Origin of the sequence: Thalassotalea sp. Y01, from assembly GCF_012932945.1 — a bacterium.
Classification (GTDB): domain Bacteria; phylum Pseudomonadota; class Gammaproteobacteria; order Enterobacterales; family Alteromonadaceae; genus Thalassotalea_A.
The window spans coordinates 141,412-199,082 of the sequence record NZ_JABBXG010000005.1 but is presented as its reverse complement, the minus strand read 5'-3'; the positions used below and the strand labels follow the sequence as shown (position 1 = coordinate 199,082).

Genomic DNA, 57,671 nt, shown 5'->3' with positions numbered 1-57,671 from the left:
TACTCCTTGACTAACTTCCGTTTCAAACCTCCACATATACACCCACGTATCTGCACCTACAGATTCAGGTCTTGCTCCCACCATTACAGTTATTATCATCCATAAAAGTACTGAAATAATATACTTTATCCAGACCAAATTTTCCTTGGTCTGAGCATTCCGATCTAGATGCAATACTAAAACAACTAAAAAAAGTGCGAAAACAAAAAATTTAACCATTTTTTAATCGAATCAGCTTAACAACGGTTAGGAATAGTTTAAATGGAAACAGTTTGAATAGAGTTGAAACCAGCTTGTTATTAAATGAACGGCTATCAATATTAGGCTTTAACTCTCCGACAGAACGTTCATAATAAAACTCGAATTTGTCTTTAAATGGATGAGTTGAATTAACTACCCAAGGACGCGTAATTAATGATTGCGTGAAGTGAATAAAAACAGGATTTGATCGAGCATCATCGATATCTTCTTCAGAATAATAGTTCTGTAATTGATACAACTCTTTCAGTTCTCTCGCGTTCATGAGCAAAAAAGGGGTCATGACATTATATTTCGGTTTTATTATTTTAATTGAATCTTTAAATATGAAATTTATAATGCCTTGATCATGGTGAGGAAACTCTCCCATGTGTGTTTCAATCAAATGCGTCACCTGAGAACTGTAATCACTATTTCGTATTTTGATAAGATTTAATTTTATCATTCCCGAATTTATATATTTATGTTTTTCTGTCATTCCCACTTTGCTTTTAAAGCTTTTCGGTATGACATCTTCAACACCTATAACAGAGCAATTATCAAACTGCATTTCCCACAATTCCGATAACAGCCCAGTTACAATCGAGTCACAATCTAAATAAATAATTTGTTCAATGTTCTTATCGAGTACTTCTGGAAGAAACAACCTACTATATGCAGATAGAGCTATACTTTCGACCTTAAGATCGCCTAGCCTTTTTCTGATGTCCGAAAATTCATAAAAGACAACTGTTCTACCATAACTAGTGATAAGCTCATCAATTAAAGTTTTAGAATCATCGGATATCCCATTGGACAATAGATGGAACGTAATGTTTTCTACAGACTTGTTGTTATCTAAAAGTGAGCATATTGAGCACCTCATAAACCCTGCGTAATTTTCATCACTTGAATATGAAACATGTAAATGCATTAAGAACCTCCAGCTAATAGCTTGTTATATATTTGCGAAACATCACGAACAGAGTGCTCTACATTAAATGGAGATGATTCAAAATGTTGATTTTTATACCTATTTTCAATTTTAGGGGATGAGTCTAATTCGAAAATGATTGCCTCCCTCCATCTTTCGACATTATCAATTTCCAAATATTTGACTAAACTATGCCCCAAATCAGCTTCTTTCGATACATTGTTTGAAACAATTGTTGGAACATTCAAATACTGTGATTCCATCAACACTATAGGGAGCCCTTCATGTAGAGAAGGCAGAACCATTAAAGATGCGTATTTATACAACAATGTAGACATGTTATTCGTTGCTCCAAACAAAAAACAATTTTTTAATTTTAGTCTTTCCTTTTCTTTCAAAAAATACTCAAATAAAGGGCCGTCTCCAAACAAACAAAACTTCACATCTATGTTTTGCTGTTGTGCCTCTTTAATTACTTCAAATAAAAACTTGTGATTTTTTTGTTCAACAAACCGACCGATATGAAATACTAATGGTTGTTTTTTTACTTCTGAAACTAAACATTCCTCAATCTTTTTATAAATTTCATCTTTGCTTGATTCCTTATCGATCTCTTCATCAATACTTTTAGAGTCTATGCCACAATAAACTTTTCTTACGTTAGTAAGGCACTTGTCAGAAGAAAAAATACTGTTTGAAGCTTTATCACTTACGGCTATTTTAAAATCTGAAAACTTAGTAATAAGCAGCTTGGAAATATAGTAATATGCTCTTTTCCATAATGGTGATTTTGCAACTTTTCCTGACAAATCATTATGACAATGCACAACCACCTTGACATCTGTTAATAGTTTTAGAGCAAGCAATACTGAAGCATAGTGATTCACATGACTATGAATGATTTGATAATTTTCTTCGGCTATTAGCCTTTTCAATTTAAATAAATAGCTAAAAACATTTTTATGGTTAGATAACCTGTGAATTTTCGCAACGTGAGGTTTAATCTGGGAATCAAATAATTGTGGGGCTTCTGTATGATATAAGAATGAAATCTCATATCTAGATTTATCGATATTTTTACTAAAGTCGAGTAACCATTTTTCGGCTCCGCCAGCATTCATTCCACCGGATACAATTAATACTTTTATTTTATTCACTTAATAAACTCTATAACGTGTTAATGTAACCTTTGTTAATGATTACACTTTCTGAATAATAACTTGTAGCTAATTTCAATGCATTCAAGGTCCTTTGGATTATCCAACATTGAACACTAGATAGAAGCCAATAAATTAGTCCATTTGTTAATAATTAGCCTTTCTGAAAAATTAATGGAATCTACTCTAATCTTTTCGAGCATATCCTTTTCATTTTTTTCATACTTTTGAATTACCGCAGCTAACTTTTTAGCCAAATCTATTTCATCACCTTTTTTAAAAATCATTCCTGTTTCGTATGGTGTTATTAGATCATAGACGGCTGGACTATATTCCGATGCTACAGGGACGATCTGAAAAAACTTGCTTTCGATGATGTTCATTGGCAGACATTCTGATTCTGAACAACTGACTAGGATCCTAGCCCGCGAATATTCACTTTCCATATCAGAAACGTAGCCTAAAAACTCAACATCCTCTGCCAGGCCAGACCTAACAATTTGATTTTCTAATGATCCTCGCTCTTTGCCAACGCCAATAAATTTTATTTTCCATTCACCTTTAATTAAATTCGAAATAATCGCTGCAGCGGAAATAAGCAAGTCAGGTCTTTTCAATTTGGTTAAATGACCGACAAATAATATTGTATTGTCCTTTTCTTCGCTCATTAAATGCTTAGGAGGCTTGAAAAAATTGGGAATTATTTCAACGTTTTTGTTCAATTTGACATACTTACAGGCATCAAAACTCGTCAAGGAGACAACTCTATCTGCAAATCTGTATGCAAACTTTCGCAAGAAATACCATTTTTTAGGACAATTTTCATAATCGGCATGCTCTACACACACCAACTTGAATCGCTTTAAAGTCCTACAAAAACAAAGCAAAACGTTTACTACATTCCAAAACCCAATCACTACAAGATTTGAATTTTTAGACAATTTAGAAACGTATTTTAGATAATATAAGTTGCCAGATTCACTTAACGGAACAAATTCAAAGAAGTTATTAACATCTATATTGGGAAATTTAGATGAGATATTTCCCCTCTTAATTTCTTCTACGAGTATTTTGCAATTTATTTTTCTTGCTCTGAAAGCAGTGCATAGATTTAAAGCTGCTATTTCTACCCCGCCGATGTCATTGAAACTTACTCCCACAATTAATATTTTCTGCATTAAAAATACTACCTATACGCTTTAAAAAATCGCTTTTTAAAAAAGTGAGGGATGCTTAACCAACAACATGACTTAAAGAGAGATTTTTTCATACTCAATTTCAAAAAAGGGTCTGGTAATATATATAGAATAAACAAAATTAATGGATACTTAGATTGATGTAACTTTAGTATTTTATACATAGCTTGAAACCCTGTGATTAAATTTTCCTTGAGCTCTAAAACCATAGAATCAGGAATGTTTTTCACCATATCTAGCAAACGATACTTTTCATTAAACAATATAATATTCTTGTCCAAACCTATCGTAGATGATAACGATTCACCTAACACCCTATAACAGACCAATTTTTCACAGCTTTCGACGACCCCACCAGTCAATAAAGCTCGAAACGATAGAATTACATCTTCTGCAGGAACGTTGTCATTTAACGGACCAAAGAAGTCCATAACATTTTTTCTATATGCTCTACTATATCCTCTAGCTTTGTATTCAGTTCCAGAAAGGAAATCTGTAACTGTTATAAAACGTTCAGGTGATTGAACTGCGTTAACAGGTTCATTTTTGCTACTTTTGTTACCTTTCTCGTCAATAGTAATCGGAGCAAAGCTAATGCTTTGCGCATTTGTGTACTTTTGAAATAAATCAACGCTTCGTTCAACCCTTGTCGGCAGCGAAATATCATCACCTGCAGCTGTAATAACGATATCAAATTGTGCCATGTCAAAAAGAATATTGACGTGGTTGGCTAACCCTTGATTTTTTTCGTTTTTATTAACTATAACCTTATGCTTTCCATCATACTTAGAAACTGCTTTTTGAATGATGTCATACGTAGAATCCGTAGAGCAGTCGTCAGAAATAATTATCTCTAAAGGAGAGTATGTTTGAGAGAATGCGCCTTCCAGAGCAGCTTCAATGTATTTTTCATGATTATAAGTAAGTATGACTAGCGTCGCGCCTTGTTCTTTCATAATTCTTAATTTAAGTTATTATTTTTTATGCTGTGATGTTTTGAAAAGAGACTTTATATCATTAAACGCCTGTAAATTTCCGAAGTATGACAAAGAAATGTATACTCCCGCCCCTACAAGGATTGAAAATATCAAATCAAAGATAGGATCCTCGATTTGAACAGAATAAACTCCAAAGGACATGAAAGCAGTAATTACTATTATTGGTGAGAGGTCACTTATTTGTTTAAATGCCCCATAACCAAAAAGCACTCCTGGATAATAAGAATTAACAAAATAACCGCACAAAGCTGTTATGAACCTCCCTATAACCAGTGCCTCAAAACCATAATCTACAGAAATAAACAAGATCAGCAACCCAATCCCCAAAGAAATTAAACTTGCCTTCAAAAACCTGTCAGAACTACCTATTGCATTCAAGATATTTAAATTCGCCACACCAATTGGCGTCAACATTGTAGCCAAGCATAACCATTGTATTATAGGCACGGCCTCCAACCACTTTTCGGTTAAGAAAACTTTTACAAATGGCTCCGCTATCAGAGCTAAGCCGCACATTACAGGAAAAGTGACGAAAGCTACTAACATGATAATTTTTTTGTATACCGAAAGTAGCTTGTCTCTTTCATCTTGAATTGATGAAAGAAGTGGAAAGGTCACTCGCTGAGTAATGTTAGATATTGTATTGGAAACTATACTAGTAATTCGTTGGCCATACATGAAGTTGCCAACAGCATGTGCAGAAAATACCCGCCCAATAAATAAAGGATACAGATTATTAACAAGCTTTGATATTATTGATTGAATTAATATCTTAGAGCCAAATGAAAACAATGTATTAAAAGACTCTGTCGAAAATACTAACTTCTCTCTTTCTCTTACTATTATAAAGTACATTCCAGCCATAAGAGCACTTCTAATAATTGACTGTAATACTAAAGCCCAAACGCCAAAATCACCGAATGCTAGCGCGACAGCACATATTGAGCTAATAATGAGACTTGTTATATTTATTAAAGAAATAACTTTAAATCTAAGCCCAATTACAAGTCGAGTTTCTTTGGTTACGTATAGGGCATTAAGTATTAAAGAGCAAAATATAACTCGAGCCAACTCTGTCAACTGCGGTTGCCCGTAAAAACTGGCTATATAAGGTGAAAAGAAATAAAGGAGTATATATAATAAACAAGATATAACAATGTTGGATATGAACACTGTCGAAAAGTCCCTCTCCTTTCTATTTTGTTTCTGAATTAAAGCTGATACAAACCCTCCATTGATGAAAGCTTCACTTATCGCGATGAATATTGCCAGCATCCCAACCAACCCAAAATCACTAGGCGTCAATTCTCTAGCTAGAACAACTATAACCAATAAGGTGACAGTTTGACCAAGAGCTTTATCAATAAAACTCCAAAACACTCCTTTTACAGCTTTATTTTTGATTGAGGACATTAAGAATCAAACTCTTTCCAAGATAGTGATATACCCAACTTATTTAACTCTAACTTTAAACATTCCATGTCCTCTCTATATATATTGACAACTTTATCTCTATCATCATCATTTAAAATAAATCGTTTTTTTACTGTACTTTTTGTAATTTGTATTATTCCTAACTTTTTTAACTTTTTGAGCTTAGATTTAACTGAAGTGGGTAAAAACCTTCTGGCTTTTCCAAACTTTAAACTTCTAAGAAAAGTGTATAATTTCTTGTGCTTAAGATTCAAACTTTCATTACTTTTTAAGTTTGTGGTTAGAATATTTTCATCATGTTCTAAATTCAAAAAATCCAAAAGATTTTTTAGTGTTTGATTTGGGTACTTTACAAAATCCTCAAACATCATGACATGTAAATTTTTGGATTCTATTTTTGATAAGAGACTTGTCAATTGTTGCCCATACATCCCCCAAGCAACATAATTTTTATAACCAATACCACCAAAAGCTTTTCCATAGCACGGCTCACCATAGCCAAATCTTTCTATAGCATTCCAAAATTCTAGCTTCTCAACACCGACGCCATGGAGCCAGCGATAATGAGATATCAATCTATCGACAGGGTTACGCAAAACAACCAAAAATTTGGCCTCATTATTGGCTTCTAATATATTCTCAATTGCACCTTCAAATTTTAAATAGCCTGTACTCGAATCTAACATATATTCGATATCTTGCTTAGGTTCAAATCCAGCTAAATAGCCATCCCATTCCGAGTGCCTTTCAATATCTTTTTTACAAAAGTAATGGGGCTCTTTATCTTTGTGACCAGCAATTTTCCCATGTAAAGACAAATAGTCATGAATAGTGCTGGTTCCTGATTTTGCCGCACCTATGAGAAATAAATTAGGTTTAATATTTTCCATTTTTCTATTTAAATTTTGAATGCATTAATTGAATCAATCACAGCTAGAACATTAGGCTTTTCCAGCACTGGAGAAATGGGTAAACTGATCACGCTGTCGTGCATACGCTCAGTAATTGGATAACTGTATGTATTCCACTCTTCATAAGCTTTTTGTTTATGAGGGGCTACGGGGTAGTGAATTAGTGATTGAATATTATCTTTCTCGAGGTGCTCCAAAAGCTCTTTTCGGTAATTGGTTTCCACTACAAAAAGATGCCATACATGTGCTTTATCGTATGACACTGAAGGTACCTTAATATGTTCATTTTTAATTTTGGATAGGTAAAGGCTAGCTATTTCGCGTCTCTTAGCTTTTTCTTCGTCAACGTATCTTAACTTGACACGTAACATAGCTGCTTGCATTTCATCAAGGCGACTATTCACTCCTTTGAACTCGTTGATGTATTTCTTCTTGGAGCCGTAATTTCTTAAGGCAGAGATTGCTTCTTTAAGAGATGAGTCATTAGTTGTAACTGCTCCTCCATCACCTAAAGCTCCAAGATTTTTCCCTGGGTAAAAGCTAAAACCCGCAGCATCCGCCAACCCTCCTGCCATTTTTCCTTTGTATTCAGCACCATGCGCTTGCGCGCAATCCTCTATCACCTTTAAATTGTACTTTTGCGCTATCTCATTGATCTCATCCATTCCTGTCACTTGACCGTAAAGGTGGACCGTTAAAATCGCTTTAGTTTTTTCAGTAATAGCTTCTTCAATGAGATCAGGATCGAGGTTATAGGTTGAGGCATCAGGTTCAACCAATACTGGTCTTAGACCATTTTCAGAAATAGCAAGAATTGTAGCAATATATGTATTTGCAGGGACAATAACTTCGTCTCCGTCACTCATCACTTCTAATTCTTTGTAACCACGAATAATTAAGCTCAAAGCATCCAGCCCGTTACCAACGCCTAAACAATATTTAGCTCCGCAATATTCTGCAAATTCATTCTCGAACTCTTTGACTTCGTTTCCAAGGATGTACCAACCAGAATCAATTACTCTTGAGCATGCTTCTTTTAACTCTTGCGAATATTGTTGGTTTATTTTCTTAAGATCTAAAAACGGTATCATTTGATTATTTCTCTCGCAGGGTTTCCTACAACTGTGGAATGAGGGGATACGTCTCTCGTAACTACAGATCCAGCTCCAACCATAGCGCCTTCGCCAATTTTTACTCCTGGAAGAATTGTGGAATTCGCGCCTATGGATGCACCTTTCTCAATAATTGTCGTTAAAAACGTGTCAGGATATATTTTAGAACGTGGAGTTTTATCATTAGTAAAAGTTACATTAGGACCGATAAAAACATCATCATTAATTCTTATCCCATCCCATATTTGCACCCCACTTTTTACTGTCACCCTATTACCGATGACCACATCATTTTCAATTAGACAATGAGAACAAATATTACACTCATCTCCGATTTTCGCGTCGGGTAATACGACGCAAAACTGCCAAATATTTGTATTCGCTCCAATCTCTTTTGCTTGAACATCTGACATTTTATGAATCATGATTAACGACCTGCAAAAACTCTTGATAATCTCTTATGTAATCACCTTCATCATAATGCTCATCCGCTAATACCATCAGTATGCAATCATCGGAAAAATCATACATCTCATGCCAAACCATCGGTTCTATTAACATTCCTTCTTTGGGATCACTCAAGGTTTCAATGGACTTCTCTCTACCATCATCCATCAAAATTTTACACTCACCCTTTAATATAAAGGCCATTTGCTGAAGCTTATGATGTGCGTGAAATCCCCGCCTCTGCTCAGCTGAAACATTATAAATAAAGTAAATTCGCTGAGGCACAAATGGGGTGTTTTTCATACTTTCAAGGATTACTAAAGATCCTCTTTCGTCTTCAAAATTTTGAAATGGTATTCTATTTAAATTCATTTGATCAATTCTAATAAATATTGGCCATAACTAGTTTTAATCATGGGCTCTGCAAACTTTTTAATTTGCTCATCTGTAAGCCAATTTTGGTTATACGCAATCTCTTCTAAACAGGCTATTTTGTAACCTTGTCTATGCTCTATCGTTTGAACATATTGACCTGCATCCATTAAACTGTCGTATGTTCCCGTATCCAACCAAGCAAAGCCTCGACCAAGCAATTCAACTTTTAAATCTCCTCGCTGTAAATAAACATTATTAACACATGTTATTTCTAATTCACCACGAGCAGATGGCTTAATAGTTTTAGCTATATCAACGACGCTGTTATCATAAAAATATAACCCTGTCACCGCATACTGTGACTTAGGTCTTTGAGGTTTCTCTTCTATGGATATGGCTTTATAGCTCTCGTCGAATTCAACGACACCGAACCTTTCTGGATCCTTGACTTGATACCCAAAGACGGTAGCTCCAGTACTTTTACCTGCTGCTTTTAAAAGCTTTGGTGTAAACCCCTGACCAAAATAGATATTGTCACCCAAAACCAAACAGACATTATCATTGCCGATAAACTTTTCACCAATGATGAAAGCTTGTGCCAATCCATCTGGGGAGGGCTGAATCTCGTAACTCAGTTGAATACCAAACTGACTGCCATCTCCGAGTAGTGTTTTAAAGCTTTCTAAATATTCTGGAGAAGTAATAATCAATATTTCACGAATACCGGCCAACATAAGTACGGATAACGGATAGTAAATCATTGGCTTATCATATACGGGTAATAATTGTTTAGACACGCCTTTGGTTATTGGGTACAACCGCGTCCCTGAACCACCAGCCAATATGATCCCTTTGGTTTTATGACTCATATCTTCTCCTAGTTATTTCCTAAACGCTCCAACGCATAGCTACCATCAAGTACGTGTTGCCACCACTCTTTGTTATTCAAATACCAAGTAACCGTTTTTCGAATTCCGGATTCAAATGTTTCTTCAGGTGTCCAGCCTAATTCCTTCTCAATCTTTGATGCATCAATTGCATAACGTAAATCATGTCCAGGCCTGTCTTTTACATAAGTAATTAGGTCGGCATAAGATGTTAATCGCTCAGAATAGGCCAAAGCTTTGTTTTCCTGAAATGGAACAAATTCCTCAACTAGCGCGCAGATAGTTCTTACCACATCGATGTTCGCTTTTTCGTTATGCCCACCAATATTATATGTTTCACCGACGATACCCTTTGTAGCTACTAGGTATAAGGCTTTAGCGTGATCTTCAACATACAACCAATCTCTAATCTGTTGACCATCACCATAGACTGGAAGAGGCTTCTTTTCCAAAGCATTCAAAATCATTAATGGTATTAATTTCTCTGGGAAGTGATAAGGACCATAATTATTGGAGCAGTTCGTCACAACAGTCGGCAACTCAAATGTTCTAAGCCAGGCCCTGACCAAGTGATCACTAGAGGCCTTCGACGCCGAATATGGGGAACTTGGCGCATATGCCGTATCTTCGGTAAATAAATCTTCAGGCCCGTCCAAATCACCGTAAACCTCATCTGTCGAGATATGGTGAAATTTAAAAACGGCCTTTTTGTCCTCATCGAGATTCGACCAATATTTTCTTGATACTTCCAGTAAGTTGTAGGTACCTATGATATTCGTTTCAATAAATTCTTTTGGACCGTCAATTGAACGGTCCACATGGCTCTCTGCCGCTAGATGCATGACAACATCCGGTTGGTATTTATCAAACACTTTTTCCAATGAGTCTTTGTTACATATATCTGTTTGCGAAAACTCATATCTTGAATCGCCAGAAACATCAGCGAGCGATTCGAGGTTACCCGCGTAGGTAAGTTTATCGAGGTTTACAACTGAATCTTGAGTATTTTTAATTATGTGGCGAACGACAGCTGAGCCGATAAATCCAGCACCACCGGTTACTAATATTTTCATCATTAAATTTAACTACTTCGATAAAAATTCAATATACCAAGGCATTGCTTTATCAATGCCCATGGAAATTCTATAAGAAGGCGAATAACCGAGTAACTCTATGGCTTTTTTAATGTCTGCCTGTGAGTGGCGTACATCTCCGCCTCTGAAATCCCTATATATTGGGCCATTGGAGTTTGATATCCCATTTCCTTCGAGTGCATTTTGGATACTGTTAAATAATGTATTAAGTGTTGTTCTATCACCAACAGCCACATTAAATACATTATTTTTTGCTTCTTTCGATGCAGATGCTGCAAGAATGTTCATTTGCACAACATTTTCGATAAAGCAAAAATCTCTTGATGTTTCACCGTCACCATTTATGAATACTTCTTCACCTTGAATCAAAGCAGCTGTCCACTTAGGAATAACCGCAGCGTATGCGCCATTTGGATCTTGGCGCTTACCAAACACATTAAAATAACGAAGGCCGACTGTTTTAAAATCATACGTTCTGGCAAAGACATCAGCATATAGCTCGTTTACATATTTCGTAACAGCATAAGGCGATAGTGGATTACCTATGTTCTCTTCGACTTTAGGTAACGCAGGATGGTCACCATAGGTCGAACTTGACGCCGCGTAAGTAAAACTAGAGACATTTTCATCCTTCGCTGCAACCAATATATTCAAAAAACCTGAAATATTCACATCATTCGATGTAATAGGATCGTTAATCGAGCGTGGCACAGAACCTAATGCAGCTTGATGTAGCACATAATCCACACCTTTAACGGCTTGACGACAAGTCTCTAAATTACGAATATCCCCTTCAATAAAAGAAAATCGTGCCCATTGCTTATCAGATACTTCGCCTTTGACTTCATCAAGGTTGTATTGATGACCCGTTGCAAAATTATCTAAGCCGACAACCGTCTGGTTTAATTTTAATAGGTGTTCTAAAAGGTTTGAGCCAATAAATCCAGCCACACCTGTGACAAGCCAGGTTTTAGGAGACTCAAGAAGGTCTTGTTTGATTTTTTCGTACTTGGTCATGATATAAGTATCTAATTCTTTAGTAAAATGGTTTGCTGTTTAACCGTTCATTACAGTCTTAAATCGACCGACTCTTTAGGTAATACATACTTAAGGTCATATACCACACTGTTGCCTTTACAAAGTGATTTAATTTGCTCTGCACCCATATCTTTAAATTCATTATGTGCGACCGACAAAATCACTGCGTCGTATTTCCCACTTTCCGCTGATTCGATGGTCGATAAACCGTACTCATTCTCAGCTTCTATTGACGCGCACCACGGATCTAGAATATCAACATTCATGTTGTATTCTTTAAGCTCTGATACGATGTCTACCACTTTGGTATTGCGCAGATCAGGGCAGTTCTCTTTAAAGGTTAAGCCCATAACCAACACGTTCGCATCTTTAATGCGAATGCCCTTTTTCACCATGGCCTTTGTTAGCTGAGAGACCACATACGCGCCCATATTATCATTCAGACGACGGCCGGCTAAGATCATTTCAGGGTGATAACCAATGCTTTGCGCTTTATGGGTTAAATAATAGGGGTCAACACCGATGCAATGTCCACCGACTAACCCAGGACGGAATGGTAAGAAGTTCCATTTGGTCCCCGCGGCTTCTAGTACCTCTAAGGTATCAATGCCCAGTTTATTAAAAATCAGTGCTAGTTCATTGATCAACGCAATGTTCACATCACGCTGCGTATTTTCAATCACTTTTGCCGCTTCGGCAACTTTGATGCTAGCCGCTTTATGGGTACCCGACACAATGATGGTGTTATACAAGGCATCCACAAAGTCCGCGACTTCAGTTGTTGAACCAGACGTGACTTTTTTGATGTTGGTCACGCGGTGCTCTTTATCGCCAGGATTGATGCGCTCAGGTGAATAGCCAGCAAAAAAGTCTTGGTTGAATGTTAAGCCTGATACTCTCTCAACAACCGGTATACAATCTTCTTCCGTCGCGCCTGGGTATACGGTTGACTCATAAATAATCACATCTCCCTTTGATACCACCGCGCCTAGCATCTCGCTTGCTTTAACGAGCGGCGTCAAATCAGGGTTTTTATGTTTATCGATTGGCGTTGGGACCGTCACAATGTAGACGTTACAATCTTTTAGATCATCGACATGACACGAATAAGAAATAAACCGTGATTCAGCGAGTTCTTGCTCGCTCACTTCTAACGTTGAATCTTTACCATTTTGTAGTTCTTCAATACGCGCTTGGTTGATATCAAAACCCAGCGTTCGAAATTTTTTACCAAATTCTACCGCGAGCGGCAAGCCCACATAGCCTTGCCCAATGACGGCGATGTTTACATTATCAAGAGAAAGAGACATAACGTTCCCAAGTATTTATTCTTTTAGTTTGTTTGTCTGGCGATAAGTCAGACTTAAATTGAATCAGTTAGATACTATGTCACATGAATGTTTTCATGCGACAGGGTCAGTATTTTTGACCTGTGTTAAACAGTTTTTTTGTTCGATATGGTCAGGTATTTTCACTCGAAACGGAGTACTTAAAATCACTCCAGACCATATCACATGGGATGCACAGCCGTTTGGGGCCAAACATCCCACAAGGTTTGCCTATTCGGCCCTATTTGTACTCGTAGCCGTAGATCATGGATATTATAATTCGATAAAATTTTAGAGAGACTAGGCAGCTACCTAGGAAAGGTTCCACCCGTCATCTTTTCTTTTACTATTTCAAGCAGTTCCGTTTGCGACTTCGTTTTCAATAAAAAATTTACTAATAAGAAAACCAATATACCTAACAATAGCTTGACAACTAATTCAACAGTTACGTTATTTGTCTTAACAAATGATAATGTCAATGCCATAAATGAAGTAGATATAATAATTGTTTTGAAGTCTCTTAGCTGCTGAAAAGCCCCATAACCGAATAGCTTTCCAGGAAAGTAAGCATTCATAAGAAAGGCAATAATTCTAGTAAATAATTGGCCAATAACTACTGCTTCTATTCCATAAGGTACTGTTACTATCAATGCAACCAAATTAATGGGGAGCTTAATTAAATCAACTTTTAAAAATAGATCAGAACGTCCAGTTGCATTTAACATATTTAAATTAAGTGCACTAATTGGTATAAACATAGAAGCCAAGCACAGCCACTGTATAACAGGAACTGCTGGGAGCCACTTTTCAGTTAAAAATACTATAACAAAAGGTTCAGCAATCATTGTTAAACCAACCATGCATGGAAAGCTTATAAAAGCAGTCATGGTTATGACTCTTTTGTATATAGATATCAAACGCTCCTTATCGTCCTGTACTGATGTCATTATTGGATAAGTGACACCCTGTAGTACACTGGAAATAGTGCCAGCCATAATCGTCGTTATTCTCTGCCCCTGCATGTAGTACCCAACGTGTTGAGCCGTAAAATACCTACCAATCAATAAACCATAAAGGTTATTTACAATTGCTGAGATTACACCTGCTAACATCAAGTTAGAACCAAAACCAAATAATCTACGGAATGACTTAACAGAGAAATAGAAACGTGGCTTCCAACTAGAGAAAAATAGCAATAGGATCGAAGCGACTAGTGATCTAGTAATATTTTGAGCAACAATTGACCAGACACCAAATCCGTTAATAGCTAAATATAAAGCTAAAAACGAACTAAAAATTAGTGAGATGATGTTAATTTTAGATTTTAGTTTAAAGTTTAAATCTATAGTTAATTTTGTATTGGGAACTATACTTAGACTATTGATAATCAATACAATAAATAGAACTCTAGATAGCTCAACTAACTCTGGCACATCATAAAAATTAGCAATAAATGGCGCACAAAAAAACAATATTAAATATATAAGTAGTGAAACAGATAAATTTAATAGAAAAACCGTAGAATAATCCTTTTCCGACCTGTCTTTTTTCTGAATTAGCGCCGAAGAAAACCCACTATTTACTAAAGTCTCTGAAATTGCGAGAAAGATAGCTAACATACCCACTAAACCAAAATCAGCAGGTGACAGTTCTCTAGCTAAGAGAATAACGACGACAAATGAAACAGCTTGTGTAAATAGCTTATCAATTAAGCTCCACGCTACTCCCTTTACAGCCTTACTTTTTAAATTTTTATTAATGTCGGTAGTCAACGTCTGTCTTAGTACTGATAAATGAAAGTGAACTAGCGTATTTTATTTTTAGTTTTTCTATTTCCTTCTCTGTTGGTCTCATGACCTTGGTTCCGCTTAATGGAACTTTTAAGTCACCTACAGCTTTAACAAAGCGCTTCCCCATAAATTTAATTATTGGAATTTCAATAATTTTAGAAAAAAGTCGAATCTTACGTACAGAAAGTAAATAGAAAGTTAAACTTCTAGGATTTGTCTTAATGCTTGTTGCAGACTTTCTCTTGGCATTTGTATTAGGCAAATCAAGAACAATATTCTGATTAACCCCTAAAACATCCAGTACAGCTGAAACAAAATAATTAGACTTTATAAGCTCGAATGGAACATAACTAATGTCAGCGCTGGAAAAGGCACGTCTCAACACTGAATCTAGATATTCATAATCATAGAGCTTTGCTAAGTTGGAGTTATCAGTGAAATCAATCAAATCTGCATACTCCAATTTAAGTGAATTATATAGCTCTACGTAAAATGAAAATAACGCTGAGACAGGTTCTCTAGTAGTTATAAGTATCTGAACGTTATACTCGCAAAACACTTCGCCTAATCGAATCAGTTTATTTTGCCACAAAGTTTCTCCGGAGTTCAGACAGAAGCACTCTTCGGATATAACCAGCGGCAAATTGTTCGAATTTACCCTCTGACGGACTCTAGCTTTAACGTCATCGAGCTTTACTTCGTACTCCGCCTCATCTAGACAAACTAAATTCCATAGTTCTGAATAAAGCGGATCTTGTTTTGAAGTTCTAGGCTGTATCACACCGATGTAATCAATATGATCCGTTATATTTGGAAAAACATGCTGTTGCAAAAGAGTCGTGGCCGTTTTAGGCACGCCAATATGTATAATAACCTTTTTCATAAAAGCGGCTTAAATTCGTTCAATATGTCGATTACATTTTCCACATTAGATTTTGATAAAGTCGAGCTCATAGGTAAACTTAGCACCTCTGAATGTATACTTTCAGAGATAACGAATGATTTAACATTTAACTCCATATAGGCGCTCTGTTTATGGGGAGGAATGGGATAGTGAATTAATGATTGAATTCCATTTTCGTTCAAATAATCTCTCAACTGGTCTCGATACTTACTTCTCACAACAAATAAATGCCAAACATGCTCACTATCAGCAAAAGTTTTAGGTAAAACTACATTTTCGTTATTAATCCCTTCTAAATATAGCTTTGCAACTTCTTTTCTTGCGTGCAACTCTCTATCGAGGAATTTCAGTTTCACCCTCAACATTGCTGCTTGAATCTCATCTAGTCTACTGTTAACTCCCTTGTAATCATGCTGATATCTTTCAAGAGAGCCATAGTTTCTTATTGCTCTTACTACTTTAGCAAGTTCAAGATCGTTGGTGGTAATTGCTCCGCCATCACCTAAGGCTCCCAAATTTTTGCCTGGGTAAAAGCTAAACCCAGCAGCATCACCTAGTGAACCTGATTTTTGTCCATTGTACATTGCCCCATGTGCTTGCGCGGCATCTTCTATAACTTTTAAATTATGTTTTCTAGCCAAAGTACAAATCTCGTCCATATGGGTGATTTGACCGTATAAATGCACGGCCAATATCGCTTTCGTCCTTTCTGTAATCGCGTTTGAAATATTAAACGCATCAAGGTTGAATGAGTCTATATTTGGTTCGACCAATACTGGTTTTAAATTATTCTCGGATATAGCTAAAATAGAGGCTATATAAGTGTTGGCAGGAACAATAATTTCATCCCCATCATCGAGCACACCTAGCTCTTTGTATGCCCGCAGAATTAAAGTAAGGGCATCGAGGCCATTCGCAACACCTATACAAGAATTTACTCCGCAATAATCAGCAAATTCTTGTTCAAAAGCACTTAGTTCATCTCCGAGTATGTACCAGCCTGAATCAATAACACGAGAACAAGCCTCTTTTAATTCATCTGAATATTGAGAATTTACTTCTTTTAAATCTAAAAATGGGATCATATTTTAACCAAAAACCTCTTTTTTGATTCTTTTAATTCTATATAAGATTGCTTGGAGAATAAGAAATAAAAATTTTCGTCATCTTCTGAAATTTTTTCAGCACCAGTTTTCAAATGAAAATTAAGTGCTACCTGGTTTTCTTTTCTTACATCAAAGTTCGATTGTTCAAACTTCAATATTTCAAAAGCAAATTGATATACCAAAAGAGCACTTTCGATTGCAGCACTGACAGTTTTATTGCTATTCAATATCCAGCTCCCCCAACAAAATGAGGATACCTTCGGGTTAAGGTCGTATAGCCGAACAGTTCCTATTGGGGTTCCACACCTTATTTTTTCAATGATAAAGTAATATTGTTTTTCAAGTTTTTCTTCTTGTTTATATCTCTTAAGCCAATCAACTTGTTCATCCAAATTAGAAGAAACTTGAGATAAATGACGATTAAAGCGGGAATCCAGACGAAGTTCTAAAATAAACGCTGCATCTTCGACATTTACCAATCTCATCCTAACTGTTTTAGCTTCTAACTGCATTTTTAACCTTCAAACTCTCGATTCCATTGCTGAACGAACTCTTCAGGATACCCTCTTGAGAAATGCCTTCTCCATGGATAAGCAGGCTTATCATTTTGAGTTAATTTTATATTTTCAGTTGAAAAAATTTCTTTGGCAGGACTTCCTGCATAAACAAAGTCTTCTTTGGTTTTTCCTTTGAGACAGGAATGAGCACCAACTAAGACACCTTTGTTTACATGTGCGCCGGGAAGGATTACGCTCATAGTTGCAATAACAGCGAAGTCTTCAACAGTTACTCCCATCAACACATCACTTGGAGGATGAGGATCGTTTGTTAAAACCACATATGGAAATACCCAAACAAAATTCCCTATTATACTCTTTTGACCGATATGTACATTTGAATGAAAGCGAACATAATCTCCTATTTCGCAGTGCCCTTGAATATCTCCTAAAGTACCAATTTGTAAGTTTTTTCCAGCATTCGTCAGCTCTCTAACAGTAACGCGATGTCCAGTTATTAAGCCTTCTCCGAAGCTTGAACTTGCATAAAAAACACTGTGGGAACGAATATAAGAATTGTTAGAAATAACGAGTGGGGAACTATCTGAAAAGTTATTTTCAATTCCCATTTCACAGTAAGACTCTATAGTGACATTATTACCAATGGTTACATTGTCATGAATAATAGAAAATGGTCCTATATTTAAGAAAATGGTCCTATATTTACATTTTCACCAATAACAGCTTTTGGTGAAACAATTGCGGTATCATGTATCATTTTGACTCGCCTCTTTTAAAAATTCTTCATAGTTTCTAATATAATCAGCTTCATCGTAGTGCTGGCTTGCAATAACTAATAAGACACAATCATCTGAAAAATCGGACATTTCCCTCCAAAGGAAAGATTCTATAAGCAAGCCTTTCAATGGTGAATTCAAGACAACTACTTGCTTTTCTTTACCGTCATCTAAATGAAAAGTACATTGCCCCTTTAGTGCTATGACAACCTGCTTAAGCTCGTAATGCGCATGAAACCCCCTTACGGAATCGGTATCAGTATCAAATAAGTAATAAACTCTTTTTATCTCAAACGGAATATTCAAATTGCTTTCTAAAGAAACAAGGTCACCTCTTTCATCTCCTAAAGAATCAAAATTAAGAATCTTTAACTTCATTAAGAATACTCCAACAGACTTAATAAATACTGACCATATGAATTTTTCATCAATGGAGAAGCTATGCCTTTAAGTTGTTCCTCAGACAGCCAACCTTGGTTATATGCGATTTCTTCAAGGCATGCTATTTTAAATCCTTGGCGTTTTTCTATCGTCTGAACATACTGACCGGCATCCATCAAGCTGTCATAAGTTCCTGTATCAAGCCAAGCAAATCCTCGTCCAAGTAACTCAACTTGCAAATCCCCTCGTTTTAAATATTCCTTATTTACACAGGTAATTTCGAGCTCGCCACGTTCCGAAGGTTTAATGCCCTTAGCTATCTCAATTACATCATTGTCATAAAAATACAAACCTGTCACTGCAAAATTGGATTTGGGAGTTTTAGGCTTTTCTTCTAAAGACATTACCCTTCTGTTTTCGTCAAACTCTACAACACCAAAACGCTGAGGATCTTTAACTTGATATCCGAATACAGTAGCCCCATTTTCATTGTTCGCAGCATTAACCAGCATGGGTGTAAAGCCTTGCCCAAAATAAATGTTATCTCCGAGTACCAGACACACGTGATCATTACCAATAAACTCTTCACCAATGATGAAAGCTTGTGCTAATCCATCGGGACTGGGTTGAATTTCATAACTCAGCTCGATACCAAACTGACTGCCATCATCCAATAAAGCTTTAAAACTATCCAAATACTCTGGTGCGGTTATGATCAATATTTCACGAATACCGGCTAGCATAAGAACCGACAATGGATAATAAATCATTGGTTTATCATAAACAGGGAGTAATTGTTTCGAGACCCCTTTCGTGATCGGGTAAAGGCGTGTACCCGACCCACCTGCTAATATGATCCCTTTGGTTTTATGACTCATATCTACCTCTAGCTATTCCCAAGGCGCTCCATGGCATAACTGCCATCGAGAACATGTTGCCACCATTGTTCATTGTCAAGATACCATTTAACCGTTTTTCGAATTCCAGTCTCAAATGATTCTTGTGGCTTCCAGCCCAATTCTTTGTCTATTTTTGACGCGTCAATGGCATAACGAAGATCATGACCTGGTCTGTCTTTCACGTAGGTTATCAGGTCTTCGTATGAAGAGGCATCGATAGAGCCATTTTCTGACTTATTTGTATTAAACGGCACAAATTCTTCTAGTAACTGACAAATTGTTTTCACAACGTCAATGTTCGCTTTTTCATTATGACCACCAATATTGTAGGTCTCTCCCACTTCGCCTTGTGTAGCGACCAAATACAATGCCCTTGCATGATCTTCAACATACAACCAGTCCCTGATTTGTTGACCATCACCGTATACCGGTAACGGCTTCTTATCTAAAGCGTTTAAAATGACCAATGGAATAAGTTTTTCAGGAAAGTGATATGGGCCATAGTTATTGGAACAATTTGTCACGACCGTAGGCAAACCAAACGTTCTTTGCCAAGCACGCACGAGATGATCACTGGATGCTTTAGATGCTGAATACGGTGAACTCGGCGCGTAAGGGGTCTCTTCGGTGAATAAATCTTCCGGTCCTTCCAAATCGCCGTATACTTCATCGGTCGAGATATGATGAAATTTAAACTGCGCTTTTTTAGTGTCATCGATAGATAGATAATATTTTCGAGACGCCTCAAGCAGTGTGTAGGTGCCAATGATATTGGTTTCGATAAACTCTCGAGGACCATCGATTGAGCGATCGACATGGCTTTCTGCCGCAAGGTGCATCACGACATCGGGTTGATGTTCCTTAAATAGTGCTTCAATAGCAACCGAATCACAGATATCCGTTTTCGAAAAAGTGTAACGCTCACTTTGCTCTATTTCGGCCAGCGATTCTAAGTTACCTGCGTAGGTTAACTTATCGACATTAACGACTGAATCATTGGTATTATTGATGATGTGTCTGATGACAGCGGAGCCGATGAAACCTGCCCCGCCCGTAACAAGAATTTTCATAATGTGATTTTTATCTTTACTACTAAGCGTTCAAAGCTTGTAAGTTATCTTTTGTTTTTTACAAAAACGCATGAATTTTTTCATGCGATTTAGTCAGTGTTTTTGACCTATGGTAGACAAATTTTTATTCGATATGGTCAGGTATTTTTACTAAAAATGGAGCACCAAAAATCCTCCAGACCGTATCCTATGTGATGCAGCGCCATTTTCGACCAAACATCCCACGAGGTTTGCCTATTCGGCCCCGCGGATACGCGTATACTTATTTATACTCGTACCCGTAGTTGTAATAGCCATAATCGGATTGGCGTTTTTCCACCGCGTTAAAGATGATGCCTTTGATCTCCACGCCGTTTAAATCAAACCGGTTCGCGGCGGTGATGATCTCTTTCAGTGGGCTTTGATCATAACGCGCCAACATCAAAGACGTGCCCGCCTGATTACCAATGATTGCCGCATCTGTCACCGCCAAAATTGGCGGCGTGTCGATGATCACCAAATCGTAGTGGCTTTGCGCATGTTCAATGAGCTTGGTGAAACGCTCGCCCATCAACAACTCACTCGGATTCGGTGGGATCTCGCCGCGCGTAATGAAATCTAAGTTCTCAATGCCCGATGACATCACCGCGTCCTCTAAGGCAATATGCCCTACCAAATGATCCGATAAGCCCGGTTTGGCCGGAATTTGCAAAATTTTGTGCATGTAGCCTTTTCGCATGTCGCCATCAATGAGCAACACTTTTTGCCCAGTTTGGGCAATCACCGTAGCCAGGTTTGTGGCAATGAACGATTTACCCACTTCAGGACTCGCACCCGCGATCATCACCACGTTGTTTTTCGCTTCCAGCATGGCAAAGTGAAGCGAAGTACGAAGACTTCGAATCGCTTCTATCGCCATATCGCTTGGGTTCACTTCCGCCAAAAGCTCATGGCGCTGCTGTTTGCGTTTATTGCGTTTCACGCGCTCACGAAGTTTCGCCAGTTGCGTGCGTTTGATGTGCTCTTCCGATAACGGAATGGTCGCGTAAATCGTTAAGCCCACGTCTTCAAATTCGGTCGGGTTAGTAACGCCGCGATGAAATGCGGCTTTTAAGATAACAAAGGCCACAGCCAAAAAGCCACCGAGCATAGTGATGATCACCACGATCAAAGATTTCTTCGGTTTGATAGGAAAGCGGCCCACTTGAGCATAATCAACGATGTTGATGTTACCCACTGTGGACGCTTTTACCACGTTTAGTTCTTGCACTTTGTTTAACAGGGCTAAGTAGATTTGTTGGTTCACTTCCACGTCACGCGCCATGCGCAAAATTTGCTGCTGGGCTTTTGGCAGGTCTTTGATGGAGGCGTTCAAGCGTTGCTTTTGCGCTTCCAAATCACGCTTTTTCGCCAAAAGCGACACGTATTTCGGGTGCTCTTGTGTGTATTTTTGCGCGATGTCCACTTCCAAGAAGCTCAGCTCATGTATCTTGGTGTCGAGCTCCACCAATTGCTCTAACACCGATTCGGTCTCTAACGTTAAGTCCACCGAATCGTTTTCTAGACGAAACTGGTTCAAAGTCTCTTCCGCGGCGATTTGTTTCGAGTCAATCTTTGGCAGCTCTTCGTTTAAGAACTCAATCGACTTTTCCACTTCCTGGCTCATGCGTTTGACGTTTTGCAGTAAAAACGCATCGGCGATGGCGTTCAAGGTTTTCTCGGCCTTGACGCGATCAGGGCCTTCTAAGGCTAAGGTCAAAATGCCCGATTGTTTGCCTTTTTCCGCCACCTGCAAATTGCGTTGCAATTGGGCAATGGCATCGGCGCGGTATAAACGGGTGAGCACAAAGGCGGTGCCAAATTCGGCGCGCATGTCGGTCACGAGTAATTCGATGCTCTCATCGCTATTGCGCGCCACTTCATTGGTTTTGCCGCTCAGCACTTTTTCTTCGTGCAAAAACACGTCAAAGCTATTCGGACTGGTCGCCACCAACTCAAAGGTGTTGCCCAAAAAGCGATCGTCCACTTTCATTTGCGCCACGTGGATGTGCTCGCCGCCCCAAGCGTAGGTGTTGGAGAAAAAGTTGGCAATAAACGGGTGGTTAAAGCTTGGACCGTGATAGGTGCGGGCAAAGTATTGGCCCAATTTACCAAAATGCTTTGGCTTGGCAACGATGTCGAGCTTGAGGTTATCCACCGCATCGCCCAAGACTTTTCGAGACTTTAACAGCTCGATTTCGGTGATGGCTTTTGATTCCGCGCCAAACAGCTCTTCCATGTCACCAAGACCGGGCACACCGGTGGCCTTTTGTTCGATTTGCACCAAGGCATCGGCTTTGTATATGGGGGTTTGCAATAGCGCAAAGATGACGCCGATCACCGCAAAGACGGCAGTGACCGAGACGATCAACAATTTGTTTTCCAGTAGCAGATTAAAATAGCGCGCAAAGTCGATGTCGTCGGCGTGATCGTGCTCATTGCTGTGCTGGGTTTTGGCGTGTTTCAGTTGCTCTTGACTCATGTGTCTTGTCCAGAGGCAAACACAGCTGGGTGTTTACCGGGGTATGTCGTTACGTATTATTGTTATTATTGGGTATGTCGTTATATGCACAAACGTCACCCTGTCTGTCGTGACGTTTGTGTTATTATTCAGTTGTTGATTTACGTCGCTAGAGTATAGGCGGTTTACCCGCTTACAGATCGTTTTCCAAATCGTTCAAATCATCCAAACCGCGTACGGTTGGCAACAACAAGGAAATGACCTTGTTCCATCGCGCAATTGGCGCACTGGTCACGTACACTAGATCCATCGGTTTGAGGTGGAATTGAGTCGCCAGTATCAAGGCGGCCGCGTTCGATGCGTCCAGTTGATACACATCCGCAACTTTACTCGGATCGTTACTCGCGCGAAGAACAAAGATGCCGCTCGCATCGGCGGTCATCTCATCAAAACCGCCAACATTACCCAAGGCTTCGGCCAAGGTCAGGCCCGAGCGATGAATGGGTAAGGTGGCTGGTCTGTTGACTTCCCCCATCACAAACACTTTGGTGGCGTCGTTGCGCGGCACGTGAATGATGTCGTTATGACGGAGCAGGCGGTTTTGGCTCATGTCGCCTTTTTGATACAAGGCATACAAGTCCAAGCGCTCATCTTGTGAGTTGCGGGTTAAAATGACGCTGCGCCAATCCGCATCGTCTTTGATCCCGCCAGCGCTGTTGATCGCATCCAATAACGTTACCGGCACGTTGCCAATCGGCATCACCGTTGGTTGATGCACGGCGCCGGTGATGTAAGTGCGTTTTGAGCGATAGGCGGCGACTTTGACATCGATTTGCGGGTTTTCAATATAGCGACTTAGGCGCTGCGTGATCTCCTCACGAATTTGCTCTACGCTTCGGCCATCGACGTGCACACGACCGATGTACGGGTAGAAAATACTACCAGAGGCATCAATCAAGTTGCCCGCGTCTTCCGGGTCGCGAAACTGACCCGCCGGGGTCGTTAGTTCTGGGTGATCGTACACCGTGATGGTCAGCACGTCGCCAATGCCCACGGTATAGGCGTAATCTTGCAATTCTTTTTCAAGAACCGGGTTTTGGCTGGCGGTCGGCTCCGTCTCTTTGATACCGTTTAGCACCTGCGGGGTAATGAAAATGGTATTGACCTGTTGAGTGATGTCAAATTGGGCTTCTTCACTGAGCTCTTCGCGATCGTGCGCGCTGACGCCTTCAATATGACCACCTGGGATGGTACAGGCGCTTAAGCTCAACAGTAAGGCCGACGTGGTAAATGCGTGTAACTTTTTCATAGGATTCTAAAGTTCTAAGTACGAAGTGCTAAGTACGAAGAGCATATATTGTGTAATGTTTCTGAATTATTTTTGTACTGCAATTTATATCACTAGACGTAGATAATTGCATCAATTGTAAATTTAGCTATTCGATTCATCGAAGTAGCAAATAATTAATTAGCCGAGCTTACTCGCCCAGGCGTGACAGTGTTTGTCAATAAGACCATACGCGTGCTCGAAGATATCCTGGCTTTTTTTGTAGGGATCCGGCACTTCTTCGTCGTTATGCCACTTGCCAAGCAACATGATTTTACCGGATGCCGACGGGTATTTTTGCATCAAGGTTTGTTGATGCTTTTTCTCCATCACCAAAATCAAATCCGCCTCATTGACCAGCTCCACGGAGATTTGTTGTGCCCGATGCCCAGTGCCGTCCATCCCCTGTTGCGCCAATAACGCCGCTATGTGCGATTCGATATCGTGCCCAATCAGTGCACCTAAGCCGGCGCTTGAGATCTCTTTATTGGGTAATAACTGTTGCAGGATGCGCTCTGCACTGGGGCTGCGGCAAATGTTACCAACGCAAACGGTTAAGATGTTATTGAACATGAAATTAAGTACTAAGAGCTAAGGACGAAGTACGAGAAACCTTGGTTAATCGTTTCGTTAATGTTAATACGTTATAGATTGCTTGTTAAAACTTTAAGCTACCGTTTAGGCACGCTTCCGCCCATTGGTCTGGCTCCAAAAAGCGGGTAATTATTCTTGTTATGGCTGAAAATTCAGCGCGCTTTTTATGTTTTTAGATTCCGTGTCGTGGCACGGACTGACGTTTACACATAAAACGCCAACGTGTTAACGTTAAGCTGTTTTGTCGAAGTGTTGATTATCAACACACACGTCGTTTTCTTGGCCTAGCATTTTGACCATCAAGATGCTGCGCTCTAAGCCATCTTTGGCTTTATAAATCGCCTCAAGTCCGGCAAAAGGCCCATGATTGATGGCCACCTTTTCCCCTTGCTCATAGCGTAATAAGTCATTCAGATTTTTCGGGGAATCACTGCGTTCCACGTTGTCTTTTATTTGCGCAATAATATGTGTGGCGATCACCGCCTGCTTCATGCCGAATTTGACAAAGCTTCCGACACCACGGGTCGAGCGAACCGCATTAAAGTTAGCTACCTCTGGGTCAAGGCGAATAAACAAATAGTTGGGGAAAAGTGGTTCTAACGCGACGGACTTCATTCCCTGACGTTTTTTCACTGTTGATATTTTCGGTAAGAAAACCTCAAACCCTTGTGAAACGAGATTATCATGGGCACGTTGTTCGTCCCTTGGTTTGCTTGTTAGCACATACCAGTTGCCCTGATGCTCGGTACTCATAATACTGCCCTTTTCTGCCGGTATATCGCTGTCAACGTGATGTCATCGTGACGAACACATAACGCACAGAAATTCATTTAACTTATTTTAATTCGTCGTTTACCTTAATTGCACAATGTGACGTTTTTATGACATTTTTTATTCAAATTGGTTGATCAAAAGTCACCGGTGTTCATTTACTGTTCACACCTGTTTTTATACGCGCAATCAGTTACCGAGTATAAAGAAATTAGGGGGGATTTACTATGGTATTTTTAGGATAATTTGGGTGTTTTGTAATTTTGTTACAAAACGAAGTGCGAAGTGCGAAGTGCGAAGTGCGAAGTGCGAAGTGCGAAGCAGAGTGTGTTCAATTCATTTTTAGTGTCAACTCTTTATTCCGATATATCTTTGCTAACTTTCAACACTTTCTTTTTTCTTAGAATAATCATGCTTCCTATTATTTTGGCTATTTCTTTCGCTTCCATTACCAAAGCGTGCCCTTTGTCTTTATCAACAAATTGTAATTTCATACCAATGTATAACTGAGTAACTAATTCGCCTGCGGAGCCTTTGGCGTAGTATAGAAACCTGATTGATTCTTTGAGAGTCTCTCGTTCTTCGCCTTCGGCGATGTTGCTAGGTATGGATAAGGCTGACCTAGTTATTTGATCTTTGAAGCCTAAGTCTTTGCAGTTGTTGAGCACCGTATATAGCTCGCAAGTTAATTTCGATGCTCTTTGCCATACTGTTAGTTTTTCGAATTTCATTATATTACTTAAGGATCTTTACTAGGTAAGTTTGCCATTAAATAACGACTTAGGTATTTACCAATTAAACCAAATACTATCGCAACAATTACGAGAGGGATAAATTCCATCTTCGTTGCAAGTAGTCCGACTATTATTGCGATTAAAGCTATGATGAAGAAATTGACATTTTGCTTATTCATAAAACCTCCGAAAGTGGGCAGCTTTCGCTGCCCGGCTCTTATTAATCCGAAAAATATTCCATATATGCTTCGTGAGCTAAATACGTTAAGCCGCCAATAACAGCGCCAGAAAATGCACCTGGGCCAGCTCCAACTCCTCCAGCAACGGAACCAGCTAAAGCTCCTCCAACGGCACCGGCAAATACAGCAGCTCCGAGCTCTTCTGTAGAATAGGCACCACTTACCGCATCGATTTCGGATAGTGTTAATTCACGCATATCAATCTCCTTTTGTTGCGTTTTGAATAGATGAATAGAATGGTTCGGGAATGGCGTTTTGATGTGTGCAATTCCTTTTGCATTCATTTTAAGTGTGGTTGAATTTTGTGGTGTGTCAACTTTGCACGGGCGTGCAAGACCTTGATTTAATTACGAAGTCTGTTGATGAAATCGTTAAAATATTTCGGTTTGGTGAGCATTTTGATATGGCGTTTGGCGTGCTTGATACGGCCCAACGTTAACTGCCACATATTGTTGGCACCGTACATCACATCGATGTTCTCTTTTTTATAGCCGCTGAGAATAGATTTCACGGTTGTCCAAGGGTTGCTTTTCCCTTGTCGCTCAACCAGTAACTCGATGCATTGTTGTAGATGTGCTTTTGCCTGTTCTGTGCGCACCGTTATCGGTACGTTGACACCAAAATAGGTTTCAACCATATAAAGGTGTGCGCGCAACTCCGGCAAGTGCCCGGTTTGTTCAAACGTATCCGTTACACTGTCCCAATGAATATCTTCTGCAAATCGATGGATCAAACACGCACTGTTGTGTAACTGTCGCCAATCGAGATATTTTTCTTCATACGCACGGTGAGATAATTCGCAGTGCGCCACCGACAATATCAGTTGTTCAGTGGCTGACAATTGCTGTGCAACGCGATCAGTGGTTAGTGGCAAAGGCTCAGCGTTGTTCCATATGTCCTCTAGAGGGAGTATCGGTTGATAACGCTTTTTAATGGGCCATTGATGGATTTCAAGTAAGCACAACCCTTGGTTATCACGGGCTAATGGCGGCGCATGGTGATGATTCGCGGCGCTGATATCCATCTCATCCTGATCTTGCCAATACCCGGCATCAAGCAAGCATTGAATGGCCTTGGCTTGTTCGCGTTCTGGCACCAATAGATCGATGTCGGTCATGAACCGAATAGAAAGCGGATGAAAGGTCTCGTTAAACAAGCCCGACGCCCCTTTCATCACGATGGCTGGAATATTGTTTTCATGCAGAATTCTGCAAGCAAACACCACCTCATCTTTGATGCGCTCATTTCGAGTGAGATAAAAGCGCTCGATATGCTCTAAATACTCTTGAAAATCGGGCTCTAAACCCGAGAAAAGCGAAGACGTTTTTAGGCGCTGAATAAATGCCCCCATCAACCAATGACGGTGTAAAAACGATAACAGCGCCAATCGTTCATTTTCATCGTGCAAGCGAGCAAGGGTATCTGGCGCAATCTCGTCATGGTTGCCTAGCCATTGGCCCAAATCATCCAGCAACACCGTTGAAATTGGCGTATCGATGGGTTCTATTTCGTGCTCGCTTAACGCTGACATATCTCTTCCACAAACGCTAACGCGCGATCACTGCTGTCATAGTGAATAGACCAAGACGGGAGCTGGTCAAAAAAATCAATGAGTTGTTTTGAGGATTGTGCACTCAGCTCATGCCCTAATTGATACCCACCCTGTGTCATGATCCCGAGGACATCGGTCGTGATCAAAAGCTGTTTGTTCGCGGGCTGTTGCGCATCATAGTATGGACACACAATGTACACTGTTCTATTTTCGCCAGCATCCGACTGGGCAAACGATGTCGGCCAAACATACTTTAACCGACGCCCATCGACACGCAGCCATTCATCACTTAAATGCAATGCCGGGTAATGTTGGCTCATGATAGGCCAACTGCCCGATTTGATGGCAATCGGCAGTTGAATGGTTGATATGTTAAACCGCTTGTCAAATACGATGATTTCGTCCGAATGTAATTGAAACCCTTGACGATTCAATTCTGCCGCCAAGGTTGATTTCCCCGCACCGGAGACGCCTGGCAAGAGAATGGTTTTGCATTCGTTATCATCATATCGGGACAGCGCAGCGCCATGAAAGACCATATGATAATCCGTATTTTGATAGGCTAAGATTTGTAGCCTATCAATCAAAACAGGCACCAGATGTGACATCGTTGGCACGTTTTCCACGACAATATCGTTGGCAAGCAATACACACTCACGCGGTGCACCGTTGCTCAAGTTATCGGCGCTTATCTCAGGATCGGTCGCCCTAATGGTAAGAATAAAATCTGGCTGTTTAGCGGTTTGGACATTAATGGGTTGGAATAACGTGTCGAGTTGTTTTGTTAGATATGGGTTATCACATTCGATGGCAAACACCGTCTTACCGACTTGGATGATTAACGAATCCGTGCGTGCGTTTCTCGGTGCTTTGTGTATTTCAGGATATTGACCATCTTTGTACGCCCTTTTTGACTTTGATCCGCTGAACACAGCCTGCATTTTCTCATAAGCGGCTAATACAACGCTTTCATCAAGGTTGCTTTCGTTCACCAATTGTTCAACGATGCGTGCTTTCTCAAGCCCCTCATCAATAGACAGTAACAGCGACACATTCAATGGTTCTAGTGCGGTTAAGGATTTGGATTTGTGGTTATACGCGATAGCTTCTGTCTCATTTACCCAGAGCGCCAATAGCTTGCTGTTATTCAGAGGAATCTGTTGAAATGCCATTAGCGCTCACTGATCAATGGCTTGTGGTAATAATCGACGATCGCCGCATACGGGGTCATAATTTGGCTGAGTTCCGATTGTTGATTCTGTTTAACCGCGGATGCGACATATTGCCAAACTTCAGTCACCTGAGGGTGATTTTTACCGTATCGATAAGCGTTGAGCAAATAACGCACAAACTCTTGGTCAAACTCGCCCAAATGCCATTTATTAATGGCCAGTGACGCCCACGTTACTGGCCAACTCGGTCGTAATTGAGTGGACTGCAAATACAAAATATTTGCGTCTCTTAAACTTGCGGTTTTATCCACTAAATTAAGTCTAATACCCCACTCTAACAATTGCGCTTTGGTTTCAATATATTGTGGGTTGTGATGTAAGGCTATCGCCATGTCGATGTTATCGATATGATCTTGGTACGTATCCGCTAATCGTTGATGATGACTTGGCTGAAACGTTTGCCAGGTCTTTATTTGGTTTTCGGTTGATTTAAACAAGGCATTCGCCACGCCGTAACGCGCTGCGGTGATAGTGAAAAGGAGTAAAAGTATAATGATGAATGGTTTTATCAGCTTCATCGTTACTCCTTTTGTTTTTGCTTTTCTATTACTTAAAGATTCCGTATCAAGTACGGAATGACCGTTACTTATTTAGGTGGTGAATTCTTTTATTCTGCCAACTATGGCCACCTAATTTTTACAATATCAAGTATTGTGAATATTTTCCAAAGATTCCGTGTCGTAGCACGGAATGACGAATTCTTTTTTAGGTCATTCCCAACTAGATTGGGAATCTTTTTACGTTATTAAGATCCCGCATCAAGTGCGGGGTGACGTTTTCTTTATTTGCGTTTCTTAACACAAGATTCCGTATCGTAGCATGGAATGACCTACATGGATGTAGTGAATGCCGACAATGCAGGAGCAATTGTCGGTGACGGTTTCAATTACTTACCATTTATTACGATATCAGAACTGTTTCACTTTTCCAAAGATTCCGTGTCGTAGTATGGAATAAGCCACATGGAAGTGGTGAATGCCGACAATGCAGGAGCAATTGTCGGTGACGGTTTCCAATACTGTTTACGTCGCATAACCGTATTGGTCGTAGTAACCGGTAAAGTCCTGATACTGCCTAGCCTTGGCAAGATCGACCTGATTAAGCACCACACCGTCAATTTTAATGCCCGCCATGGTCATGCGTTTCATGCCCACCTTGATCATGCTTTCTTTGGTTGATTCGGCTTTCACCACATACAAGTGACTGTCTGCAAGACGCGCAACAATCATCGCATCGCTCACCGCTTGCACCGGCGCCGTATCTAAAATAATGCGATCGTACTTCTCTCTAAGCTCGCTCAACATCTGTCTAAATTGATTCGATGCTAAAAGCTCTTGCGGATTAGGCGGTAATTGCCCAGCCGGTAACAAATCGATACCCGAGTTTTCATCTTTTTGAATGCATTCATCGAGTGTATGCGTTTTTGCAATCACATTAGATAAGCCTGGCGTTTTCGCTGGCATACTGAAATTATTCGCAAGTGACGGGCGGCGCATATCGGTATCTATCAACAACGTTTTATCCAACTGCCCCAGTGCAAACGCTAAATTGGTTGAGACAGCGGTTTTTCCTTCGCCTGGGATGGTCGACGTCACACTCACGACTTTGCTTTTATCTTCCAAGTTCAATAACAGCAAGCTGGTTCTCAATGTACGAATGGACTCGGAAAAACTGTGATCGCCGCCGTCATTAAAATAGTTCACATCAAACGGCGCTTCGTCGTCTTGGTCTTTCACCAACGGGACAATACCTAACAAGTTTTTATGCAACTTGTTTTCAACATCATCAACACTGCGAATGGTGCTATTGAGCGCTTCGAGTAATAAGGTAATTCCGACGGCTGCCGCCGCAGCCGTCATCATCGCAATGACGATGATCAACTTTTTGTTCGGTTTTATCGGACTATACGGAGTCGTCGCTTCTTCAATGATACGACCGACATTTGCTTCAAAGCCTTCAAGTTCAGCAGTTTCTTTTAAACGGTTGAAAAACGCTGCGTATAATTCTTTATTGGTTTCCACTTCTTGCAATAAATCGCGGTGTTGGTTATCTAGGCGTGTTAATTTTTGATATTGTGCCTTTGCACGTTGCAACGCGATTTCCAGTTGCGCAACATTTTGCTGTGACTTTTTAAAGTCATTACCAATGGTCTTTTCCAGACTCTGAATATTTTTATTGATGTTTGTCTGCTCTCGAGCAACATCCGCCTTGGCCGCAATGATTTTAGGGTGCTTTCGACCATAGGTTAATGACAAGGTTTCCAGATTCTTTTCCGCCACACGCTTTTGTTCCGTTGCCGCTTTAATGGCTGGATGATTCAACACATCGGGTAATGCCGCAAGCTCTTGTACACTGGCTTGTTGGCGAACCAGGTTGTAAACCAGTTCCGTTGCGGTTAATGCTTGTCTCGCATCAAGAAGCTGCGCCGATAATTCCTCCACCTCACTGGCCGCCAGTGATTTGATACCACCAATATCGACTAAAGACTCTTGTTCACGAAATGCTTGGAGTTCTTCTTGTGAGCTATTGAGCTTAGTTTTTAAGCCCGAAAGCGACGAATTTAACCAGGTCGCCGACTTTTCAATGCGGTCAAGGCTTACTTGCATGTGATTATCGATATACGCCTGACTAACCGCGTTTGCGATCAACGCCGTCATTTCCGGGTGCTCGGAGGTAAAACTGATGGTCACCAATTGTGTTTGTTTGATTGGGCTGGCATCTAACCCACCTTGAACATAACCCAACGCCCTCGCGTACTGCATTTGTTTGATGTGCTCATTAAGTTTGTCTTCGGATAAGGTCAGAAGCTCAGGGCTGACTTCAAGCAGCTTACCTTTGTCTACTTGAAACAATGGGCTCTTATCAAGGTTTAGGTTTTCCACGACTTTTTGGGCGACAGGTTTCGAGCGAATGATCTCGAGCTGTGTGTAGTAATACTCTTCACTGGCCGATGTGTCGCTGTATACGTCATTCAAATCATCAACTTTTGCCTGAGCCGATTCCAAATGCATGGTTGCGGTGGCGCGGAATATCGGCGTTAGGGAGTAAGCATAAATAGCGGCAAATAGCCCAACTACTGCAGTCAGCGCTATGATTTGCCATTTATTTCGCAGTAATAAATTAAAATAATATTTGAAATCAATATCGTCAAAGTTTTCGTCGTGATCAAAGCCTTTCCCTTTATTGGAAACGTTTTGATGTGGATGCGAGTTCATACTGTCGGATGGTTGTTGCGTATAAGACATCAATCCCCCCTTTAAAAGAAGCTTTGCTTAATGGTGATGATATCGCCAGGAGACACTTTGCTATCCAGCATGGCAAGCTCAGCTTTATTACTGGGATCGTCAGCGCGTTGGATATATATTTTTTCTTTTGAGGCTCGTTCGGTAAAACCACCAGCTAGCACGACCGCTTTCGCTACGGTCAAGCCAGGTTGGAACGAATAAGCACCCGATTTTTTGATCTGTCCTTCGATAAAAAACGGACGATATTCAATAATGGCAACCGAGACACTTGGGTTGATCAGGTAATCCGGTTTTAAGCCGGCAACCACAGCCTTCTCTACTTCAGCAATGGTTAAGTCTTTCACACTCACCTCCCCGAGAAATGGAAAGTTAATGGTACCGCGCTCATTAATTTTAAATTGTTTGGATAAATCACCTTCACCAAACACGTTGATCTCAATTTGATCGCCAACGCCAAGACGATAATGACTCATATTATCACTATCGTTTGCAAACGTTGAAAAAGAAAAAATAGACAAACACAACAGAAGTTTGTGGAGAATAATGCGTTGGAGACTGGAAACTGCTTTCATACTGCTATCTTACTGCTTTAATACTTTTATGAATACTCGGCTATAAATGATATTTAACCGATAAAGATGCCCTATTTTCCGTATACTCAAGGGTATCGTAGTTACTTTCCCGTTCATGATTGGCAACGGATAAAGTGAAATTTAGATTTCGCCACATTTTATAGAGCACGCTGGCTGAATAGATGCTGTTCTCATCTTCACGATCGGAATCACCATAATCATCATCACTGAACGTAACATGCAATCGTGTGCCTAAGCGTTCCAACCAATTGTGATGCCAAGACAAGTTATAGTTGGTATTTTCAATGTAACTACCTTGACCTTTTGGCTCTGACACGTCTCGAGCGGTTGAAAAATCAAAGTTTGAATACGTAAGCGGCTTCCAAATCACGCCAACTTGCCAGCGCACACCGTCCCCTTTATCACGCTCATCGGCATCAAAGGACTTCTCTGCGTACCCCAGATTCACATAACCGGTTGTCATTGCCGTGCCCTGCCACGCAAAGCGACTCGAAACTCTAAATTCGTCATTATCTAACGACGGTTGACCGAAACGGTTGGTCTCATAAGCAGTATTGGCAAACTCAATTTTTACCGACACATCGGTAAATGCGCCAAGTTTGTAGCGCAATTCACTACCGTAGCTGATTTTGTCGTAGTTACGATCGGCGGTGATATCAAAATCATCTTCTGGTGGCGGTGGCACGTTATCTTCGGGGTCAATGTTTAATTCGCTATACGACACCGAGTCATAATCAACTTCATAATAACTGGTGAAAAAATCCAAATTCGCCTGCGCGGTTCTTGCTCCAAAGGTGTATTTAAATTCGGCATTAATGGTATCGTATGGCGTCGGTTCATCAAGCTGTTCACCAAAACCGATGGAAAAATCACGGCCGCGTTCCTCATGTAAGATGGCGTATTTGCCATTCACGGAGATTCTATGACGGGTACCCAAGTCGAACATGGCACCCGCACCAAAGTTATGGTCTGTGATGGTGTCACGCCCTTTGGCGGAATAGGTTTTATGAGATAGACCGTAATTTAATGTGTATCGGTCTAATCCATATTGCTTATCTAAAGCCACGGATGGTTTTAAATGGGTAAGCCAGGTATTGATTTCATTGTCGGCGTCTTGCAGTAAGTTATCGGTATAAGATTCGGTAACGGTAATTTTAGGAACAACATTAAAACCTGCAAATTGAATTGGGCTTTGTTCAAAGGCAAACGCATTGCTGGCATAGAGTGCCTGCAATGACGCAAAAACTGTGATAGAAGTCGTTAAGCGCTTCACTTTCCTGGTAACCCCTGAGGCCTTACTAGCTAACGAAATAACGTCACAACTAGACTCGGCGTTATTGTTATTTTTATTTTTATTTTTACTGCATCATTAACACGTACATTTCAGGTTGTTAACCTTTTCGTTTTTTGTACGTATGTGTTTTTATTGTAGTTTTTCTACAAATCCATTACCAACTATAGCTCAAATGTTAACATAATCTAGAAAAAATTCGTCAAAATTTTTCGTTTTATTTTTACCTTTCACAAAACGTTCATATAGTTGACGATTTTCGCATCGATAAAAAGGCAATTAATGTTTAAGTATTCGTGCTTTTTTTGATTTCAGGCCGTTGTTTGCAATCCAGGCCAACGCTAACACAATATGAAAATAGGCCGCATTAGCCGGTGCTTGTAAATTAAAATCAACGCTAATGTGCAATAACATGCCAATTATCGCTAAGGTCGTTGCAAAACCAAGCCCCTGCAACATTTTGCTTCGTCGCCGTCGCATCGCAATAATGCCTTGCACCAAGCTGACCATGACAATTATGCCTAACCATAGCGTTGCCGGGATCCCGTATTCAATGGCAAATTGCAGGTAATCATTATGAGCATGGTCTAAAAAGGCATTCACATCCTCCCCCTGCACTAACGGGAAGACAGTGTAATACCCACCACCACCGGTACCGACTCTTGGAAAGAGTTCCACTAGCTGCCAAGAATACTCGTTAAAATCGATTCGAGCTTCGTTAGCAACCGTTGTTTGCTCAATACGAGTTTTGACTTTGTCGATACCAAAATAAGCACCAAGAATAAAGGTATCAATGATCAACACACTGATCAGTAATATACCCAAGCTTTTGCTTTTTTGGCGAAGCAATATAAATGCCAGTACACCAGTAATGGTAAGCGCCACAAAAAATGCGGTGTTTCCCATACGTGAACGCGATAGAACAAGTGCGATCACCATAATTGCAAGTGCTATTCTAAGCGCAGCTTTACCCGATACAAGCGAGGTTAACCAGCGTGTTGCTCTTTCTCTTCGACTTGGTTTATCGATACTATCTTTATCCAACGTCGCCACTAAATAACCCAGTCCAACGGCTAAGCCCATGATCAGAAAATTGGCAAAATGGTTGCGGTATATAAAGCTACCATTAGCGGTAGAGTTGTTATTCATTGACCAAAAAAAGCTATGTTCTTGACCGCTTAATGCCATGATGGCGCCGTAAAAGCCCTGCCAAGTACAAGCGATAATGATGGCAATCAGCAAGTATTTCAATCGCTTAAAGTCGGTAACTAACAGCAACACCGACAGCATGACGGCAAAGTAACTACAGGCTTTTAGTGTGGCAATAATTGCCTGATTCGAATCCACGGCAATGCTCAACCAATCAGATGAAATATTCGCATGCTGTTGTACTAAGACGGTATTAGGGCTCAATGCCTTGACAAAATTAACCGGTAAAGGGACAAGTTGAATAAATTGGTACAGCAAAAATAGCAACATACCGAGTGCCAAAGGCCAGTATGCTCGTATTTGTTCGGTAAACGCTTTTGAAGGTATGCGCGCAACAACAATGGCCAATATTACAAAGCTGACCACTTCCATGATACTCCAAGCCCATGGACGATTTGAACCAAGAGGGATTGGAAGCCAGATGATCAGCGCTAAAAGCGCATAATAGCAGCCTTGTAAAATGGAACTATTATCTAGGGGGGTAACTGCCGCTTTGGACTTACCAGAGTTTTCGATAGTCATAGCAACAGTAAACAGGTTAGTTAAATGACGGGGTTACTGCTCCACCACCAGGGCCACCATTACCATTACCGCCACCTAATGTTCCAGGAGGAATCGGCGGTGCTAAGTTAAGCGCTCGTAACTCATCAAAGGTTTTCGGTTGGGTGTTTTGTGCGACTTGCGTATCTTGTTGTGCCGTTTCAGCATCCGTAGCGGGTAGGTTTTGACTAGCAGCAACCGCAGTAGCGGCTTCAGTTGTCGCATTTGATTTTGGTGGCGCACCCGTTTCGGCCAACTGTGCTTCAAGCTTACGTTTGGCATCTTCGTTTAAGTCTTGCGTCAGCTCGGTTCGTTGTTCACTCACAAGCGCCTTTTTTTGCTCTTCAAGCTTGCGCTTGTCTTCTTTGGTTTCAACCAAAATCACATCAGAGTCGGTGGTGTATTGAGATGAACCAGATAAAGCCGCATCTTGCTCCGCTTTCTTTTGCTCTTGTTCTTTAATGTAGTCGTTTTGTTCTTCTTCGTTGTATAAATCAAGCAACAAAGCGCTGTCTGAATACGCAGAAAGCTCTTCACTATCAACCATAGTAAGAGCGGCGCCTGACGAGGCGAAGAATAACGAAACTGTGAGAGCAATATATTTACGATTCATAACGTTACCGCAGTTTTTATCTGATGTTTCTAGTGTTCAGTGTAACAAATAACGAACTAATAACAAGCCAGCTTAAAAACCATTTGATGCTGGCTCTGGCGGACAATGTTTATTCCCCTGTTGAGGCTTACATGATTTTGGCGCGGCCGACGTTTCAGGCGACATAAGCGTGGTTAACGCCACAGGTGTTACTGCAGCGAGCTTTCCGTATTTTTTAATAAACTCACGTCGTGTTTGCGACGCCGTTTTTACACCTGAATTTTTGTCCATTTTTGAGTCTTTATTTTGCTCAGTTAAATTGTCGTTGCCAGCCATAATACTACTCGCCTGTTTTTATTAGTAGATAATGCTTACGTTTGATAATAACCCCGATATACGAATTTGTAAAATATTGATGTGATATGTCATTAAATTTTAACTGTTTTTTATTTACTCATAGAGTTAGAGCTAGACATATAAAATTAATTTTATATCAAACATATGTAACCACTGCCCTTTCTCAATTACTTAAAACCGTTTCGTTTATTGCGATTACATTTTGGGTGATTTGGCCGTTTATTACAAAAAAAAGCATTTGATTTCGGTGCTGCCGATGTTTCTGGTGACATCAATATGGTTAAGCCAACAGGGGTTACCGCGGCGAGTTTTCCGTATTTCATAATGAAATCACGACGCGTTTGCGATGCCGTTTTGAAAGCATCGTCTAGGTTTTTATTATTGTCTGTCACGTTACTGCTTACGTAGGCGTTCAATGAATACAGCTAGCCGAGATCATACCAGTTAGGCAGCTTTTGTAATATTTACATAGGGGTATATATTATTTCTGATAGCTATAGACTTGGTTGTTTTTTGGGCAAGAGGCTAGGTGCTAGGTGCTAGGTGCTAGGTGCTAGGTGCTAGGTGCTAGGTGCTAGGTGCTAGGTAAGCTTATTCAATCAACAACCGTCATTCCGATGCAAATCGGAATCTTTTCAAATATTGTGTGGAAGATCCCGACTATCGCCGGGATGGCGAACTAACAATGACGGATTTCAATCATCAATCAACTGTGCATAAAAAAGGCACCTTAGGGCGCCTTTTCACATTAATTGATAAACAATTACCAGATTTTTACGCGCTTCTCAGGAGCAATGTACATCGCATCGCCTTCTTTGATACCGTATGCTTCGTAAAACTCGTTCATGTTAGATAATGAACCAATTGCACGGAAGTGACCTGGTGAATGAGGGTCAGTTGCTACACGCTCACGCATTGCTTTTTCTGTGCGCTTGCCGCGCCAGATTTGTGCGTAACCCATGAAGAAACGTTGATCACCTGTTAAACCATCAATCACCGGTGCTTCTTCACCGTTAAGTGAGTTTTTATACGCACGGTATGCGATAGTCAAACCAGACAAATCACCGATATTCTCACCCAAAGTAAGCTTACCGTTTACGTTTAAGTCGTCAAAGACTTGGTAACCGTCGTATTGGGCAACAAGTTGCTCTGAACGTACCTTGAACTCAGCTAAATCTTGCTCAGTCCACCAGTTTTTTAAATTACCATCGGCATCGTACTTAGAACCTTGGTCATCAAAACCGTGGCCCATTTCGTGACCAATAACCGCACCAATACCACCGTAGTTTACCGCGTCATCTGCAGCCATGTTAAAGAATGGCGGTTGCAAAATTGCAGCAGGGAATACGATTTCGTTAACCGTTGGGTTGTAGTATGCGTTAACGGTTTGTGGCGTCATGTGCCATTCCCAATCGCGGATTGGGCCATTAAGCTTTTCAATCGCTTTAGCGTGACCTACTTTGTCAGCGCTAATTAGGTTAGCAACTAAGGTTTCGCCATTGATATCAATTGCTGAGTAGTCTTCCCACTTGTCTGGGTAACCAATCTTAGGCGTGAAAGCAGCTAGTTTTACACGAGCGGCTTTTTTGGTGTCATCACTCATCCACTCTAGTGAATCAATAGACTCACCGTAAGCGTCACGTAAGTTTTCAACCAAGGTGGTCATACGGTCTTTCGCTTCAGGGGTGAAGTGACGAGCAACGTATACCTTAGAGATGATTTCACCTAAGTTACCGTTGATAAGGCTAACACCGCGCTTCCAACGTGGCTTTTGCTCTTGCTGACCGTTGATGTTTTTACCGTAAAATTCAAAGTTTTGCTTAGCTAGTTCATCGTTTAGGTACGACGCGAAACCACCGATAACTTGCCAGTTAAGAAATGTCTTCCAAGTAGCCATGTCTGTTTCAGCAACAATCTTACCAAAACCTTCTACGAAGTCTGGTTGGTTAATGATGATATCAGTTTGGTTGTCTGCACCAAGTTCTTTCAACCATGCTGACCAATTAACTGCATCAGTCAACTCGTTCAATTCTGCGGTTTTCTTCAGATTGTATCGCGCTTCGCTGTCACGAGTTTGTACTCGAGTCCAGTGCAATTTAGCCATCTTGGTTTCTAATGCCATGATGCTTTCTGCTGCTTGCTGTGGATTTTCTTGACCCGCTAGCTCAAACATTTTCGCAACGTGTGCAACGTAGTCAGCACGCATTTGTACAAAACGCTGTTCTTCTTTGAAGTAGTAATCACGATCTGGAAGACCTAAGCCAGAGTGCCATACGTGGCCCGCATAACGGCTTGAGTTTTTCGCATCAACACTTACGTAGAAATAAATTGGCGAATCAAGCCCCATTTTTTGCGACTTAGCAAAAAATACAGAAAGGTCATCTTTATTTTCAAGTGCAGAAATTTCAGCAAGAATCGGTTCGATCGGCTTAACACCTAGCTCGTTGATTTGCGCTTCATCCATAAATGAATTAAATAGGTCCGCAACTTTTTGCTCGTCAGTGCCTTTTTTAAGGTCTTTCGATGCAGCTAGCTCTTCGATGATGACTTTTACGTCTTCATCAGACTTATCGCGTAAGTCGTAGAATGAGCCGATAGCGGTTTTATCACCTGGAATAGGGTTAGTTGCTAACCAGCCACCATTTACATAAAGATAAAAATCGTCTTGTGGACGAACGTTGTTATCCATATTGGCTTGGTCAATACCAGAAGCTAACGCTGTTTTTTGCGTTTTCATTGCAGCTTTTGGTTGTTCAGTAGACGTTTCAGCGGCAGTTGTCGTTTCGTTACAACCGGCTAATAATAGAAGTGACGAGCAAAGTGCGCCCGCAATTACCTGTTTCATGATCTCATCCCTTTATTGGCTCGTAGCTAGAATTATTGTATTACGAGCACGGATATAATTATTGTCGTCAGCATACTACGAATATTTACTTTTAAAATCCAGTGCCCACTGAAAACATTTATGATTTGTTACATCTTAGTGTGTAAACCGATCAAAACAGCGTGAACTGGAACAGCTAAGTCTTGCCTAAAACGACGCGAATTGGCTGTAAGCATTATTGACAAAGGCGCACGTAAACTTGCTGATCAGTCAAATTTTAGGCAAAAAAAAGGCGCCGGGTAAGCGCCAGGATGCTAAACGTTTTATGAAGTGCTATAAAACTGTCATTACAACAGTGTAGCGAGCATTTAATATCTCTAAATGTTAGCGGTGTATATAAAGCATATATCGAGCCAACTGTTCTAATATATTACTTTTCAATAAGTTGGCTGTTTTCGTTATTTCTCAAAAAAAGTCAGTGTAAAAAAAACCTACAGTTTTTCGTTCTTAACTATCGCCCCACAACCCATATAAATAACGGCTTTCGACTAATTGTCATTTTAAAAACTATTATTTTTGACACTTTGAAGACTTAATTTGATGCAAAGCGGGTTACAAAAAATGTATTTTAAAGATCCCGATTTTCATCGGGATGACGGTAAGTGGTTGGGATGACGATAAAGAGGGGGAATGCGAATACAACGTCCCCCCCAATTACTCCGTTTTTCCACATTCGTCATTGCGTACTACGACACGGAATCTTAGCAGCAGAATGCAAGATGCCGATTTCCATCAGAATGACGACGAAGGGGGTAGTAGACGGTGAAAGGTCGGTATGACCATTTGTGAATTACGGATATCAGTTACTAGTTAAAGTGAGGATTAAGGCCAATACCGTATTGCTAAAAGCAAGTATCGGTTAGTCTTAGGTATCAGCCGCCCTGTTCAATAAGTACCAAAATTACTCGCTTTATTACTTGCTAGGAATATAGCCTTTTTGTTCTAGGTGATTCACAATCTGCAAGGCGCATTGTTCAATGCTTTTGTTAGCTGTTTCAACATGGATTTCTGGCGATTGTGGAATATCATAACCAGAGTCGATGCCGGTAAAGTCTTTGATCTCCCCTGCTCTGGCTTTTTTATACAAGCCTTTAGGGTCGCGTTGTTCACAAATTTCAATTGGCGTATCAATAAACACTTCTAAGAACTCGCCACCTTCTAGCAGTGCTCTTGCCATGTCACGGTCTGATTGAAATGGTGAGATAAACGCGGTGGTAACGATCAATCCAGAATCAACAAACAACTTAGCGACTTGTGAGATACGGCGAATGTTTTCAACGCGATCTTCGTCAGAAAAACCCAAATCACCGTTTAGGCCATGACGCACATTATCACCATCAAGAATATACGAATGACAATCGCGGGCATACAGCATGGCATCAACCGCATTCGCAACGGTAGACTTACCAGAACCACTTAACCCAGTGTACCATAACAAACATGGCTGCTGGTATTTTTGCTTAGCACGCTCGGCTTTGCTTACATTGTGCTCGTGCCATACGGTATTTTCTGTTTTCATCGTCATGTTTTTGGCTCTATTAAATAAATTGTCTTCGCTAAAATGGAAAAAACTGCGGGATCATATACAGCACAACCGCGCTGTAGGTCAGTGACACAGGTACACCAACCTTTATAAAGTGTTTCAGTCGGTAGTTACCGGCGTTAAATACCATCACATTAGTTTGGTAACCATAAGGGCTGATAAAGCTGCCACTGGCACCAAAGGCAACCGCCATAATAAACGGTAATGGATTGGCATCTAAACCCAAGGCGATATTATAGGCGATCGGGAATATCAATGCCGCGGCGGCATTATTGGTAATAATCTCTGTCAGTATCAAGGTAATTACAAACACCGCAACAAAGGCTATCATCACCGTTTGCCCTTGCACAAATTCATGCACTTTATCGGCAATTATAAAGCTGACGCCGGTATTTTCTAATGCGGTCGCTAAGGTTAATGCACTGACCACAATCAGCCATATTTCCAGAGGGAAACGACGCTTGATTTCATTGAGGGATAAACAATTAAAAGCAAACAAAAACGCCAAATAAAAAATCAGGCATTTCAATAACGGGAAACCGAATATAACCGAGGCACCGATTGCCGATAAAAAGCCGAGTAAGGTAAATTGATCTCGCCAACCTGACAACATATCTTCGGGATTCACACCGGACAATACGTAAAAGTTTTTGGTGATATTGGTACGGGTAACAAAATCATTACCAACCGCTAGCACCAAAAAGTCGCCGGATTGCAATATAATATCACCCAACTTGCCGGACAAGGTAGAGCCTTCTCGTCGAATAGCCACCACCGCAGCATCAAAGCGCGCTCTAAAACCCGCTTGCTTCAGGGTCATGCCAATAATAGATGAGCCCGGCTTGATAAGCACTTCGGTAAGGTTGTCACGCAATAAGCCATCTTGCTCTGCAAACAACTGCAAACCGTCAAACTGCTGCAACACGAATACTTTTGAAATATCGCCGGTAAAAATAAGTTTATCGCCACGACGAATGTATTCATCAGGTGTTACTGGAGAAATCAGGTGGTCATCACGAATAAGCTCAACCAAGAACAACGAGTCCATGCTTCGTAGACCGTTTTCCTCGATTGAACGGCCAATTAATTTAGAGCCGCGAGTTACCTGAGCTTCAACAAAATAGTGTTTATCATCTTTTGGATCAGTAGCAATTTTTGGTAAAGCGCGTATACGGATAAGCAACACAAACATACATGCGCCTAATGCCGCCAGGCCTACCATGGTAAAGTCGAAAAACTTTAAGCTTGGCAAGCCGCGTTCTATCAGCATCGAGTTAACGATAAGGTTAGTCGAGGTACCAACAAGCGTTAATGTACCGCCAAGAATCGCCGCATATGACAAGGGTAATAATAAGCGACCAGGATTAATGTATTTATTGTTTTTGATAGGTGATATTAACGTCGCAACCACCGCAGTATTATTTAGAATCGCCGAGGCGATAGCCGTGGTAAACAACGTTTTAATATAGGATAAAAAGGTATTTTTACCGATAAGATGGCTTGATAAAACCCGCAAAAAACTGGTGCGTTCAAACGCAAACGAACAACTGATCAGTAATATCAGCGTTAGCAGGCCAGGGTTAATGGCATTTTTGAAAATATCATTAGTGTTAACAAAGCCCAATATTAAACACGCCATGGTTGCAGCGGCGAATACTTTTTCAGGGGCATTTTGATACTTCACCAGTCCAATAAAGGTACCCGCGAAAATCGTTAACATCAGCCATTGATCAATGCTCAGCATTAAACAACCTTTTCTTCAGTGTCAGCTGTGTACAAGTTAATATCACTCATGACACCGACACCTTATTATCGTTATAGTAGTAACATATATCAGCCAATTAATGTCAGCAAGATATATTGTCGTTTGTATGTTGCTTTAGTATTTTCAAGTTTAACGTCTAAAATTACCAGCGCATCGCATTTATCAGCTTTGCCATTGCCTAATCATTTCATTGACCTTATCAACGCAACCCGTTACCGTCATCCCGTTGAAAAACGGGATCTTGCATTCTGTTTATAAGATTCCGAGTCGTAGCACGGAGTGACGAACCACAGTTAACGCAAATCAATACAGCAACAAAAAAGGCGGCATAGACCGCCTTTCAATCGTATTATTTAGTCGTTAGACCATCTTAAATTGGCTTACAGCCCCATTCAGGGAACTGTGTACGAATAAATTCGTTCAATGCCACATCAGATTGTGAATACTCACGTTTCAGTTCTGGCTCTGCTTCACCTTCAACAAAAGTTTTGCTGATCATGCCTGCACCTACCGTAATATTACTCAACCGGTCGATAATAACGAACGAACCCGTGCCTTCCACTTGTGAGTAAGCATCAATAACCACAGGGCCATTGGTAGCAATGTTACACGATGAAATTTCATTTAACTTCATCTCATCTTCTTGGCTGTGCTCAAGGGTATTAACATCGATACGATAATTAATGTTATCAATACGGCCAAACACGTTCTTGGTGCCAATTTTAAGCTCGTACTCTTTACCCGGTTGCAACGCCGCTTCGCTCATCCAAACGATAGTCGCTTCGAATTTATCGGTAACCGTTGCCAATTTATTAGAACGGACAATGACGTCGCCACGAGAGACATCAATTTCATCGTTAAAGGTTAAGGTGATCGCTTGATCAACGCTAGCCGATTGCAATTCGCCATCTGCGGTAACAATCGCCTTTACTGAAGATGACTTACCTGATGGTAGCGCAGTTACCACATCACCAACGTTGATGGTTCCACCACTGATGGTGCCGCAAAAGCCACGAAAATCTAGATTTGGACGGGTCACATACTGTACTGGTAAGCGAAAATCATCTAGGTTTTTGTCACTGTTTACCTTAACGGTTTCTAACAAGCCCATAAGCGTAGCACCTGGGTACCAGTCCATTTCTTCAGAGCGATTAACAACGTTGTCGCCTTTTAACGCCGAGATAGGCACAAAACGCACGTCAGGAATATCTAACTGACTTGAAAACTGGCGATACTCTTCTTTGATCTTGCGATACTCATCTTGTGAGTAGTTCACCAAGTCCATTTTATTTACGGCAACAATGACATGCTTGATACCGAGCAAAGAAGCAATGTAAGAGTGGCGTTTGGTTTGTGTTTGTACGCCGTAACGAGCATCAATCATCACAATCGCTAAATCACAGTTTGACGCGCCAGTTGCCATATTACGCGTGTATTGCTCATGACCTGGACAGTCGGCAATAATAAACTTACGCTTTTCAGTTGCAAAATAACGGTAAGCGACATCAATGGTGATGCCTTGTTCACGTTCAGATTGTAAACCGTCTACCAATAACGCTAAGTCAAACTCGCCATCGGTGGTATTGAATTTTTTAGAGTCGCTTTTAATTGCATCCATGTGATCTTCAAAGATCAACTTGCTGTCGTGCAGTAATCGGCCAATCAGTGTTGATTTACCATCGTCGACGTTTCCGCAAGTCAGAAAACGCAACATGTCTTTGTTTTCGTGGACACGTAGATATTCTTCGATATCGTTTTCAATTAAAGCTTGTTCTTGATTCATTGTTGTTATCCTTTGTGCTCGCTATCTAGCCAGCACCTTTAAAATCCTATGTTATTAACCCAATAAAATAAATGGCGTTGGCTTAGAAATAGCCTTCCATTTTTTTCTTCTCCATCGAGCCTGAACTGTCATGGTCAATCACACGACCTTGGCGCTCGGAGGTTTTGGTTAATAACATTTCCTGAATAACTTCTGGTAGCGTTGTCGCATCCGACTCAACCGCACCAGTTAGTGGGTAATCACCCAAGGTTCTAAAGCGAACCATCTTCATTTCAGGCTCTTCACCGTCTTCAAGTGGCATACGGTCATCATCAACCATAATAAGTGTGCCGTTGCGTTCAACAACCGGACGCTTAGCCGCTAAATATAATGGTGGCAATTCGATGTTTTCCAAGTGAATGTATTGCCAGATATCAAGCTCGGTCCAGTTTGATAATGGGAATACGCGAATACTTTCACCTTGATTAACCTTGCCGTTATACACGTTCCAAAGCTCTGGACGTTGGCTTTTTGGATCCCAACGGTGATTTTTATCACGGAATGAATACACACGCTCTTTGGCTCGAGACTTTTCTTCATCACGGCGCGCGCCACCAAAGGCGGCATCAAACTGGTGCTTGTTAAGCGCTTGTTTAAGCGCTTGGGTTTTCATCACGTCAGTAAATTTGGCGCTGCCGTGATCAAATGGGTTCATACCGGCTTCAACGCCTTCTTGGTTGGTATGAACAATCAAATCAAGACCAAATTTTTCAGCAACCTGATCACGATACTCGATCATCTGTCTGAATTTAAACGTGGTATCAACGTGCATTAATGGGAACGGCGGTTTCGCCGGGTAAAACGCTTTCATGGCTAAGTGCAGCATAACTGCAGAGTCTTTACCGACAGAGTACAGCATAACCGGATTATCAAACTCGGCGGCAACTTCCCTAATGATATGGATAGATTCAGCTTCAAGCTGTTTTAAGTGTGTTAAATTCATAGATGATCTGATTTCATTATTTTTAAAATTAAAAATGGACTCTTAATCGCTTTACGTCCTTGCTAAGCCCCTTAAATATGAGCGAACAAATAAGAGGAAGCAAAATTATGTCACAAAATTACATGTCTTACTATTTAGACCAATATCAAAATTGGTTCTAAAAAGCTATTTTATATAACTAATATGATATAAGAATGACACATTATAATTGCTTCGCAAACGCTCTGGCTTTGTCTAAATCTTGTTGCGTATCAACACCCTCTACTGGCATGCGATTGGCGGCGACTTCAACATGGATTTTTTCACCCTGCCATAGCACTCTTAACTGCTCTAGCGCTTCAATATGCTCTAAAGCACTTGCAGGCCAAGATACATAGTCTTTAATAAAACCAGCGCGGTAGGCGTAAATACCAATATGGCGTAAGTAAAAATCGCCTATCTCTTCAATGCGTTCTTGATTGAGAAAACGTTCGCGATCGTAAGGGATAGTCGCGCGAGAAAAATACAAGGCATAGCCGTCTTTATCACACAGTACCTTGACTGCATTAGGGTTTAGCGCTTCTTCTACCGAGTGAATATTCACCGCTAATGTTGCCATTCGGGCTTTACTTTGTTGACCTAAGTTTTTGGCCACCTGACTGATGTTTTCACTGGGAATAAATGGTTCGTCACCTTGCACATTTACGATGATATCATCATCATCAAAACCGTATTTTTCGACCACTTCGGCTAAACGTTCGGTGCCCGATTGATGATCGGCGCGGGTTTTACACACTTCACCACCAAAGCCAAGTACGGCTTTTTCAACTTCGTCGTTGTCGGTGGCAATGATCACCTTTTCGGCACCAGAAGCCATGGCTTTTTCCGCCACCCACTGAATCATTGGCTTGCCATTAATGTCGGCCAATACTTTGCCCGGCAGTCGACTTGACTGAAAACGGGCTGGAATAACCACAGTAAATGTCATTAGCTACGCTCTTCTTCGGTTAACTTTCTCGCTTCACTTTCCAGCAACACCGGAATGTCGTGCTCAATTGGGTAAGCCACATGATCAAACTTACAAAGCAGTTCGCTTTTGTCGCTGTTAATGCTTAATTTGCCTTTACATACTGGGCAGGCAAGAATTTCCATCAATTTTATATCAAAGGCCATAGTGTTTACATCTCGTCATGATTAATTCGATTAATTGTGAACCCTTTTGCTCATTAAAACTGGCATCAACTGGCAAATACCAACTGTTGTCATTTACCAAGTGCGCACATTTTACTGCGTCTTTCTCGGTCATTATCAACGCCTGCTTCTCAGAAAATTGAGCAAAGTCGTTATCGTTAAATTTATGGTGATCAACAAAGCCAACATGATTGGCTAGTGAAAAACCAAGGCTGCGCAAAGTATTAAAGAACCGTTCCGGATCGCCAATACCTGCCAAAGCATTCACAGGGTTATTTGCAACAACGTCAGTCATAAATTGCGCTAATGGCAAACGCTTACCACTTTTGACATTAACCACCGAATCGGCGGTTAAGTTCATCGCCATTTCATCGACATTGGCAAGGCCACCGTTAACAATAACCTGATCAACATAATTTAAGCGCCACACGCCTTCGCGCAAAGGACCTGCTGGTAACAGCCAGCCATTGCCAAAACGACGTTTACCATCGACTACCACCAGTTCAACATCACGTTTTAAGCGATAGTGCTGCAAGCCATCATCACTGATGATCATGTTGCAACCTTGCTGCATTAGCAATTCAACATTGGCAATACGATCCGGGCTAATCGCCACAGGCGCTTTGGTGCGCTGATATATAAGCACGGGCTCATCGCCTGCTTGCTCTGCCGTGACGTCATCGGTGACTAGCAAAGGAGTTTGTCGTTTTTCTCCGCCATAGCCGCGACTTATAACGCCAACCTTAACGCCTCGTTGTTGCAATTGTTCAACTAAAAATACCACCAACGGCGTTTTGCCATTACCACCAACGCCAATATTACCCACGATGACAACCGGTACATCAAGTTTCGGTTGCTTTAAAATATGGTAGCGATACAAACTGCGGCGCAGCGCACTCAATGCCCAAAACAACACATTAAGCGGCAGCAATAACCAGCGTATTGGGTGGTTTTGATACCAAGCTTGTTCAATCAATCGCACAGTCGTCGCCTTAGTCCGTTAATCGCCAAACTGAAAAGCGTGCAATTGTGCATACGCGCCGTTTTTCGCCAGCAATTCGCTATGATTACCTTGCTCTATCAGTTCACCTTGATCCATAACAATAATGCTATCGGCATTTTCGATGGTGGATAATCGGTGGGCGATAACCACGCTGGTACGATTTTTTTGTAGCTCAACGAGAGCTTCTTGAATATGACGCTCAGATTCAGTATCAAGGGCACTCGTCGCCTCATCTAAAATCAAGAATGGCGCATCACACAATAAAGCGCGGGCGATAGCCACACGTTGACGTTGACCGCCACTTAACATTGAGCCATTTTCACCAATATTGGTATCAAGACCTTGCGGTAGATTTTCAGCAAATTCGATCACATGTGCAGCTTTTGCGGCGTTTTCAATCTCTTCACGGCTGGCATCCGGTTTACCGTAGGCAATGTTATTGGCTAAAGAATCGTTAAATAACACCACTTGCTGTGACACATAAGCAAACTGTTTACGTAAATCTTTTAGCTTATAATCGCGGATGTTTTCGCCGTCGATTTTCACTTCACCGGTTTCGGCATTGTAAAAACGCAGCAGCAATGAACTGATGGTTGATTTACCAGAGCCAGAACGACCAACCAAAGCCAAGGTTTTGCCCGTATCAAGGCTAAAATTAATATCTTTTAATGCGGCTTTTTCAGCTCCATCATAACTAAAGCCGACCTGTTCAAAAGCGATTCGACCTTGCGCACGAGGCAAATCAATGGTGCCGGTATCTTGTTCAATCGGTTTATCTAGCACCTCAAAGATGCTGCCTGCCGCTGCCATACCACGTTGAAACTCACTGTTTACCGTAGTCAGCAATTTAAGTGGGCGTAGCATCATGATCATACAGGTCACGACAGTGGTGAATACACCTGGCGTGAGGTTTTCAATAAGACCGTCTTGCCCTGCCATATACAATACAAATGCCAAGGCTATAGAGGCAATGATTTGAATAATAGGCACACTGGTGGCCTTGGCAGCAACCATTTTCATGCGCTGCTGACGATTTTGATTATTGATTTTGGCAAAGCGCTTATACTCACGCTCTTGTCCGCCAAAAGTCAGCACCACTTTGTGACCGTTAAAGGTTTGTTCAGTCGCACTGGTAACGATACCCATCATTTTTTGAATACGTTTACTAACTGAGCGAAAACGTTTCGATACCACGACAACGATGACCGCGACAACGGGCACTATCAATAAGAAAATTGACGATAATTGCCAGCTGTTATAAAACATCAAGCCCAACAGGCCGATAACAAAGGCCCCCTCGCGTATCAGCGTTAGTAATGCTTTTGAGACCGCTTTAAGCAGTTGCTCGGTGTCGTAGGTGATTTTTGAAATCAGTGTACCGGTAGATTCTTTATCGTGAAACGGTACCGGCATGGCGACAATGTGTTCAAACAGTTGTTGCCGTAAGCGCATCACCACATGATTACCCATCCAGGCTAAACCATAGGTGGCTATAAAGTGGGCAACGCCGCGCAAAACAAACGCGACGATAACAAAAATAGGTGCGTATTTTAGGATATCTGGATTAGCATTGGTCAATCCGTCATCGATTAATGGCTGAAGTTGCGAGAAAAATAAGGTGTCGATGCCGGCATAACACAACATACCAAGAATGGAAAACGCGAAGCCTGTTCTTAGGCCACGAGTATAACGAAACAAGCGACGAAATTGTTGCCATGTGCTCGCTTCTTTTTGCGCACGTTTTTGCACGTTTTTTTGCATATAAGTCTCAAATCGAGGCTGTTATTATTCTATTACGCCTATTTTACAAGAAATAGACGCAAATCATAGTGTTAACAGCCAGCTTTTGTTGGTTGCCTTAATAATAGTCAATATTGGTTCGCTTGGTTTAAATATCAAGGCTAATTAAAAGGCCAAGGTCGCCATAAGTCATGTCGATAACTGCGCGCAGTTATGGTGCTGTTGTTAATATCAAATACCAACATGCCTTGCTCGGCAGTATTAAACGCCTTACTGCCCATTTGTCGATAACGCTGTTGCACCGCTTGCACCGGCATATGCCAGCGATTTAAGTAACCGCTGCTGTATACAACATAATCTGGTGCAAGCTTTTCAACAAAGGCTAAACTGGATGAGCTTTTTGAACCATGATGTGGCGCAATCACTACGTTAATATTACTGGCTAAGGTTGATAACAGCCGTGTCTCTACCCGCTTTGATATATCACCTGGCAATAATATTTTGCGTTTACCATCTGACAACATTAACACACAAGAGTCATCGTTTTCTTCACCCTTAATGCTGTCTGGCCAAAGCATTTCAATAGTGAGTCCCTGCCAGTAAATGCTTTGCCCTTTAACGCATCGGCTAAGTTTTATTTTATTTGCTATTTGATGCGGTTGCTCTTGTTTATCTACCTGATTAGCTGCTTTAACAGCCTGTATAACATTAGTTGCATTACTGATGATGAGCTTGGTTAAATCATGTTTAAGGAGTGCATTTATGCCTCCTGCATGATCATTATCGCTATGACTAATGATGACCATATCCAGAGGGCTAGAGCTCGCATCACTGCGTTGTTTGGCCTTAGTGTGCCGTTTTACAGAAGATAATTGCAAATAAGGCATGACGCTGGATTCAATAAAATTAAAACCACTTTTAAATCTTGCGCCAGTATCATACAACATGGCACGTCCGTTCTTTTCAATTAGAACAGCTAAACCATGACCAACATCAAATACCACTACTCGCCATGAACCCTGGTCACTTGGTGATGAATGTGTAATAGCCACATTCATCACCAGCAGCAGTGTGCTAGGCAGTGCGACAAATAATGCTTTTTGCTTTGTATTGATAGGCAAAACCCAACTAAAAGCGCAACATAATCCAACAAATAAACAAAGGCCTTTAACTAGGCTATTTATGCTTGGCAGCTCAAAATAAAATTGATTTAACCATCGTAAATACTGCAGGCAAAAATCCAAAGACAATGTGGTAAATTGCAGCAGAAAAATCGTCACATCGTGCGCCAAGCCTGCGGGCATACTTGTAGTGGTGAACGATGCAGAAAAATAGTCGGCCGATGAAAAAATAGTACTGATGGTGGTAAGTAAACTCAACGGTATAACGCTGACCGACATGATTGGCACCACAATGATATTGGCAACGGGCGACAGTAACGACATGTTGTTAAAAAACCACAATGACAATGGCAATACCATCAAAGATACCACCACCTGCACCAACAATAATGACGCAATAAACCGAATAGGCCATGAGCGATTTGCCAAGTGATGTTTGAACACATAGACGCCATAAATGATCATCATCACAGCCAATAAAGATAAGTAAAAGCTGATATCGAATATGGCAAAAGGTTCAATTAAGACAATGACAAAGGTGCTGAGCAGTAAATATCGAAACGGTTTGAAGGGCTGCTTTAAAAATCGAAACATAAAAAACAGCCAAAGCATCACTAGTGCTCGAACAGTTGGCATCGCAAAACCTGCTAAATAAGCATAAAAGGTTGCCAGTATTAAGCTCATTGCGATTGGTAAAAGGTAGCCGTAGACGTTTATCCAGTTTCTGCCGAATATCGCCTCAGGCATAAGCATTAGCAACAACCGCCCTAATAAAAACCCAAGACCAGCGATAATCGATAAATGCAGACCAGAGATAGCCATTAAATGTTGGGTGCCAGTGTTTTGTAATAATTGCCAATGCTGTTGTGTAAGCTGACTTTTATCACCTATTGATAGCGCTAAGATGAAAGCTAAATATTGCCTAGCTTTTTGCGTTGGGCTATTTTTTGTTGAGCTGTTTTGTATCAGTGATTGCAGTTGCCGCTGTACACTCTGACGCATGCTTGGTTGTTGCAGCAAAATTTGATTGTTTGCATCAGGTTTTACATAGCCACTAAATTGAATGTCATTACTTTTTAGCCAACGCATATAGGAAAAGCTGCCAAGATTAGCAAAGCCATGGGCTGGTTTTAGTTTTAATCTAAGTTGTACGCTATCGCCTTGCGACAATATTCGTTTGCGGTTGTCATTTTCTCTGCCCTTTTCTTTGTGCTTGCCTTTGCAATTGTCTTTGTCTTTGTCTTTGTCTTTGCCTTTGTCTTTGTCTTTGCCTTTGTCTTTGTGTCCGTACTTGCTTTCGATTTCACCCTTTACTTGGTACTGCTTTTTATATGCAGCATTAGATTCAGAACCAAGGTGCGCAGATACATGCAAAGGTAAGTGTAATGGTAAGTGCACTTCACTGATGCTGACCCGAGCGACAAATGGATGTGTTAATTGCTCGCTATCAATTTGCTCAATTCTGATATTGATCTTATGAGATACCTTGTTATCGATGTATTTGTCTTTATTGCAGGTGTCGGCATTCGATAAATCGATAATAGGCAACAAAGACAATACCTTAGCATTTACCGTAATCGGATTAGGATATGGGTTTTGGTTTACTTGCTCTAACAAATACCAGCGGCTGATATTGACTTGATTTACGTGGTCATGGCTTAGCTTAAATTGATATGACATCGCCGACATCAATAAATAACTGTATCCGCAGCAAAATGCTATGCAGTATGCTGTTATACTTTGTTTAGTTTGCTCAAATAGCCATTTTGCTAATAAAAACAGTATGACAAGGCAAGACAAAAGTACGCCAAGCAAGTAGAATAAAGACAAATTTATAGGTAAGCAGCAGGCAACAATGCTGCCCGCCAAAAAGCACAGTAACCACCGTTCCATAGTGAATTATCCATTTTCTCTGTGTTCGTTTCGGTGTTTGAAACGTCGTTTTTGACTAGAATATTAAGTATAGACCACGCATCCACCGCGATATTTCGGCGCCTGTAAGGGCAAATTCGCGGTCCGCATGATAAGAAAGTTATGCCCAAAAAACTGATAAAACGTTATTTACCGGACCATCAAACCATAAAGTCCAACAAACATTTACAAATATTTGGTGACGTATTGCACGACGCTAATTTATGGAGTTTGAATCGTCGTTCGGTATCAAAAGCCTTTGCCATTGGTCTGTTTATGGCCTTTGTACCTGTACCATTTCAAATGGTATTTGCCGCCGGCTTAGCGATTTTATTTAAAGGTAACTTACCCTTGTCTATCGCCCTTGTTTGGATTTCCAATCCAATCACCATTCCACCGATTTTCTACTTCTGCTATTTTATTGGCACGGTATTAATGGGCGTGCCTGAGCAGGAGTTTGCCTTTGAATTAAGCTGGGATTGGTTTGTTAGTAGTTTATCCACGGTTGGCGGGCCATTCTTATTGGGCTGTGCTGCATGTTCAGTGTTTTTTTCTACCCTAGGATATTTCACCATAAATTTCTTATGGCGTTATCAAGTGACCCGCAGCTGGAAAAAGCGACTACACCGTAATTAAAAAATTTTATAAGCATAGTAACTCAGCCAGTAACACCTCTCTTCTCCGTCATCCCGATGAAAATCTGGATCTTAGATGCTGTGCTTAATGCGGTATTAAAGATTACATGCCGCAGCACGGCAGCATCTAGATGGATATAAAGAATGCCGAAAAAGATTTGAGCAGTTTTCGGCGACAGAGTAAGGTTTTTCAGAAGATATGGGATACGAATAACAAAAAGATAACCTGCTATTCATTTCGATTGAAAATATTGCCATTCTATTAGCAGCAACTACACTCAACCGTCTGTGCGTAAGCATTTTGTGCAAAGACAACCCACCTGAATAAGTAGTACAGGGAATTAACTTCAAGGAAACTACTAATGAAACTGGCTACTTTGTTACTGATTATCCCCTTGTCTTTTTCATTAATGGCTAAAGACAATGTAAAAACGCGAGTCAACCAATTAGAATCAGACGTTAGACAATTAAAAACAGATGTCGACAATATCCAATTAATCCCTGGCCCCAAAGGTGATAAAGGCGACTCTGGCGTACCTGGTCCTCAAGGAGAGCAAGGTGTTCCAGGTACTAACGGAGTAAACGGCATCGACGGACAAGATGGTAAAGACGGTCAGGATGGCGCGGGCGTCGAAGAATTAGCGGTAATTAATGAGCAAATAGTTGAGCTCTATTCATATCATCAGGTTACTTCGCCGGTCAGTACAACCATTGGCAGCATTAGCTTTCCCCACATAGATAGTCGTTACGATTTGAGTGATGCTAAGTTAAAATGGAGTCAACCATTACCTGACGGTAGTACTGAAGCTCGAATGTCTATAGACCAAGTAACCGTTTCTTTAACCAATCAAGGTTTATATGAAGATCTATTCACTGAGCTATTCAGGCAATCTTTGGGCGATGCTACCATAACTTTGAACAATGGTAGTGACCTGACACTTTCTTTTTCCAATATATTGTTCACCAGTATTCAACCTACGAAGCAAGGCACCAGTATTACCTTTGCTTTCGAAAAAATAGACATTGACTTTAATGGCAAACTCGTCACGTTCGCCCGTACCTATTCATCACCATGGGAAAACCCTAACAGTTTTGGCTGTGGTAATGATTTCAATTTCATTGTCTATGGAGATGGAGAACCCGCTAACCCTATTGGTACTTATACCCCACTAAAAGATTTTGAAGTTGAATCGACATTGGTTTGGGACAGCGCTATTGATCCGAGTCGAACGCCGTCTAAACACCAACTGTCGGAACTTCTGATTAGTGATGATTTAAATTCTGAATTTGAATGTTTGCTAACCAAAATTACGTCCCAATCATCAATAAATATCGCTATTTTGGCGGATATACCAATTGTCGGAAAGGGAATTCAACCGTCTGTCGAATACACACGAGCAACATTGACTGAATACACCCTAAGTCTCAACTCTAATGGTATTCAAGCCGAAGCCAACATCGCCTACGAGCAAGTTATTTACTCATTTGCCTCTGGAGAGAAATTTGGTTGGGATCTTCGTACGAATTCCCCAATAAATTAATATGTGGATACAGCAATTAATTCTATCACCGCCTATCACTTTGCATAATATAGCCAAAAGAGCGCTAAACAACGCTCTTTTGGCAATCTTTATTTAAATTTGGCAAAGCATGGTGCATGGCACCTTAAGATTGCCATGTAACATTAGCCACCTTGGCCTAACACTTTCGCTGGATCAATTTTACTGGCGCGCCATGCTGGATAAATGGTTGCCAGCAAGCTTAATACCAGCGCAGATATGACGGTAAATACCACATCTCGCATGTCTAGTTCGGTAGGGATAAAGTCGATAAAGTAGATATCGCCAGATAAAAATTTGACGCCAAAGCTTTGTTCGATAAACAGCACTATGTCAGTCAAATTATTGGCTAAATACGCACCTAGTAACGCACCTATTAAAGCACCAAGCACACCATTAGTCAGTCCTTGAAAGACAAAACTAAACATTAAAGTAGACGGTTTTGCGCCCATGGTTTTCAATATTGCAATATCGCTTTTTTTGTCGTTCACCGCCATAAATAAGCTAGATACGATATTAAAGCTAGCCACCGCAATAACCAATAACATGACCACAAACATCACGGTGCGCACCAATTGAATGTCATTAAACACATGCCCCTGGGTGCGGGTCCAATCATTCATATAAACATACGAATCAAGTTTCATGCCTATTTCGCGAACAATTTTAGGAGCGGCAAAAACATCGTCGGTAGCAATACGCAGACCGTGCACCTTATCGTCTATTTCAGCAATGCTTTGCCCCAATTCCAATGGAATATACGCCAAGGTTTCATCAATTGAGCCACCAAAATCAAATACCGCAACAATGTTCATGTTGCGTTTAATAGGGGCAGCAAATTGGCCATTCCCCGAACTGTTGCGCGGCAACAATAATTGCACCGTATCACCCGCACCTACCTGAAGTTTCTTAGCGATGCCTTTGCCAACCACCATGCTGTTGCCGGTAAGTGCCGAAAAGCTGCCCTCGGTAATAAATTCTTCAATACGTGATACGCGGACTTCATAATCGGGCACAACCGCTCTTAACTCAAGCGCTTTTAATCGTTCGCCTTTTTGCAGCAAGCCACCTAACTTAACCACAGGTGCGGCGTGGGTTACGGTGTCAAATTGCTCTAAGGTTTCGACTTGTTGCTGCCAGTTATCGATTGGCTTAGTAACGGCGATAAACTCGCCATGAGGCACAACAGATAACAAGCGTTTTGCTAATTCTCGCTCGAAACCATTCATTGCCGAGAGCACTAAAATCAGCACCATGACGCCAAGGCCAATGCCTATGGTCGACGATGCTGAAATAAACGACGCAAAGCCTTTGTTTTGTCTCGAGCGCACATAGCGCAGGCCAATATAGGCGCTTAATGGTCTAAACATGAATTAGCCTTGCATCACCGAAGCGGTCTGTTCTATCTGGCATAAGGTGCCATGATCTAATTTTAGCTGTCGATCCATTCGCGCCGCCAACGCCAAATCATGGGTCACCACGACAAAACTTGTGCCAATCGACTGGTTTAATTCTTTGATCAAGGCAAAAATTTGCTCTGCGGTATCATAATCAAGGTTACCGGTTGGTTCATCCGCTAGGACAATCGACGGTTTGGTGACTAATGCTCTGGCTATCGCCACACGTTGTCGTTCACCACCACTAAGCTCTGATGGTCGATGTGTAAGTCGGTGAGCTAAACCGACTTTCTCTAACATTTCTCTGGCTTGTGCCAACGCAGCTTTCGGTTTATCACCTCGAATCAACAACGGCATCGCGACGTTTTCTTCGGCACTAAATTCCATCATCAAGTGATGAAACTGATAAATAAATCCTAAATGTTTATTACGAAAATCAGCACGTTTCTTATCGCTCAACTGATATATATCGGTACCGTCGATCAACACCTTGCCAGATGTTGGCGTATCGAGCGCACCGGCAAGATGCAAAAAGGTACTCTTACCACAACCAGAACTGCCGACAATGGCCACTAGCTCATTGTTGCTTACGGTTAAATCGAGTCCTCGAAGGATTTCTGTTTTTTGTGGTCCCTGTTGATAATGCTTTACCAACTGCTCACACACCAACACATTATTCATTTCGTAACACCTCTGCAGGTTGGGTTTTCGACGCCCGATAAGCTGGATATAAAGTTGCGGTTAAACTCATTAATATGGCTGATGCAATGATCACAACCACCTGCTCTGCTTTTAAATCAATGGGTAGGGTTTGAGCAACAAACCCTGAGC

Annotated in this window: 54 protein-coding genes (2 of these 54 only partly in view); 2 read left to right on the top strand and 52 right to left on the bottom strand. The window is 40.9% G+C overall.

Annotation, left to right across the window (positions count from 1 at the left end; all coding sequences use genetic code 11):
• From HII16_RS09205 to HII16_RS08965, 49 genes are all read right to left on the bottom strand, one after another.
• On the bottom strand, positions 1 to 219 hold the 5' portion of the coding sequence (locus HII16_RS09205; protein ID WP_169129508.1) for an EpsG family protein. 861 nt of this gene lie to the left of the window's left edge; 219 of the gene's 1,080 nt are visible here — the first part of the coding sequence; the start codon lies at positions 217 to 219; its stop codon lies off the left edge, out of view.
• Positions 212 to 1,171, bottom strand: coding sequence for a glycosyltransferase family 8 protein (locus HII16_RS09200; RefSeq protein ID WP_169129506.1), 960 nt, complete (start codon positions 1,169 to 1,171; stop codon positions 212 to 214). Before HII16_RS09200 ends, HII16_RS09205 begins: the two co-directional genes overlap by 8 nt.
• A complete protein-coding gene (locus tag HII16_RS09195) occupies positions 1,171 to 2,328 on the bottom strand; it encodes a glycosyltransferase (protein WP_169129504.1) in 1,158 nt (385 codons plus the stop codon). The genes HII16_RS09200 and HII16_RS09195 overlap by 1 nt, the downstream gene beginning before the upstream one ends.
• 116 nt (positions 2,329 to 2,444) lie before the next feature.
• Positions 2,445 to 3,506, bottom strand: a complete 1,062-nt coding sequence (locus HII16_RS09190; RefSeq protein ID WP_169129502.1) for a glycosyltransferase — start codon at positions 3,504 to 3,506, stop codon at positions 2,445 to 2,447.
• Between the two features lie 8 nt (positions 3,507 to 3,514).
• Entirely contained in the window at positions 3,515 to 4,480 is a 966-nt protein-coding gene (locus HII16_RS09185; RefSeq protein ID WP_169129500.1) for a glycosyltransferase family 2 protein, read from the bottom strand.
• A gap of 18 nt (positions 4,481 to 4,498) precedes the next feature.
• The gene (locus tag HII16_RS09180) at positions 4,499 to 5,935 is read right to left on the bottom strand and encodes a lipopolysaccharide biosynthesis protein (RefSeq protein ID WP_169129498.1); all 1,437 of its coding nucleotides are present in this window, start codon (positions 5,933 to 5,935) and stop codon (positions 4,499 to 4,501) included.
• A complete protein-coding gene (locus HII16_RS09175; RefSeq protein WP_169129496.1) occupies positions 5,935 to 6,846 on the bottom strand; it encodes a sulfotransferase domain-containing protein in 912 nt (303 codons plus the stop codon). Before HII16_RS09175 ends, HII16_RS09180 begins: the two co-directional genes overlap by 1 nt.
• A gap of 8 nt (positions 6,847 to 6,854) precedes the next feature.
• The gene (locus HII16_RS09170) at positions 6,855 to 7,958 is read right to left on the bottom strand and encodes a DegT/DnrJ/EryC1/StrS family aminotransferase (RefSeq protein WP_169129494.1); all 1,104 of its coding nucleotides are present in this window, start codon (positions 7,956 to 7,958) and stop codon (positions 6,855 to 6,857) included.
• Positions 7,955 to 8,404, bottom strand: a complete 450-nt coding sequence (locus tag HII16_RS09165) for an acyltransferase (RefSeq protein WP_169129492.1) — start codon at positions 8,402 to 8,404, stop codon at positions 7,955 to 7,957. The genes HII16_RS09170 and HII16_RS09165 overlap by 4 nt, the downstream gene beginning before the upstream one ends.
• Complete coding sequence (locus tag HII16_RS09160; RefSeq protein ID WP_169129490.1) at positions 8,394 to 8,798, bottom strand: FdtA/QdtA family cupin domain-containing protein; 405 nt, start codon at positions 8,796 to 8,798, stop codon at positions 8,394 to 8,396. Before HII16_RS09160 ends, HII16_RS09165 begins: the two co-directional genes overlap by 11 nt.
• Complete coding sequence (gene rfbA, locus HII16_RS09155; RefSeq protein ID WP_169129488.1) at positions 8,795 to 9,670, bottom strand: glucose-1-phosphate thymidylyltransferase RfbA; 876 nt, start codon at positions 9,668 to 9,670, stop codon at positions 8,795 to 8,797. The genes HII16_RS09160 and rfbA (HII16_RS09155) overlap by 4 nt, the downstream gene beginning before the upstream one ends.
• An 8-nt stretch (positions 9,671 to 9,678) precedes the next feature.
• Positions 9,679 to 10,761, bottom strand: a complete 1,083-nt coding sequence (gene rfbB, locus HII16_RS09150; protein ID WP_169129759.1) for a dTDP-glucose 4,6-dehydratase — start codon at positions 10,759 to 10,761, stop codon at positions 9,679 to 9,681.
• A gap of 12 nt (positions 10,762 to 10,773) precedes the next feature.
• Positions 10,774 to 11,799 (bottom strand): NAD-dependent epimerase/dehydratase family protein, encoded by a 1,026-nt coding sequence (locus HII16_RS09145; protein WP_169129486.1) that lies wholly within the window; start codon positions 11,797 to 11,799, stop codon positions 10,774 to 10,776.
• 50 nt (positions 11,800 to 11,849) lie between these two features.
• Complete coding sequence (gene tviB, locus HII16_RS09140) at positions 11,850 to 13,130, bottom strand: Vi polysaccharide biosynthesis UDP-N-acetylglucosamine C-6 dehydrogenase TviB (protein WP_169129484.1); 1,281 nt, start codon at positions 13,128 to 13,130, stop codon at positions 11,850 to 11,852.
• A 326-nt stretch (positions 13,131 to 13,456) separates the two neighbouring features.
• Positions 13,457 to 14,920, bottom strand: coding sequence for a lipopolysaccharide biosynthesis protein (locus HII16_RS09135; RefSeq protein WP_169129482.1), 1,464 nt, complete (start codon positions 14,918 to 14,920; stop codon positions 13,457 to 13,459).
• Positions 14,904 to 15,821, bottom strand: coding sequence for a hypothetical protein (locus tag HII16_RS09130; protein ID WP_169129480.1), 918 nt, complete (start codon positions 15,819 to 15,821; stop codon positions 14,904 to 14,906). Before HII16_RS09130 ends, HII16_RS09135 begins: the two co-directional genes overlap by 17 nt.
• Positions 15,818 to 16,927, bottom strand: coding sequence for a DegT/DnrJ/EryC1/StrS family aminotransferase (locus tag HII16_RS09125; RefSeq protein ID WP_169129478.1), 1,110 nt, complete (start codon positions 16,925 to 16,927; stop codon positions 15,818 to 15,820). The genes HII16_RS09130 and HII16_RS09125 overlap by 4 nt, the downstream gene beginning before the upstream one ends.
• Positions 16,924 to 17,460, bottom strand: coding sequence for a GNAT family N-acetyltransferase (locus tag HII16_RS09120; RefSeq protein ID WP_169129477.1), 537 nt, complete (start codon positions 17,458 to 17,460; stop codon positions 16,924 to 16,926). The genes HII16_RS09125 and HII16_RS09120 overlap by 4 nt, the downstream gene beginning before the upstream one ends.
• Before the next feature lie 2 nt (positions 17,461 to 17,462).
• Positions 17,463 to 18,074, bottom strand: a complete 612-nt coding sequence (locus HII16_RS09115; protein WP_248289564.1) for an acyltransferase — start codon at positions 18,072 to 18,074, stop codon at positions 17,463 to 17,465.
• Positions 18,075 to 18,212: 138 nt separating this feature from the next.
• Positions 18,213 to 18,620, bottom strand: a complete 408-nt coding sequence (locus tag HII16_RS09110; protein WP_169129476.1) for an FdtA/QdtA family cupin domain-containing protein — start codon at positions 18,618 to 18,620, stop codon at positions 18,213 to 18,215.
• Positions 18,620 to 19,501, bottom strand: a complete 882-nt coding sequence (gene rfbA / locus HII16_RS09105) for a glucose-1-phosphate thymidylyltransferase RfbA (RefSeq protein ID WP_169129475.1) — start codon at positions 19,499 to 19,501, stop codon at positions 18,620 to 18,622. The genes HII16_RS09110 and rfbA (HII16_RS09105) overlap by 1 nt, the downstream gene beginning before the upstream one ends.
• An 8-nt stretch (positions 19,502 to 19,509) precedes the next feature.
• Positions 19,510 to 20,592: a dTDP-glucose 4,6-dehydratase gene (gene rfbB, locus HII16_RS09100; RefSeq protein WP_169129474.1), complete on the bottom strand. Its 1,083-nt coding sequence runs from the start codon at positions 20,590 to 20,592 to the stop codon at positions 19,510 to 19,512.
• A gap of 262 nt (positions 20,593 to 20,854) precedes the next feature.
• On the bottom strand, positions 20,855 to 23,092 hold the full coding sequence (locus HII16_RS09095; RefSeq protein WP_169129473.1) for a polysaccharide biosynthesis tyrosine autokinase: 2,238 nt from the start codon (positions 23,090 to 23,092) through the stop codon (positions 20,855 to 20,857).
• A gap of 172 nt (positions 23,093 to 23,264) precedes the next feature.
• Positions 23,265 to 24,380 (bottom strand): polysaccharide export protein, encoded by a 1,116-nt coding sequence (locus tag HII16_RS09090; protein ID WP_169129472.1) that lies wholly within the window; start codon positions 24,378 to 24,380, stop codon positions 23,265 to 23,267.
• A 159-nt stretch (positions 24,381 to 24,539) separates the two neighbouring features.
• On the bottom strand, positions 24,540 to 24,971 hold the full coding sequence (locus HII16_RS09085; protein ID WP_169129471.1) for a low molecular weight protein-tyrosine-phosphatase: 432 nt from the start codon (positions 24,969 to 24,971) through the stop codon (positions 24,540 to 24,542).
• A gap of 252 nt (positions 24,972 to 25,223) precedes the next feature.
• On the bottom strand, positions 25,224 to 25,745 hold the full coding sequence (gene rfaH, locus HII16_RS09080) for a transcription/translation regulatory transformer protein RfaH (protein WP_169129470.1): 522 nt from the start codon (positions 25,743 to 25,745) through the stop codon (positions 25,224 to 25,226).
• A gap of 374 nt (positions 25,746 to 26,119) precedes the next feature.
• Entirely contained in the window at positions 26,120 to 26,494 is a 375-nt protein-coding gene (locus HII16_RS09075; protein ID WP_169129469.1) for a four helix bundle protein, read from the bottom strand.
• Positions 26,495 to 26,502: 8 nt separating this feature from the next.
• On the bottom strand, positions 26,503 to 26,676 hold the full coding sequence (locus tag HII16_RS09070; RefSeq protein WP_169129467.1) for a hypothetical protein: 174 nt from the start codon (positions 26,674 to 26,676) through the stop codon (positions 26,503 to 26,505).
• A 41-nt stretch (positions 26,677 to 26,717) separates the two neighbouring features.
• Entirely contained in the window at positions 26,718 to 27,020 is a 303-nt protein-coding gene (locus tag HII16_RS09065; RefSeq protein ID WP_169129465.1) for a hypothetical protein, read from the bottom strand.
• A gap of 59 nt (positions 27,021 to 27,079) precedes the next feature.
• Positions 27,080 to 28,267, bottom strand: a complete 1,188-nt coding sequence (locus HII16_RS09060; RefSeq protein WP_169129463.1) for a nucleotidyltransferase family protein — start codon at positions 28,265 to 28,267, stop codon at positions 27,080 to 27,082.
• Positions 28,255 to 29,460: a hypothetical protein gene (locus HII16_RS09055; RefSeq protein WP_169129461.1), complete on the bottom strand. Its 1,206-nt coding sequence runs from the start codon at positions 29,458 to 29,460 to the stop codon at positions 28,255 to 28,257. The genes HII16_RS09060 and HII16_RS09055 overlap by 13 nt, the downstream gene beginning before the upstream one ends.
• Positions 29,460 to 30,038 (bottom strand): hypothetical protein, encoded by a 579-nt coding sequence (locus HII16_RS09050; RefSeq protein WP_169129459.1) that lies wholly within the window; start codon positions 30,036 to 30,038, stop codon positions 29,460 to 29,462. The genes HII16_RS09055 and HII16_RS09050 overlap by 1 nt, the downstream gene beginning before the upstream one ends.
• A gap of 504 nt (positions 30,039 to 30,542) precedes the next feature.
• Positions 30,543 to 32,765: a polysaccharide biosynthesis tyrosine autokinase gene (locus HII16_RS09045; protein WP_169129457.1), complete on the bottom strand. Its 2,223-nt coding sequence runs from the start codon at positions 32,763 to 32,765 to the stop codon at positions 30,543 to 30,545.
• A gap of 11 nt (positions 32,766 to 32,776) precedes the next feature.
• Positions 32,777 to 33,238, bottom strand: a complete 462-nt coding sequence (locus HII16_RS09040; RefSeq protein ID WP_248289563.1) for a polysaccharide biosynthesis/export family protein — start codon at positions 33,236 to 33,238, stop codon at positions 32,777 to 32,779.
• Positions 33,239 to 33,377: 139 nt separating this feature from the next.
• A complete protein-coding gene (locus HII16_RS09035) occupies positions 33,378 to 34,631 on the bottom strand; it encodes an outer membrane beta-barrel protein (RefSeq protein ID WP_169129453.1) in 1,254 nt (417 codons plus the stop codon).
• A 297-nt stretch (positions 34,632 to 34,928) separates the two neighbouring features.
• Entirely contained in the window at positions 34,929 to 36,380 is a 1,452-nt protein-coding gene (locus HII16_RS09030) for an O-antigen ligase family protein (protein ID WP_169129451.1), read from the bottom strand.
• Positions 36,381 to 36,396: 16 nt separating this feature from the next.
• Positions 36,397 to 37,011 (bottom strand): hypothetical protein, encoded by a 615-nt coding sequence (locus HII16_RS09025; RefSeq protein WP_169129449.1) that lies wholly within the window; start codon positions 37,009 to 37,011, stop codon positions 36,397 to 36,399.
• A 72-nt stretch (positions 37,012 to 37,083) separates the two neighbouring features.
• On the bottom strand, positions 37,084 to 37,326 hold the full coding sequence (locus tag HII16_RS09020) for a hypothetical protein (protein WP_169129447.1): 243 nt from the start codon (positions 37,324 to 37,326) through the stop codon (positions 37,084 to 37,086).
• Between the two features lie 188 nt (positions 37,327 to 37,514).
• On the bottom strand, positions 37,515 to 37,739 hold the full coding sequence (locus HII16_RS09015; protein ID WP_169129445.1) for a hypothetical protein: 225 nt from the start codon (positions 37,737 to 37,739) through the stop codon (positions 37,515 to 37,517).
• Positions 37,740 to 38,110: 371 nt separating this feature from the next.
• A complete protein-coding gene (locus HII16_RS09010) occupies positions 38,111 to 40,192 on the bottom strand; it encodes a M13-type metalloendopeptidase (RefSeq protein WP_169129443.1) in 2,082 nt (693 codons plus the stop codon).
• A 952-nt stretch (positions 40,193 to 41,144) separates the two neighbouring features.
• Positions 41,145 to 41,756: an adenylyl-sulfate kinase gene (gene cysC / locus HII16_RS09005; RefSeq protein WP_169129441.1), complete on the bottom strand. Its 612-nt coding sequence runs from the start codon at positions 41,754 to 41,756 to the stop codon at positions 41,145 to 41,147.
• A gap of 31 nt (positions 41,757 to 41,787) precedes the next feature.
• On the bottom strand, positions 41,788 to 43,518 hold the full coding sequence (locus HII16_RS09000; RefSeq protein ID WP_348981401.1) for an SLC13 family permease: 1,731 nt from the start codon (positions 43,516 to 43,518) through the stop codon (positions 41,788 to 41,790).
• 391 nt (positions 43,519 to 43,909) lie between these two features.
• Positions 43,910 to 45,322 carry a sulfate adenylyltransferase subunit CysN gene (cysN, locus tag HII16_RS08995; protein WP_169129439.1) on the bottom strand — a complete coding sequence of 471 codons (1,413 nt, stop codon included), beginning with the start codon at positions 45,320 to 45,322 and terminating at the stop codon, positions 43,910 to 43,912.
• A gap of 82 nt (positions 45,323 to 45,404) precedes the next feature.
• The gene (cysD, locus tag HII16_RS08990) at positions 45,405 to 46,316 is read right to left on the bottom strand and encodes a sulfate adenylyltransferase subunit CysD (protein ID WP_348981407.1); all 912 of its coding nucleotides are present in this window, start codon (positions 46,314 to 46,316) and stop codon (positions 45,405 to 45,407) included.
• Positions 46,317 to 46,506: 190 nt separating this feature from the next.
• On the bottom strand, positions 46,507 to 47,271 hold the full coding sequence (gene kdsB / locus HII16_RS08985; protein ID WP_169129435.1) for a 3-deoxy-manno-octulosonate cytidylyltransferase: 765 nt from the start codon (positions 47,269 to 47,271) through the stop codon (positions 46,507 to 46,509).
• Entirely contained in the window at positions 47,271 to 47,456 is a 186-nt protein-coding gene (locus HII16_RS08980) for a Trm112 family protein (RefSeq protein ID WP_135437423.1), read from the bottom strand. The genes kdsB and HII16_RS08980 overlap by 1 nt, the downstream gene beginning before the upstream one ends.
• Positions 47,446 to 48,456 carry a tetraacyldisaccharide 4'-kinase gene (gene lpxK, locus HII16_RS08975; protein ID WP_348981400.1) on the bottom strand — a complete coding sequence of 337 codons (1,011 nt, stop codon included), beginning with the start codon at positions 48,454 to 48,456 and terminating at the stop codon, positions 47,446 to 47,448. The genes HII16_RS08980 and lpxK overlap by 11 nt, the downstream gene beginning before the upstream one ends.
• A gap of 18 nt (positions 48,457 to 48,474) precedes the next feature.
• Entirely contained in the window at positions 48,475 to 50,238 is a 1,764-nt protein-coding gene (gene msbA, locus HII16_RS08970; protein ID WP_169129433.1) for a lipid A export permease/ATP-binding protein MsbA, read from the bottom strand.
• A gap of 140 nt (positions 50,239 to 50,378) precedes the next feature.
• Positions 50,379 to 53,027: a DNA internalization-related competence protein ComEC/Rec2 gene (locus HII16_RS08965; protein ID WP_211183468.1), complete on the bottom strand. Its 2,649-nt coding sequence runs from the start codon at positions 53,025 to 53,027 to the stop codon at positions 50,379 to 50,381.
• Between the two features lie 345 nt (positions 53,028 to 53,372).
• Between HII16_RS08965 and HII16_RS08960 the strand changes: the two genes are divergently transcribed.
• Both HII16_RS08960 and HII16_RS08955 read left to right on the top strand, forming a co-directional pair.
• Positions 53,373 to 53,885, top strand: coding sequence for a DUF2062 domain-containing protein (locus HII16_RS08960; RefSeq protein ID WP_169129429.1), 513 nt, complete (start codon positions 53,373 to 53,375; stop codon positions 53,883 to 53,885).
• A gap of 361 nt (positions 53,886 to 54,246) precedes the next feature.
• A complete protein-coding gene (locus HII16_RS08955) occupies positions 54,247 to 55,425 on the top strand; it encodes a collagen-like protein (RefSeq protein WP_169129427.1) in 1,179 nt (392 codons plus the stop codon).
• A gap of 143 nt (positions 55,426 to 55,568) precedes the next feature.
• On the opposite strand, the gene lolE is transcribed toward HII16_RS08955, so the two are convergent.
• The 3 genes in view from lolE to HII16_RS08940 are tightly spaced (at most 3 nt apart) and all read right to left on the bottom strand, a layout consistent with a single transcriptional unit that may run on beyond the window.
• Positions 55,569 to 56,813: a lipoprotein-releasing ABC transporter permease subunit LolE gene (gene lolE / locus HII16_RS08950; RefSeq protein ID WP_169129425.1), complete on the bottom strand. Its 1,245-nt coding sequence runs from the start codon at positions 56,811 to 56,813 to the stop codon at positions 55,569 to 55,571.
• Between the two features lie 3 nt (positions 56,814 to 56,816).
• The gene (gene lolD, locus HII16_RS08945) at positions 56,817 to 57,521 is read right to left on the bottom strand and encodes a lipoprotein-releasing ABC transporter ATP-binding protein LolD (RefSeq protein WP_169129423.1); all 705 of its coding nucleotides are present in this window, start codon (positions 57,519 to 57,521) and stop codon (positions 56,817 to 56,819) included.
• Positions 57,514 to 57,671, bottom strand: partial view of a lipoprotein-releasing ABC transporter permease subunit gene (locus tag HII16_RS08940; protein WP_169129421.1) — the final stretch only. The gene runs 1,078 nt beyond the window's last position; only the last 158 of its 1,236 coding nucleotides appear in the window; its start codon lies beyond the right edge, outside the window; its stop codon occupies positions 57,514 to 57,516. Before HII16_RS08940 ends, lolD begins: the two co-directional genes overlap by 8 nt.

Coding starts and splice junctions, on each gene's coding strand:
- HII16_RS09060 (WP_169129463.1), bottom strand. CDS start 28,267: ATGTCAGCGTTAAGCGAGCACGAAATAGAACCCATCGATACGCCAATT.
- HII16_RS09070 (WP_169129467.1), bottom strand. CDS start 26,676: ATGAATAAGCAAAATGTCAATTTCTTCATCATAGCTTTAATCGCAATA.
- rfbB (WP_169129474.1), bottom strand. CDS start 20,592: ATGAAAATTCTTGTTACGGGCGGGGCAGGTTTCATCGGCTCCGCTGTC.
- HII16_RS09055 (WP_169129461.1), bottom strand. CDS start 29,460: ATGGCATTTCAACAGATTCCTCTGAATAACAGCAAGCTATTGGCGCTC.
- kdsB (WP_169129435.1), bottom strand. CDS start 47,271: ATGACATTTACTGTGGTTATTCCAGCCCGTTTTCAGTCAAGTCGACTG.
- cysC (WP_169129441.1), bottom strand. CDS start 41,756: ATGACGATGAAAACAGAAAATACCGTATGGCACGAGCACAATGTAAGC.
- HII16_RS08965 (WP_211183468.1), bottom strand. CDS start 53,027: ATGTCGGCGATGTCATATCAATTTAAGCTAAGCCATGACCACGTAAAT.
- HII16_RS09190 (WP_169129502.1), bottom strand. CDS start 3,506: ATGCAGAAAATATTAATTGTGGGAGTAAGTTTCAATGACATCGGCGGG.
- HII16_RS09065 (WP_169129465.1), bottom strand. CDS start 27,020: ATGAATGCAAAAGGAATTGCACACATCAAAACGCCATTCCCGAACCAT.
- HII16_RS08960 (WP_169129429.1), top strand. CDS start 53,373: ATGCCCAAAAAACTGATAAAACGTTATTTACCGGACCATCAAACCATA.
- HII16_RS09085 (WP_169129471.1), bottom strand. CDS start 24,971: ATGTTCAATAACATCTTAACCGTTTGCGTTGGTAACATTTGCCGCAGC.
- HII16_RS09010 (WP_169129443.1), bottom strand. CDS start 40,192: ATGAAACAGGTAATTGCGGGCGCACTTTGCTCGTCACTTCTATTATTA.
- HII16_RS09110 (WP_169129476.1), bottom strand. CDS start 18,620: ATGAAGTTAAAGATTCTTAATTTTGATTCTTTAGGAGATGAAAGAGGT.
- HII16_RS09000 (WP_348981401.1), bottom strand. CDS start 43,518: ATGCTGAGCATTGATCAATGGCTGATGTTAACGATTTTCGCGGGTACC.
- HII16_RS09180 (WP_169129498.1), bottom strand. CDS start 5,935: ATGTCCTCAATCAAAAATAAAGCTGTAAAAGGAGTGTTTTGGAGTTTT.
- HII16_RS09040 (WP_248289563.1), bottom strand. CDS start 33,238: ATGAGTCATTATCGTCTTGGCGTTGGCGATCAAATTGAGATCAACGTG.
- rfbA (WP_169129488.1), bottom strand. CDS start 9,670: ATGAGTCATAAAACCAAAGGGATCATATTGGCTGGTGGTTCAGGGACG.
- HII16_RS09090 (WP_169129472.1), bottom strand. CDS start 24,380: ATGAAAAAGTTACACGCATTTACCACGTCGGCCTTACTGTTGAGCTTA.
- rfaH (WP_169129470.1), bottom strand. CDS start 25,745: ATGAGTACCGAGCATCAGGGCAACTGGTATGTGCTAACAAGCAAACCA.
- HII16_RS09020 (WP_169129447.1), bottom strand. CDS start 37,326: ATGGCTGGCAACGACAATTTAACTGAGCAAAATAAAGACTCAAAAATG.
- HII16_RS09130 (WP_169129480.1), bottom strand. CDS start 15,821: ATGAAAAAGGTTATTATACATATTGGCGTGCCTAAAACGGCCACGACT.
- HII16_RS09175 (WP_169129496.1), bottom strand. CDS start 6,846: ATGGAAAATATTAAACCTAATTTATTTCTCATAGGTGCGGCAAAATCA.
- cysN (WP_169129439.1), bottom strand. CDS start 45,322: ATGAATCAAGAACAAGCTTTAATTGAAAACGATATCGAAGAATATCTA.
- HII16_RS08980 (WP_135437423.1), bottom strand. CDS start 47,456: ATGGCCTTTGATATAAAATTGATGGAAATTCTTGCCTGCCCAGTATGT.
- lolD (WP_169129423.1), bottom strand. CDS start 57,521: ATGAATAATGTGTTGGTGTGTGAGCAGTTGGTAAAGCATTATCAACAG.
- HII16_RS08955 (WP_169129427.1), top strand. CDS start 54,247: ATGAAACTGGCTACTTTGTTACTGATTATCCCCTTGTCTTTTTCATTA.
- lolE (WP_169129425.1), bottom strand. CDS start 56,813: ATGTTTAGACCATTAAGCGCCTATATTGGCCTGCGCTATGTGCGCTCG.
- HII16_RS09115 (WP_248289564.1), bottom strand. CDS start 18,074: ATGGGAATTGAAAATAACTTTTCAGATAGTTCCCCACTCGTTATTTCT.
- tviB (WP_169129484.1), bottom strand. CDS start 13,130: ATGTCTCTTTCTCTTGATAATGTAAACATCGCCGTCATTGGGCAAGGC.
- rfbB (WP_169129759.1), bottom strand. CDS start 10,761: ATGAAAATATTAGTAACCGGTGGTGCTGGATTTATCGGCTCAGCTGTC.
- HII16_RS09145 (WP_169129486.1), bottom strand. CDS start 11,799: ATGACCAAGTACGAAAAAATCAAACAAGACCTTCTTGAGTCTCCTAAA.
- rfbA (WP_169129475.1), bottom strand. CDS start 19,501: ATGAGTCATAAAACCAAAGGGATCATATTAGCAGGTGGGTCGGGTACA.
- HII16_RS09200 (WP_169129506.1), bottom strand. CDS start 1,171: ATGCATTTACATGTTTCATATTCAAGTGATGAAAATTACGCAGGGTTT.
- HII16_RS09170 (WP_169129494.1), bottom strand. CDS start 7,958: ATGATACCGTTTTTAGATCTTAAGAAAATAAACCAACAATATTCGCAA.
- HII16_RS09045 (WP_169129457.1), bottom strand. CDS start 32,765: ATGTCTTATACGCAACAACCATCCGACAGTATGAACTCGCATCCACAT.
- msbA (WP_169129433.1), bottom strand. CDS start 50,238: ATGCAAAAAAACGTGCAAAAACGTGCGCAAAAAGAAGCGAGCACATGG.
- HII16_RS09030 (WP_169129451.1), bottom strand. CDS start 36,380: ATGACTATCGAAAACTCTGGTAAGTCCAAAGCGGCAGTTACCCCCCTA.
- HII16_RS09050 (WP_169129459.1), bottom strand. CDS start 30,038: ATGAAGCTGATAAAACCATTCATCATTATACTTTTACTCCTTTTCACT.
- HII16_RS09025 (WP_169129449.1), bottom strand. CDS start 37,011: ATGAATCGTAAATATATTGCTCTCACAGTTTCGTTATTCTTCGCCTCG.
- HII16_RS09095 (WP_169129473.1), bottom strand. CDS start 23,092: ATGAGTCAAGAGCAACTGAAACACGCCAAAACCCAGCACAGCAATGAG.
- HII16_RS09160 (WP_169129490.1), bottom strand. CDS start 8,798: ATGAATTTAAATAGAATACCATTTCAAAATTTTGAAGACGAAAGAGGA.
- HII16_RS09125 (WP_169129478.1), bottom strand. CDS start 16,927: ATGATCCCATTTTTAGATTTAAAAGAAGTAAATTCTCAATATTCAGAT.
- HII16_RS09185 (WP_169129500.1), bottom strand. CDS start 4,480: ATGAAAGAACAAGGCGCGACGCTAGTCATACTTACTTATAATCATGAA.
- HII16_RS09075 (WP_169129469.1), bottom strand. CDS start 26,494: ATGAAATTCGAAAAACTAACAGTATGGCAAAGAGCATCGAAATTAACT.
- HII16_RS09120 (WP_169129477.1), bottom strand. CDS start 17,460: ATGCAGTTAGAAGCTAAAACAGTTAGGATGAGATTGGTAAATGTCGAA.
- HII16_RS09165 (WP_169129492.1), bottom strand. CDS start 8,404: ATGATTCATAAAATGTCAGATGTTCAAGCAAAAGAGATTGGAGCGAAT.